Source organism: Paraburkholderia sp. SSBN10T, from assembly GCF_056619545.1.
This window is the reverse complement of record NZ_JBWQQI010000008.1, coordinates 1-57,671: the sequence shown is the minus strand read 5'-3', so window position 1 is coordinate 57,671 and position 57,671 is coordinate 1. Positions and strand designations below refer to the sequence as shown.

42 protein-coding genes and 1 pseudogene (1 of these 43 running past the window's edge) are annotated in these 57,671 nt (G+C 63.8%); 27 read left to right on the top strand and 16 right to left on the bottom strand.

What is annotated here, in order from left to right:
• On the bottom strand, nucleotides 1–3,071 hold the 5' portion of the coding sequence (locus tag AC1ECK_RS14595; protein ID WP_480320238.1) for a hemagglutinin repeat-containing protein. It extends 5,569 nt beyond the left edge of the window; the window shows 3,071 of its 8,640 coding nt (coding positions 1–3,071); the start codon lies at nucleotides 3,069–3,071; its stop codon lies off the left edge, out of view.
• Nucleotides 3,072–3,945: 874 nt separating this feature from the next.
• Here AC1ECK_RS14595 and AC1ECK_RS14590 point away from each other — a divergent pair.
• A complete protein-coding gene (locus AC1ECK_RS14590; RefSeq protein ID WP_480320236.1) occupies nucleotides 3,946–5,844 on the top strand; it encodes a potassium transporter Kup in 1,899 nt (632 codons plus the stop codon).
• A gap of 96 nt (nucleotides 5,845–5,940) precedes the next feature.
• On the opposite strand, the gene AC1ECK_RS14585 is transcribed toward AC1ECK_RS14590, so the two are convergent.
• Both AC1ECK_RS14585 and AC1ECK_RS14580 read right to left on the bottom strand, forming a co-directional pair.
• Entirely contained in the window at nucleotides 5,941–7,458 is a 1,518-nt protein-coding gene (locus tag AC1ECK_RS14585) for a carbohydrate porin (protein WP_480320234.1), read from the bottom strand.
• 90 nt (nucleotides 7,459–7,548) lie between these two features.
• Nucleotides 7,549–7,902 carry a hypothetical protein gene (locus tag AC1ECK_RS14580; RefSeq protein WP_480320232.1) on the bottom strand — a complete coding sequence of 118 codons (354 nt, stop codon included), beginning with the start codon at nucleotides 7,900–7,902 and terminating at the stop codon, nucleotides 7,549–7,551.
• A 1,012-nt stretch (nucleotides 7,903–8,914) separates the two neighbouring features.
• On the opposite strand from AC1ECK_RS14580, the gene AC1ECK_RS14575 reads away from it, so the two are divergent.
• The 3 genes from AC1ECK_RS14575 to AC1ECK_RS14565 all read left to right on the top strand — a co-directional run bounded on the left by AC1ECK_RS14575 (nucleotide 8,915) and on the right by AC1ECK_RS14565 (nucleotide 12,470).
• Nucleotides 8,915–9,055 carry a hypothetical protein gene (locus AC1ECK_RS14575; RefSeq protein ID WP_480320231.1) on the top strand — a complete coding sequence of 47 codons (141 nt, stop codon included), beginning with the start codon at nucleotides 8,915–8,917 and terminating at the stop codon, nucleotides 9,053–9,055.
• 212 nt (nucleotides 9,056–9,267) lie between these two features.
• Nucleotides 9,268–11,019 carry an ABC transporter permease gene (locus AC1ECK_RS14570; protein WP_480320229.1) on the top strand — a complete coding sequence of 584 codons (1,752 nt, stop codon included), beginning with the start codon at nucleotides 9,268–9,270 and terminating at the stop codon, nucleotides 11,017–11,019.
• A 92-nt stretch (nucleotides 11,020–11,111) separates the two neighbouring features.
• On the top strand, nucleotides 11,112–12,470 hold the full coding sequence (locus AC1ECK_RS14565) for an ABC transporter ATP-binding protein (protein WP_480320227.1): 1,359 nt from the start codon (nucleotides 11,112–11,114) through the stop codon (nucleotides 12,468–12,470).
• Between the two features lie 28 nt (nucleotides 12,471–12,498).
• Here AC1ECK_RS14565 and AC1ECK_RS14560 read toward each other — a convergent pair whose 3' ends face one another.
• Together AC1ECK_RS14560 and AC1ECK_RS14555 are read right to left on the bottom strand one after the other, a co-directional pair.
• Complete coding sequence (locus tag AC1ECK_RS14560; protein WP_480320225.1) at nucleotides 12,499–13,218, bottom strand: aspartate/glutamate racemase family protein; 720 nt, start codon at nucleotides 13,216–13,218, stop codon at nucleotides 12,499–12,501.
• Between the two features lie 121 nt (nucleotides 13,219–13,339).
• On the bottom strand, nucleotides 13,340–13,723 hold the full coding sequence (locus AC1ECK_RS14555) for a hypothetical protein (RefSeq protein ID WP_480320222.1): 384 nt from the start codon (nucleotides 13,721–13,723) through the stop codon (nucleotides 13,340–13,342).
• A gap of 126 nt (nucleotides 13,724–13,849) precedes the next feature.
• Here AC1ECK_RS14555 and dinB point away from each other — a divergent pair, with 126 nt between their 5' ends.
• Complete coding sequence (gene dinB / locus AC1ECK_RS14550; RefSeq protein ID WP_480320220.1) at nucleotides 13,850–15,034, top strand: DNA polymerase IV; 1,185 nt, start codon at nucleotides 13,850–13,852, stop codon at nucleotides 15,032–15,034.
• Between the two features lie 125 nt (nucleotides 15,035–15,159).
• Nucleotides 15,160–16,449: an amidohydrolase family protein gene (locus tag AC1ECK_RS14545; protein ID WP_480320218.1), complete on the top strand. Its 1,290-nt coding sequence runs from the start codon at nucleotides 15,160–15,162 to the stop codon at nucleotides 16,447–16,449.
• A 220-nt stretch (nucleotides 16,450–16,669) separates the two neighbouring features.
• Here AC1ECK_RS14545 and AC1ECK_RS14540 read toward each other — a convergent pair whose 3' ends face one another.
• Complete coding sequence (locus tag AC1ECK_RS14540) at nucleotides 16,670–18,772, bottom strand: M3 family metallopeptidase (RefSeq protein ID WP_480320216.1); 2,103 nt, start codon at nucleotides 18,770–18,772, stop codon at nucleotides 16,670–16,672.
• 268 nt (nucleotides 18,773–19,040) lie between these two features.
• Here AC1ECK_RS14540 and AC1ECK_RS14535 point away from each other — a divergent pair, with 268 nt between their 5' ends.
• On the top strand, nucleotides 19,041–20,141 hold the full coding sequence (locus AC1ECK_RS14535) for an acyltransferase family protein (protein WP_480320214.1): 1,101 nt from the start codon (nucleotides 19,041–19,043) through the stop codon (nucleotides 20,139–20,141).
• Here the strand turns inward: AC1ECK_RS14535 and folD are convergent.
• The 3 genes from folD to fixL all read right to left on the bottom strand — a co-directional run bounded on the left by folD (nucleotide 20,138) and on the right by fixL (nucleotide 24,515).
• Complete coding sequence (gene folD / locus AC1ECK_RS14530) at nucleotides 20,138–20,995, bottom strand: bifunctional methylenetetrahydrofolate dehydrogenase/methenyltetrahydrofolate cyclohydrolase FolD (protein ID WP_480320212.1); 858 nt, start codon at nucleotides 20,993–20,995, stop codon at nucleotides 20,138–20,140. The genes AC1ECK_RS14535 and folD overlap by 4 nt on opposite strands.
• Before the next feature lie 365 nt (nucleotides 20,996–21,360).
• Nucleotides 21,361–22,005 carry an oxygen response regulator transcription factor FixJ gene (fixJ, locus tag AC1ECK_RS14525; RefSeq protein ID WP_090685570.1) on the bottom strand — a complete coding sequence of 215 codons (645 nt, stop codon included), beginning with the start codon at nucleotides 22,003–22,005 and terminating at the stop codon, nucleotides 21,361–21,363.
• Nucleotides 22,002–24,515, bottom strand: coding sequence for an oxygen sensor histidine kinase FixL (fixL, locus tag AC1ECK_RS14520; protein WP_480320633.1), 2,514 nt, complete (start codon nucleotides 24,513–24,515; stop codon nucleotides 22,002–22,004). Before fixL ends, fixJ begins: the two co-directional genes overlap by 4 nt.
• A gap of 273 nt (nucleotides 24,516–24,788) precedes the next feature.
• On the opposite strand from fixL, the gene aceE reads away from it, so the two are divergent.
• The 3 genes from aceE (at nucleotide 24,789) to lpdA (ending at nucleotide 31,280) form a co-directional block, all read left to right on the top strand.
• Complete coding sequence (gene aceE / locus AC1ECK_RS14515) at nucleotides 24,789–27,485, top strand: pyruvate dehydrogenase (acetyl-transferring), homodimeric type (protein ID WP_480320210.1); 2,697 nt, start codon at nucleotides 24,789–24,791, stop codon at nucleotides 27,483–27,485.
• Nucleotides 27,486–27,571: 86 nt separating this feature from the next.
• A complete protein-coding gene (aceF, locus tag AC1ECK_RS14510) occupies nucleotides 27,572–29,230 on the top strand; it encodes a dihydrolipoyllysine-residue acetyltransferase (RefSeq protein ID WP_480320208.1) in 1,659 nt (552 codons plus the stop codon).
• A 280-nt stretch (nucleotides 29,231–29,510) separates the two neighbouring features.
• Nucleotides 29,511–31,280 (top strand): dihydrolipoyl dehydrogenase, encoded by a 1,770-nt coding sequence (lpdA, locus tag AC1ECK_RS14505; protein ID WP_480320206.1) that lies wholly within the window; start codon nucleotides 29,511–29,513, stop codon nucleotides 31,278–31,280.
• A 542-nt stretch (nucleotides 31,281–31,822) separates the two neighbouring features.
• On the opposite strand, the gene AC1ECK_RS14500 is transcribed toward lpdA, so the two are convergent.
• The gene (locus tag AC1ECK_RS14500; protein ID WP_480320204.1) at nucleotides 31,823–32,395 is read right to left on the bottom strand and encodes a phasin family protein; all 573 of its coding nucleotides are present in this window, start codon (nucleotides 32,393–32,395) and stop codon (nucleotides 31,823–31,825) included.
• An 818-nt stretch (nucleotides 32,396–33,213) separates the two neighbouring features.
• Here AC1ECK_RS14500 and pbpG point away from each other — a divergent pair.
• Nucleotides 33,214–34,389 (top strand): D-alanyl-D-alanine endopeptidase, encoded by a 1,176-nt coding sequence (gene pbpG / locus AC1ECK_RS14495; protein ID WP_480320202.1) that lies wholly within the window; start codon nucleotides 33,214–33,216, stop codon nucleotides 34,387–34,389.
• 155 nt (nucleotides 34,390–34,544) lie between these two features.
• Here pbpG and AC1ECK_RS14490 read toward each other — a convergent pair whose 3' ends face one another.
• Nucleotides 34,545–35,351: an IclR family transcriptional regulator gene (locus AC1ECK_RS14490; RefSeq protein ID WP_480320200.1), complete on the bottom strand. Its 807-nt coding sequence runs from the start codon at nucleotides 35,349–35,351 to the stop codon at nucleotides 34,545–34,547.
• Between the two features lie 192 nt (nucleotides 35,352–35,543).
• On the opposite strand from AC1ECK_RS14490, the gene AC1ECK_RS14485 reads away from it, so the two are divergent.
• The 12 genes from AC1ECK_RS14485 (at nucleotide 35,544) to iscX (ending at nucleotide 45,195) form a co-directional block, all read left to right on the top strand.
• Complete coding sequence (locus AC1ECK_RS14485) at nucleotides 35,544–36,266, top strand: (Fe-S)-binding protein (protein WP_480320198.1); 723 nt, start codon at nucleotides 35,544–35,546, stop codon at nucleotides 36,264–36,266.
• Between the two features lie 98 nt (nucleotides 36,267–36,364).
• Complete coding sequence (locus tag AC1ECK_RS14480; RefSeq protein WP_480320196.1) at nucleotides 36,365–37,777, top strand: lactate utilization protein B; 1,413 nt, start codon at nucleotides 36,365–36,367, stop codon at nucleotides 37,775–37,777.
• 152 nt (nucleotides 37,778–37,929) lie between these two features.
• Nucleotides 37,930–38,169, top strand: a complete 240-nt coding sequence (locus AC1ECK_RS14475) for a hypothetical protein (protein WP_480320195.1) — start codon at nucleotides 37,930–37,932, stop codon at nucleotides 38,167–38,169.
• Nucleotides 38,170–38,370: 201 nt separating this feature from the next.
• The gene (locus AC1ECK_RS14470; protein ID WP_480320193.1) at nucleotides 38,371–38,868 is read left to right on the top strand and encodes a low molecular weight protein-tyrosine-phosphatase; all 498 of its coding nucleotides are present in this window, start codon (nucleotides 38,371–38,373) and stop codon (nucleotides 38,866–38,868) included.
• Between the two features lie 157 nt (nucleotides 38,869–39,025).
• A complete protein-coding gene (gene iscR / locus AC1ECK_RS14465; RefSeq protein ID WP_480320191.1) occupies nucleotides 39,026–39,556 on the top strand; it encodes a Fe-S cluster assembly transcriptional regulator IscR in 531 nt (176 codons plus the stop codon).
• Nucleotides 39,557–39,625: 69 nt separating this feature from the next.
• The gene (locus tag AC1ECK_RS14460) at nucleotides 39,626–40,849 is read left to right on the top strand and encodes an IscS subfamily cysteine desulfurase (protein ID WP_480320189.1); all 1,224 of its coding nucleotides are present in this window, start codon (nucleotides 39,626–39,628) and stop codon (nucleotides 40,847–40,849) included.
• Between the two features lie 75 nt (nucleotides 40,850–40,924).
• Nucleotides 40,925–41,341 carry a Fe-S cluster assembly scaffold IscU gene (iscU, locus tag AC1ECK_RS14455; protein ID WP_480320187.1) on the top strand — a complete coding sequence of 139 codons (417 nt, stop codon included), beginning with the start codon at nucleotides 40,925–40,927 and terminating at the stop codon, nucleotides 41,339–41,341.
• Nucleotides 41,342–41,475: 134 nt separating this feature from the next.
• Nucleotides 41,476–41,799 carry an iron-sulfur cluster assembly protein IscA gene (gene iscA, locus AC1ECK_RS14450; protein ID WP_480320185.1) on the top strand — a complete coding sequence of 108 codons (324 nt, stop codon included), beginning with the start codon at nucleotides 41,476–41,478 and terminating at the stop codon, nucleotides 41,797–41,799.
• A 134-nt stretch (nucleotides 41,800–41,933) separates the two neighbouring features.
• Complete coding sequence (hscB, locus tag AC1ECK_RS14445) at nucleotides 41,934–42,461, top strand: Fe-S protein assembly co-chaperone HscB (RefSeq protein WP_480320183.1); 528 nt, start codon at nucleotides 41,934–41,936, stop codon at nucleotides 42,459–42,461.
• A 107-nt stretch (nucleotides 42,462–42,568) separates the two neighbouring features.
• Entirely contained in the window at nucleotides 42,569–44,440 is a 1,872-nt protein-coding gene (hscA, locus tag AC1ECK_RS14440; RefSeq protein WP_480320181.1) for a Fe-S protein assembly chaperone HscA, read from the top strand.
• A gap of 200 nt (nucleotides 44,441–44,640) precedes the next feature.
• Nucleotides 44,641–44,982, top strand: coding sequence for an ISC system 2Fe-2S type ferredoxin (gene fdx / locus AC1ECK_RS14435; protein ID WP_480320178.1), 342 nt, complete (start codon nucleotides 44,641–44,643; stop codon nucleotides 44,980–44,982).
• A 15-nt stretch (nucleotides 44,983–44,997) separates the two neighbouring features.
• Nucleotides 44,998–45,195, top strand: coding sequence for a Fe-S cluster assembly protein IscX (gene iscX, locus AC1ECK_RS14430; protein ID WP_074299870.1), 198 nt, complete (start codon nucleotides 44,998–45,000; stop codon nucleotides 45,193–45,195).
• A 130-nt stretch (nucleotides 45,196–45,325) separates the two neighbouring features.
• On the opposite strand, the gene AC1ECK_RS14425 is transcribed toward iscX, so the two are convergent.
• The 5 genes and pseudogenes from AC1ECK_RS14425 to AC1ECK_RS14405 form a co-directional block, all read right to left on the bottom strand.
• On the bottom strand, nucleotides 45,326–46,051 hold the full coding sequence (locus AC1ECK_RS14425; RefSeq protein WP_480320173.1) for an outer membrane lipoprotein: 726 nt from the start codon (nucleotides 46,049–46,051) through the stop codon (nucleotides 45,326–45,328).
• 366 nt (nucleotides 46,052–46,417) lie between these two features.
• The gene (gene lysS, locus AC1ECK_RS14420) at nucleotides 46,418–47,944 is read right to left on the bottom strand and encodes a lysine--tRNA ligase (RefSeq protein ID WP_480320169.1); all 1,527 of its coding nucleotides are present in this window, start codon (nucleotides 47,942–47,944) and stop codon (nucleotides 46,418–46,420) included.
• Nucleotides 47,945–48,078: 134 nt separating this feature from the next.
• Nucleotides 48,079–49,183 (bottom strand): peptide chain release factor 2 gene (gene prfB / locus AC1ECK_RS14415; protein WP_480320167.1). Its coding sequence is split into 2 segments (ribosomal slippage): nucleotides 48,079–49,101 and nucleotides 49,103–49,183, totalling 1,104 coding nucleotides; the frame shifts between segments, so codons are not numbered across the junction.
• A gap of 160 nt (nucleotides 49,184–49,343) precedes the next feature.
• A pseudogene (gene recJ / locus AC1ECK_RS14410) lies at nucleotides 49,344–51,031 on the bottom strand (single-stranded-DNA-specific exonuclease RecJ).
• A 52-nt stretch (nucleotides 51,032–51,083) separates the two neighbouring features.
• Nucleotides 51,084–52,220, bottom strand: a complete 1,137-nt coding sequence (locus tag AC1ECK_RS14405; protein ID WP_480320631.1) for a regulator — start codon at nucleotides 52,218–52,220, stop codon at nucleotides 51,084–51,086.
• Nucleotides 52,221–52,467: 247 nt separating this feature from the next.
• Here AC1ECK_RS14405 and AC1ECK_RS14400 point away from each other — a divergent pair, with 247 nt between their 5' ends.
• The 4 genes from AC1ECK_RS14400 to AC1ECK_RS14385 form a co-directional block, all read left to right on the top strand.
• Complete coding sequence (locus AC1ECK_RS14400) at nucleotides 52,468–53,721, top strand: lipoprotein-releasing ABC transporter permease subunit (protein WP_480320165.1); 1,254 nt, start codon at nucleotides 52,468–52,470, stop codon at nucleotides 53,719–53,721.
• Entirely contained in the window at nucleotides 53,714–54,454 is a 741-nt protein-coding gene (gene lolD / locus AC1ECK_RS14395; RefSeq protein WP_480320163.1) for a lipoprotein-releasing ABC transporter ATP-binding protein LolD, read from the top strand. Before AC1ECK_RS14400 ends, lolD begins: the two co-directional genes overlap by 8 nt.
• A 26-nt stretch (nucleotides 54,455–54,480) precedes the next feature.
• Nucleotides 54,481–55,269 carry a TatD family hydrolase gene (locus AC1ECK_RS14390; protein ID WP_480320161.1) on the top strand — a complete coding sequence of 263 codons (789 nt, stop codon included), beginning with the start codon at nucleotides 54,481–54,483 and terminating at the stop codon, nucleotides 55,267–55,269.
• Between the two features lie 122 nt (nucleotides 55,270–55,391).
• A partial coding sequence (locus AC1ECK_RS14385) for a DNA internalization-related competence protein ComEC/Rec2 (protein ID WP_480320159.1) occupies nucleotides 55,392–57,671 on the top strand: 2,280 nt, incomplete at its 3' end.

Below are 57,671 nucleotides of genomic sequence, written 5' to 3'. Positions count from 1 at the left end.
AGTCCTGACGGATCGCGCACGCTGTCGCGCGCCAGCTCCATGTTGGCGCCGCTGTAGATCAGCGCGCCGTCCGCGTTGGTCAGCGAATTCGCGGCATAGACACCGACGAACGTTGCCCCGGCGATCACCGCCTGCGCACCGGTATTGATGACGTCCGCGGCGTTCACCGTGACGCTGTTGGCGATGACGGCGCCCGTGTTGTTCAGGCTCGCGCTGTTCGTCGTGACGGTATCGCCTTCGATTCCGCCCGCGTTGGTGATATCGCCCGTGGCGTTCACGGTGGTGGCGGACGAATTCATGTTCGCGCCTGCCGCATTGACGACGCTGGCGGCATTGACCGTCAACGCGTGGCCCGCCTCCAGGGCGGCGGTGTTCGTCAGCGTGCCGTTCACGCCGAGTGTCAGGTCATGGTCGGCGTGCAGGGTGCTCGCCGCGTCGCTGGCGAAGTCGCCTTCGAGCGCCAGCGTGAGGTTCTGGCCTGCCGTCATCTCGCCTGCGCCCGAGAGTGCACCGCTCATGCTGATATCGCGGTTGGCGCGCACGGTACCGCTCGCGTTCGACATGGATGCCACCTGCAACGAGACGTCCTGGTTGCCCGCGATGGTGCCGCCATCGTTGATGAGCGTTGCGGTGGACGAGTTCAGGTTCAGCGCCGTGCCGCCGTAGAGCGTGCCGCCCGCGTTGTCGACCGTATCCGTCACGGCGAGGCTGGCCGCGCCGCCAGCCACAAGCTGGCCGCCTGACCGGTTGGCAAGGCTTTGCGCGTTGACGGTCACGTTACCGTTACTGCCGAGCACGCCACCCGTGTTCGTGAGGGTGCCCGCGGCGGTGGCCGTGGTCTGGCCTGTTCCTGCGTTGGTGATCGAACCGGCCGTGTTGTCGATGCTGGCGCCCGATACGGCAAGCACGCTGTTTGAACCGTTCGCGGAAATCACGCCGCCCGCGTTCGAGACCATACCGTCCGCATCCAGCGTCAGGTCTGCGCCGCTCTGCGCCGATCCGCCCGTGTTGTCGAAAGCACTCTGCGTGGAGAGCGCGAGGCCGCTTGCGCCGTAAAGCTGCCCGCCGTTGCGGTTGACGATGCCGTTGGCGGCGGCCACGCTCGCGGCCCGCTGCGCGGCGAGCGTGCCACCGGTATTGTCGAGTGAGGCCGCCAGCGCCCTGAGTGCGCCGTTCGTCGCGATCTGCCCGCCGACATTGGACGCCGCGCCCGCCGCCGACACGGCGAGCGTGCCGGCGCCGGCATGCTGGACCTTGCCGCCATCGTTCGTAAGCGACTGTGCGCTCACCGTGAGGTTGTGCGCATTGGTCGCAATCGTGCCGCGCGTGTTGTCGAGTGCGCCACCCGCGCTCACGGTCTGGCTGGCCGTGCCGGACTGTGTGATCGTGCCGTCGCGGTTGATGAGATCGCCTGAACTCGACACGCTCACCTGGTCGCCGTCAATCTGGCCCGAGGTATTGTCGATGGACGCCCCGGAAACCGTGGTGTCCGTTGCGGAGAACTGGCCCTGTACGTTGGACAGCGCGCCCGCCGCCTGCACGGCTAGTGCGCCGCCCGCGAGTGCCTGGCCGCCCGCATTCGTGATCTGCACGCCTGACAGCCGCATGTCGCTACCGCTGCCGAGCTTCGCGCCGCGGGTGTCGAGCGTGCCGCCTGCGGCTGCGGTGAGCGTCGTGCCTGCAGAGGCGGTCGCGCCCGTCAGGGCGAGATTGCCGCCTGTGGCCGCGAGGTTGAGCGCGGATCCGGCGGAAAGCTGGCCGCCGGAGAGGTCCAGCGTGGTCCCCGAAAGCGTGACCTGTCCGGGTGCGATGGTCTGGCCGGTGGCCGAGAGTGCACCGGCTGCCGTCACGTCCAGGTCGCCGCCCGTGCCTGCGGAGCCGTCGCTGTTGATGCCTGCGCCGAGCCGGCCGGTCGATGCGACGCTGGCAGCCGTTGCCGTAAGGTTCTGCTGCGCCGCCAGGGTGCCGCTATTGGCGAGCGTGCCGCGCGAACTGACCGATACGTTCTGCTGCCCCCAGGTCGTGCCGCTGTTCTGGAGATCGCCCGCGGCGTGGAGGGTGAGATTGCCGGCTGCGTTCGTCTGGCCCGAGAGCACCAGTTTGCCCGCGCTGGTCAGCGTCAGGTCGCCCGCCTGCGCATCGATAATGCCCGCACTGTTCACCCCCACGCCGTGTTCCGTGCCCACGAGGGTGATGCGGTTGGCGTACATGCCACCAAGCTGGCTCAAGTCGATGGACACGCCTGGCACGGGTCCCGTGCCCGCGACGGACGTCGCATCCAGGTTCGCGTAGTCGACGCTGTTGGCGCCCGTGACGACGTTCAGCGTGCGGGCGTGGATTGCCGCGTTTGCCTGCACGGCACGCGCGATCAGGTCCACCTGGTCGACGTTCGACGCATTGAAGCCCGCACCTTGCACGGTGATGCTGCCGCCCGTGACGTTGAAGCCGGTGAGGTTGCCGCCCGCATCGAACAGCGGGTTGCCCGTCGTGAGGATGCCGCGCGAGGTATTGATGAAGCCAGCGCCATCAACGACCAGTCCTGAGGGATTGGCGACGACGACAGACGCCTTCTGGCCCGCCACCTCGATATGGCCGCGCAACTGGCTGGGCGAATTGCTGTTGACCTGGTTGACGATGATCTTTGCCGACTGGCCCGCCGCGAAGTTCGGGTTGCCGTTTATCATGCCGGCCTGCTGCGTCTGGACTATTGAAGACGAGTTATTGAGAATCGCGCCTTTGGACTGGACGTCGAAGCGGTTGTACGTATTGATCGAAACGCCAGCGCCGGAAGGGCGGTTGATGTTGACCTGATCGAGCCCGTTCTGTGTCTGGATCACGTTCGGCGCATGCGCGCCGTCCGCGACGATCTGCGCGACGGACAGCGCCGGTAACGCACCGGGCAGAGCGAGCGCAGCGAACGCGATCTGCCGCAGCGTGAACAACGCACCGTGAGGCGCTGTGCGTCCTGCGCGCGTCTGTCCAGCCTCTTTACCAGCCGCTGTAGCCGTTTCCTGAACGGCGACAAGCATCCTGCGCGCGCGGCTATAGAGCAGCCGGTATTGACGATTCATCCACCTACCTATTCGTAAGCTAATCGTTAATTTTCGCAGGGTTAATGAAAGTTATTCGTCAAACACTGTAAAGATTTTGGAATTTTGGGCGCTTGCCTAACGAAATCTGACTCGAGGCGCATAGCTCTGTGGTATTTCACCAACACCGGCAAACCCGCGTGAAGTGGGCTGATGCGTATGAATTTGTGCCGCCCTGGGAGACGGCTCGGTCCGTAGTTCTTATCCCTGCGGTACTCCATATACCGGTCGCGCAGTTCGGAGGATGTGGGCCGGTCGCATTGGGGAAGGGGCAACGGGCCAATCCGGGGGATCGTCAACCATTACGTCCTCCTGAAGAGTTTGAGCGAGGCCGACGTTAAGGCATTCGCCGCGAAAGTACGCGCGTGAGGCGAGGGCGGCGAATACAGCCACAACAACGCGGCCACAACAGCGGCCACGTCGATCAGCGCTGTTCCGGAACGTCGACCGGCACGTTGAAGCAGGGCGCCTATGCGCCGCTTCGCGCAGCGCGAACCAGTGACAGGTTCTGAAAGGAAGCGAGGGTACTATTCGGCGCTTAAGGGACGCATGCTTTGTGACGGCGTGCATCCCATGAGGCACACCTTGTTTCGAGGACGTTGAAATGGCGACATACATCCTGCTGGGCGGCGGTTTCGGGCTGGCTCTCGCGATCGCGCTCTGGGGCATCTGGAAACTGAGGTAAATCTCGCCACGAATCCGTATCTACCCGAATCGCCACTGCGCGCGATATTTTCATCACGCTGTATCAAGAACCTGCTAGAAGCTAAATATTCTGCTGGTGCGAGGGCCGTATTTCCGTCAGGAGACAATACGGTCAGGCATGCCGTTATTTTCATTTAACTTACGACACCCTATGTCCTCAACTGTCACCAGTTCCTCGTCCCAGACTGTCAACGCCGCACCGAGTCTCGTGCTCGGCGCCATCGGCGTGGTGTTCGGCGACATCGGCACGAGTCCGTTGTACACGCTGCGCGAATGTCTGAAGGCCGCGGGCGGCATCACCCAGCCGAATGTGTTCGGCATCGTCTCGCTGATCCTCTGGTCGATCATCGTGGTGGTCACGCTCAAATATGTGAGCTTCGTGATGCGCGCCGACAACGACGGCGAGGGCGGGATTCTCGCGCTCACAGCGCTGGCCTCGCGCGTGGCGCCGGCTCGCCTGTCGCAGGTGCTGCTCACACTCGGGGTATTCGGCGCGGCGATGTTCTACGGCGATTCGATGATCACGCCGGCCATCTCGGTCATCTCGGCGGTGGAAGGCGTGACGCTGGTCGATCCCAAGCTGACGGCCTGGATCGTGCCGATTTCGCTGGTCATCCTGACCGGTCTGTTCAAGCTGCAAAAGCGCGGCACGGGAACGGTCGGCAAGGTCTTCGGACCGGTGATGATCGTCTGGTTCATCACGCTCGCGGCGCTGGGCCTGCTGCATATCGTCGCCGGTCCGAGCATCGTCAAGGCGGTCTCGCCGCTTTACGCCGTGAATTTCGTGGCGCATGCGCCCGGCACCGCTTTCGTCGTACTCGGTTCGGTGTTCCTCGCCTTGACGGGCGGCGAGGCGCTCTACGCGGACATGGGGCACTTCGGCAAGAAACCGATTCGTCTTGCCTGGCTGTTTCTGGTGCTGCCGAGCCTCGTGCTCAACTACTTCGGCCAGGCCGCCCTCGTGCTCGCCAGGCCCTCGACCATCGAGCAGCCGTTCTTCGAGTCGGCGCCGGGTTGGGCGCTGGTGCCGCTGGTCGTGCTGGCGACGGCGGCCACCATCATCGCCTCGCAGGCGGTGATTTCCGGCGCGTTCTCGATGACCAAGCAGGCGGTGCAGCTTGGCTTCCTGCCGCGTATTCCGGTGGTCCATACCTCGACGCACGAGGTCGGCCAGGTCTACGTGCCGTTCATCAACGTGTCGCTGTATGCGGCGGTGGTGTTTCTGGTGGTGTTCTTCAAATCTTCCGACAATCTGGCCGCGGCCTACGGTATTGCCGTGGCCTCGACCATGCTGCTGACCACGCTGCTGATGTATTTCATCACGCACTCGCTGTGGAAGTGGAAGCCGCTCGCCACCTTCGTGGTTATCGGTCCGCTGGCGCTGGTCGACGCGGTGTTCGTCTCGAGCAATATCAGCAAGGTGCTCGAAGGTGGCTGGTTCCCGCTGCTGGCCGGCGGGGCGCTGTTCACGGTGATGACCACCTGGCATCGGGGCCGCGAAGTGGTGGTGGAGCGCATGAAGAGCGACAACATTCCGCTCGCCGGATTGATCCAGTCGCTGTGCGGCGGCTCGCATCCGCCGCCGCGTGTCGACGGTACGGCGGTGTTTCCGGGCGGCGTCGCCGGTATGACGCCGTCCGCGTTCATGCACAACCTCAAGCACAACCGCGTGATGCACCAGACCAACATCTTCCTGGCCGGCAGGACGGACAACGTTCCGCACGTGCGTGACGACCAGAAGGTGAGCGTGCAGAACCTCGGCCACGGGTGCTATTCGGTCAGTGTGCGCAACGGCTTCATGGAGATTCCGAACGTCCCGGCCATCCTGTTGCTGGTCGCCAAGGCGATCCCCGACTGGGAATACGAGCCCGCGGACACCTCGTTCTTCCTTGCCCGCGACACGGTGCTCGCCACCGGCGAGAGCAAGGCCATGTCGCTGTGGCGCGAGAAGCTGTTCGCGTTCCTCGGACGCAATGCGGCGCAAGCGGCCGAGTACTACAGCTTGCCGGCCAACCGCGTGGTCGAACTGGGCGGGCAGATCAATCTGTAGGCTTGTGCCTCCGGGCGGCCGGCTGCTCGCTGAGCTGCGCCGGCCGCGTCGTTGCAGGGATGGCCGCCGGTTACCCGGCGGCGCCTGCCACCCCGCTTAGAACGTGATGTTGGTGCGCAGGCCGACAATCGCTTCGTTGCCGATGCGTTGCGACGGGTTGTCCGGATTGGGGATGCCACCGGCCGGACGGAACACATACTGGAAGTCCGCCTGCAGTTGCCACCACGGCGTGACCTGATACTGATAGGTCGCTTCGAGGACCGTCTCGGCGCTGCGCGACGGGTAGCCCGGCGTATAGATGGCCGACGTGCTCGCGAAATCCTGCGCATGCGAGCCGATCTGCGCGTAGCTCACGGCCAGCCCGACCACGTCGTTGTCGCGGCCCTTGAACGGCGCCTTCAGCGTCACGCCCCCTTGCACGGCGAGGTCGACCAGATTGCGGTCGCCCGGCGCGCCCATCACCCGGGCAAACACGCCGACCGACTGCGGGCTGTCCGCGCCTGGGCGCCACACCATCTGGTCGGCCACCGCGTAGAAGCTGTAGTCGCCGCGATGGGTCTGGGCGATGCCGTTGCTGGCCGGGTTGGCGAGCGACAGGCCGGTGGTGTCGAAGCCCTGGTCGGCAAACGTCTGCGTGTTGTACCAGAAGCCGAGCTTGTAGGTACCGGGCAGGCCGGCGGGCTTGGCCGCGGCCGGGTCCGACGGCGCTGGGTTGAGCGCGTACTGCACTTCGCCGATGAAGAGTGCGCCGCCGTTCAGATTGAAGTTCGTGCCGTGCGCGTTCAGTTTCTGCGGGTCGCCTGTGCCGTTGCCGGCCGGGTTGCCGTCGAACACACCGGCCAGCACGGTCCAGTTGTCCGAAGGCGTGACCCGCAGGCGCGCGCCGAGCGACGACAGCGGATAGGCCGGGCCACCGGCGGGCAGGTCGACGGAAGGCAGAACATTCCAGCCGAAGGTCGCATTCATGAACGTGCCGGCGTACTGGCTCACCATGAATTCCTGGTCGAGACTTTGCTGGCCGACCTTCACATCCACCTTGCCGCCCAGCAGCGATTGCTGGTACCAGAGCTCCCACAGGCGCGTCGTCGCGTCGGCCTCGATACCGCTCGCAGCCTGCAGCGTTTGCAGGTCGCGCGAGCTCAGGTTGGTGCCGTGAATCTGCAGGCCCGAGACGTTGAAGATACCGCCCGGCAGACCGAAGGCTTTCTGCGTGTCCACGCCGATCCCGAACTGGGTTAGGCCGTCATAGGCACCGCCGCGCCGCGTGCCGCCCGACAGGTTGTTCAGATACTCGCTGGTTTCCTGCAGGCCAAAGGTCACCCCATAGTTGCCGAGCCACGGACGCAGGCCGCCCATGTCGCCGAGCAGGTTCGAGCGCTCCCAGAAGCCGGTCGGCGCGGGCGGCGTCTGATCCGGTTTGGCTGCCGCGGCGTCGGGGCTGGCGGGCGCGGCCGGTTGCGCGTCGCTCTGTCCGGCCTCCGGCGCAGGGACGGCAGGCGTGGCGTCCCTGCTCGCCTGGGCCAGCGCCGGCGGCACGATCCCAAGCGACAGCAGCAGGCTCAGGCTGATGGGTCCGCTGGACAGCAGCAGTTTGGTTTTCAGATTTTTTTTCATGGCGAGTGGGGGAAGTTATCGCGGCGTAGCCGCCTGGATGTTTTATCGATCTAGCGCTTCAAAAAAGGCGGGGCTGTGAACCTGCCCCGTTCAGGAGAACCACCAGCTCACCCGTAACGCACTCTCCAGTTCGTTACTGACGGATGAAGTGGACAACATCGCGACCAGCGCCACGGCGACAACAGTCATCGCCAGAATCGCGTAGCCGGTAGGTGTCAATGGATTGTCGGCATAAGCTGCCCGCAGCGCGGCGCGTGCAGTCAGCTTCGCGGCGCGGCGCAGCAGGGCCGCAGCGGCGCGCTGCGCACCAGCGGCCTGCGAGGCGCGGCCGGCATGAGATGCGCCGGCGCCGACGGGCGAGGCGGCGACCAGGAAATGGGTACGAGCGGCGCAGGCCGTAGCGCGCGCGGCGATCACCGAGCCGAAAAACGAATAGACGAACATAAACCCACTCCCGTCCAGCCTGACAGGATCAGGCGACGTATGAAGACGTGATGGCGTCTCGCAAGCGAGCTTGCGAAAGGCGGTCGAACAAGGGAGCGTGCTGCTGACGGACCGGCGCAATGCCAGTCAGAAATGAAGCGCGCTAACCCGACTAGGGCGAGTTAGCGGCGAAGGAGGAATCCTGTGGCGGCTATCTCGCGGTTGCTGCGCCGGCACGAGCCGGCATCGGACTTCCACTGCTAGAGCATGTGTCCACAAGGGACTCCTTTTGATGAGACGGGCGGATTGTATTCGCCCCTTGCGCGAAGCCGCAAGTAAAAAAAGCGTAAATGCAACGTGCCTCCGACCAGGGTTCGACGGAGTATGGCGTTTCACTTGCGTCGACCTTTCCCCGATGGCCGGATGAAAGGGCAATGAAGCCTTATCGTCCAGGCGGGCGGCGCCAGCGAGCGGATTTTTATTATGTTGGCTCTGCTTAGCGAATGAAGTTGACTTTTGAGTCTCAAGATGTCTAGAATTCTGCCGTCGTCACAAATGGGGCTAATGCCTTGGACAGTAGCAGTAGTCGATCTTCGATCAGTTTCTTTGCCTGACCAGCAGGACGCCCGCGCTGTATTCCCTAGCCGCCGTCTTGCCAGCAGGCAGACGGTGCGCGCCGTAGTCACCCTCTCCGTGCACCTTTATCAGCGTCATTAGAGCGTAGCGATCTCGCGCGTTCGGATGGCACTCGTGTCGCGAGCCTCGCTCGCGGCGGCGCTTGTGCGCGTCCCGGCAATCCGGGGCGCCGGCTTGCGTGTGGATAGATCAACGCATCGTGCGTTGTGGACGCGCCATGCGTTGCAGCGATAAGGAGAACACCGTGCCAGACCCTGACAGTTGTCCCATATGCCGCTATACCTTTCCTTTGTCTGAAGGAAGCGAGTAGATCTTCCCCGCCACGCGCATGATGCGCTGGCACTCCGGGTCTGCTGGCTTCCAGCCAATGCGTTAAGCCAACGCTCGGAGCAATACCATGAACTTCGGCCTCCTCCTGTCGCAATTCCCGCACGTCCAGGAAGCGCGCGTCCACTACGACGCCATGCTTTCTCTGCAAGCTCGTGAACCGCGCAGGTTCGCCGTGCTCTGGCACACCCTGAAGTCCCTCGTTTTCTGAGTTTCCTTGCTGTTGCGTCATTGGCAGGTGCGTTTCGTCGCTCGCGATGAAGTGCAGCGTGCCAATGGTGCAGGCGTGTGCTGTTTCTTTGTTCGCTTATGTTTAGCCATGAGTCATTTCAGCTTTTCGTCGCGAGTTTTTAATCCTGCTACTGTGCATCGCCCAGGCGTCGCTCCGTATGTTCCAGCAACCCGTGACCGGGGAGATGCCAGATGAATTTCAATTTCAATCTCAATCGCACCGCCAATGCTTCGGCGTGGCGGTTGCTGCCGAACGGCTGGGACTTCGTTGCTTTCCCGCTGATCATCTGCGCGCTCGCGTTCACGGCGATCGGCTTTCACCAGACCCTCGCGCCGATGTCGACGCTGAAGACCCAGGTGATCTCGCTCGACCCGTCGAGCCTGCCTGAGTACGCGCTGCGTACCACGCTGCGCATGCTCGCGGCGATGGTGGCATCGTTGGCGTTCACGCTGATCTACGGCACGCTCGCCGCCAAGAGCCGCCGCGCGGGCCTCGTGCTGGTGCCGATTCTCGACATCCTGCAGTCGGTGCCGGTGCTCGGCTACATTTCGTTTACGGTGACGTTCTTCCTCGCGCTGTTCCCGGGCCGGGTGCTGGGCGCGGAGCTGGCGGCGATCTTCGCGATCTTCACGAGCCAGGCGTGGAACATGACGTTCAGCTTCTACCAGTCGCTGCGCACGGTGCCGCGCGACCTGGACGAAGTCTCGCGCGGCTTCCACCTGACCGGCTGGCAGCGCTTCTGGAAGCTCGAAGTGCCGTTCTCGATGCCGGGCCTGATCTGGAACATGATGATGTCGATGTCGGGCGGCTGGTTCTTCGTGGTGGCCTCGGAGGCGATCACGGTGGGCAACAACACGATCACGCTGCCGGGCATCGGCGCGTATCTGGCCCAGGCGATTTCGGACAAGAACCTGCACGCGGTGGGCTGGGTGATCCTGACGATGACGATCGTGATTCTGGCCTATGACCAGTTTCTGTTCCGTCCGCTGGTGGCGTGGGCCGACAAGTTCCGCATGGAAACGACCAGCTCGGGCGATGCGCCGCAATCGTGGCTGCTCGATCTGGTGCGCCGCACCCGCCTGATTCACCGCAGCCTCGTACCGATGGGCAAGCTGTTCGCCAATGCGGCGCGCGTGCCGATGCGCCTGCCGGGCTTGGGGCAGCTCAAGTTCAGCATGCCGCGCCGGCAGAAATCGTCGCGTGTGGGCGACATCGTCTGGGGGATCCTTGTGATTCTCCTCACGCTGTATGTCGTCTATCGCGTGGTGACCTATGTGCGCACCGGCGTGACGCTCGATGAAGTCGGCCACGTGTTCGTACTCGGCCTGATTACCTTGGTGCGCGTGCTTCTGCTGATCATCATCGCCTCAGTGATCTGGGTGCCGCTCGGCGTGCTGATCGGACTGCGCCCGGCGCTCGCCGAGAAGATCCAGCCGCTCGCGCAGTTTCTCGCCGCGTTCCCGGCCAACCTGCTGTTCCCGGTGTTCGTGATCGTCATCGTGCGCTTCCATCTGAACCCGGATATCTGGCTGTCGCCGCTGATCGTGCTCGGCACCCAGTGGTACATCCTGTTCAACGTGATTGCGGGCGCCAGCGCGTATCCGAACGACTACCGCGAAGTCTCGACCAACTTCGGCATTCGCGGCTGGCAGTGGTGGCGCAAGGCAATGCTGCCGGGCATTTTCCCGTACTACGTGACGGGCGCGATTACTGCCTCGGGCGGCGCGTGGAATGCGAGCATCGTGGCCGAGTTCGTGCAGTGGGGCGATACCAAGGTTCAGGCTCACGGCCTGGGTGCGTATATCGCGCAGACTACCGCCGCGGGCGACTTCCCGAAGATCATTCTCGGCATTGCCGTGATGTCGCTGTTTGTGACTTTGTTCAACCGCCTGCTGTGGCGTCCGATGTACGCCTTCGCCGAATCCAGGCTGCGGCTCGACTGAACGGCCCAGCACCTGACGTTTCGCCCCGGCTGCCTTAACGGGGACAACCAAAATTGGGGCGACCCGGTAGTTTTATTGTGAGCGTAACCACGATGCTAAATCCTAATAAAGTTGTATCGGCCGATCTTCTCCCGACTGCGCCCCAGACTCCGGCCACACCTGCGCGCCTCGGCGACGAAGTGCTGCGCGTGACGGACGTGAGCCGCGGCTTCGACAAGAACCAGGACGAGTTGCTGGTGCTCGACGGCGTGAACCTGTCGCTGCGTGAAGGGGAGATTGTCGGCATGCTGGGCCGTTCGGGCTCGGGCAAGTCGACCTTGTTGCGGATCATCGCCGGGCTGATCGAACCCACCGGCGGCCAGGTCTCGTACCTCGGCAAGCCGCTCGACGGCCCCGCCAAGGGTGTGGCGATGGTGTTCCAGACCTTCGCGCTGTTTCCGTGGCTGACCGTGCTGCAGAACGTGGAAGCCGGTCTCGAGGCCCAGGGCGTGGGCGCGCGCGAGCGCCGCGAACGCGCGCTGGCCGCGATCGACCTGATCGGTCTGGACGGCTTCGAAAATGCCTATCCGCGCGAGCTCTCGGGCGGCATGCGCCAGCGCGTGGGCTTCGCCCGTGCGCTGGTGGTCGACCCGACGCTGCTCCTGATGGACGAGCCGTTCTCCGCGCTCGACGTGCTGACCGCCGAAACGCTGCGTACCGATCTGCTCGATCTGTGGACCCAGGGCCGCATGCCGATCAAGTCGGTGCTGATCGTCACGCACAACATCGAGGAAGCGGTGTTCATGTGCGACCGGATCCTCGTGCTGTCGTCGAACCCGGGCCGCGTGATCGCCGAGATCAAGGTGCCGTTCAAACATCCGCGCAACCGCCTGGACCCGGAGTTCCGCCGCCTGGTGGACGAGATCTACGCGAAGATGACCTCGCGCCAGCACGACGAATCGACCCGGAAGGGCCTCGAACTGGGTAGCTGGCTGCCGCATGTGTCGACCAACCTGATGGCCGGTCTGATCGAGATGCTGGCCGCGGCGCCGTATCACGGCCGTGCCGACATGCCGGAAATCGCCCGCTCGCTGCATCTCGAGGTGGACGATCTGTTCCCGGTGGCCGAAGTGCTGCAGTATCTGGGCTTTGCGGAAGTGCGTGAAGGCGACATCCTGCTGACGCCGCCGGCGCGTGTATTTGCCGAACTCGGCACGCAGGAACGCAAGATGATGTTCGCCGAGCATCTGCTGCGTCACGTGCCGCTCGCCGCGCGGATCAAGAAGGTGCTCAACGAGCGTCCGGGGCATCGCGCGCCGCGCGTGCGTTTCGAGCAGGAACTGGAAGACTTCCTGACCGACAGCGCCGCGGAAGATACGCTCGACGCCGTGATCAACTGGGGCCGCTATGGCGAGATCTTCTCGTATAACGACCAGACCGAACTGTTCAGCCTGGAAGACGTGGAGGCCTAAGCTTTAGGCAATCCGGAGCGCAGCGGTATCAGTCTGCCGCTGCGCCTTGGCGATCAGCTTCGATCGCCCAGTCCACCGCAGCCTGCGCATGCAGCGCTGTGGTGTCGAACGCCGGCAAGGCGGCATGCTCCGGCTTGATGAGGAGCGTGATCTCCGTGCAGCCGAGAATCACCGCCTGCGCGCCGCGCGCGGCGAACTCCGCGATCGCGCGCTGATAGACGCGTCGCGATTCCTCGTGGACCGCGCCATGACACAACTCGTCGTAAATGATGCGATGCACGTCGGCGCGATCGGCTTCGTTCGGCGTCAGCGTTTCGAGCGCGTAGCGTTCGTTGAGCCGCCCCGTGTAAAACGCCTGCTCCATCGTGTAGCGCGTCCCCAGCAAGCCGACGCGTTCGACGCCCGCTGCGCGCAAGGCGCTGCCGGTCGGATCGGCGATGTGCAGGAACGGAATGGCGATGGCCTGCTCGATCGATTCGTACACCCGGTGCATCGTGTTGGTGGCGAGGATCACGAGGTCCGCGCCGCCGTGCTCGAGTTGACGTGCCGCTGCGGCCATCTGCTTGCCGAGCGCGGTCCAGTCGCCGGCCCGCTGATGCGCTTCCACTTCGGCAAAATCCACCGTCAGCAGCAGGCTGCGCGCATTGTGATGGCCGCCGAGGCGCGCTTTCGCATGGCGGTTCAGCAGCCGGTAATACTCGGCCGAAGATTCCCAGCTCATGCCGCCGATGATGCCGATGGTTTTCATCTTCCTGTCCTGCCGGTGCCGATGTGTGAGCGTCGAGTATAGGCTGGGCAGGGCGACGGGCAGCGGTACGGATCGGCGCGATTGCGCCGGTACGGTTCCGCTCGGGGCGGCAGTTTCGTGCCTATGCCTTCGGCAGCGTCGATTTTCCGCGCCGCTTGCGCGGCTTCGGCTCCACGCCCACACGCGGATCGCGTGCGAGCACAAGCGCCGTTATCGTTTCGACGCTGGCTTCAAATGCCGGATCGTCTTGCGGGACATACAGCCATTTGCCGAGTACCGGGTGCGGCCGCAAAGCGGGCATTTCATCGATGAGCGCGGCGTGGCGATCTTGCGAGGTGCACACCAGCAAGCCATTCCACGGCGGGTCGCGGTCGCAGGCGACCAGACACAGCAGGCCGTCGATATAGGCAGCCTCGGAGCCGAACATCCGTTTGCTGAGGTAGGTCGGATCGCGCTCGAAGGCCTCGAAGATCCAGACGAGCGAGTTGCGGATGGAAGAGGGCATGGGCGCGAAGGTGGCGTAAGGGTTCGTGAGCGTCTTGATAATACTACTGTATTTTTGTACAGTATATGCATCGTGAACCCGCTCGATCTTCCTCTCGCCGCGCTCTCCTCGTCACGCGTGCGCCCAATGAAGCCGCCCATGATGCCGAGGCCGGGTCTGTCCCCTATGCCGTCAGCGACGCCCCCGCCGTCCGTGCGCAAGATCATCCATTGCGACTGCGACTGTTTCTACGCGTCGGTCGAAATGCGCGACGACCCGTCGCTGCGCGGTCGGCCGCTGGCTGTGGGCGGGCGGCCCGATCATCGCGGCGTGGTCGCCACCTGCAATTACGAGGCGCGGCGCTTCGGCGTGCACTCGGCCATGTCGTCGGCGCTGGCCTTGCGCAAGTGTCCCGACCTGCTGATCATGCCGCCGTCGATGGAAAAATACCGGGTCGCCTCGCGCCAGATCATGGCGATCTACCGCGATTACACCGCTGAGGTCGAACCGCTGTCGCTCGACGAAGCCTATCTCGACGTGACTCGCGCCGAGCGCTGTAAAGGCAGCGCCACGCTGATGGCCAACGAGATTCGCGAGCGCGTGCGCGAGACGGTCGGCGTGACGGTGTCGGCAGGGGTGGCGCCCAACAAGTTCGTGGCCAAGATCGCCTCCGACTGGAACAAGCCCGATGGGCTCTATGTGGTGCGTCCGCATGAAGTCGATGCATTTGTCGCAGCCTTGCCGGTGCGCAAGATTTTCGGCGTGGGCAAGGTGACGGCGGCCAAACTCGAGAAGCTCGGCCTCACCACCTGCGCACAGTTGCGTGACTGGTCGCTGGTCGATTTGCACCGTCAGTTCGGCGTGTTCGGCAAGCGGCTCTACGAACTATCGCGCGGCATCGACGCGCGGCCCGTGCGCGCCGACCAGGAACGCAAATCGGTGAGCGTGGAGACGACCTATGTCACGGATCTGCGCACGCTCGAAGAGTGCGCGGCCGAACTGCGGCGCCTTGCCGAACAACTGGACGTGCGCATTGCGCGGGCCGAAGCGGCCGCGGCGGTGCGCAAGCTGTTCGTGAAGATCCGCTTCGCCGATTTTCAGCGCACCACGGTCGAATGCGTGGGCGAGGTCACGCATCTGCCGACGCTACTCGCGCTGCTGGAGAAGGGCTTCGCGCGCCGCAACCAGCCGGTGCGGCTGTTGGGCGTGGGTGTGCGGCTCGAAGAGGAGCATCTGGCTCAACCCGGCCAGTTCACGCTGTTCGACGACGAGCCTGCGGATGAAGTGATCGAGGCGCCGCCGCAAGCCGAGCCGGACGATTCCGGCGAGTAGTTCCCCGTGTAATTCTCAAGCACCCTGCGTAACCCGGCAGGCCGCTCATCCGTCTGCGCTTCCACATCTGTGCCCCAACGCTTTCTGACGCCGATAGAATCGATGGCAGTCAAAGGAGCGAGACAATGGACCTGATCATCCGCCGTGCCAGCTTGCCGCGCAGCGCATCCCCGCATAAAGAGCCGGTCGATATCGGCATCGAAGCGGGCCGCATCGTCGCTGTTGAGCCGCATCTGGCGGCGAGCGCGCATGAGGAAATCGACGCCGCCGGCTCGCTCGTCACACCGCCCTTCGTGGACCCGCACTTCCACATGGATGCGACGCTGTCCTACGGTTTGCCGCGCGTCAATGCGTCGGGCACGCTGCTTGAAGGCATTGCGCTATGGGGCGAACTGAAGCCTCAACTGACCCAGCAAGCGTTGATCGAGCGCGCGCTGCAGTACTGCGACTGGGCCGTGGCGCGCGGCTTGCTGGCGATTCGCAGCCATGTGGATGTGTGCGATCCGCGTCTGCTGGCGGTGGAAGCGTTACTCGAAGTGAAGCGCCGGGTGGCGCCGTATCTCGACCTGCAACTAGTGGCGTTCCCGCAAGACGGTGTGCTGCGCAGCCCCGGCGCTTTCGACAACCTGAAGCGGGCGATTGCGCTCGGCGTCGACGTGGTCGGCGGCATCCCGCATTTCGAGCGGACCATGGCGGACGGCGCGGAGTCGGTGCGTATCCTGTGCGAATACGCGGCGGAGCAGGGCTTGCGCGTCGACATGCATTGCGACGAGTCGGACGACCCGCTCTCGCGCCACATCGAAACGCTGGCGGCGCAGACGCACCGGCTCGGTTTGCAGGGACGCGTCACCGGCTCGCATCTGACCTCGATGCACTCGATGGACAACTACTACGTCAGCAAACTGCTGCCGTTGATGCGTGAATCGGGAGTGGCGGCGATTGCCAATCCGCTCATCAATATCACGCTGCAGGGCCGCAGCGATAGCTATCCGAAGCGGCGCGGCATGACGCGGGTGCCGGAGATGATGGCGGCGGGCATCAATGTCGCATTTGGCCACGACTGCGTGATGGACCCGTGGTACAGCCTCGGTTCGGGTGACATGCTCGAGGTGGCCCACATGGGACTGCACGTTGCGCAGATGACCGGCATCGATGCGATGCATGCGTGCTTCGACGCGGTGACTGTGAATGCGGCGCGCATCCTCGGGCTCGAAGGATATGGTGTCGAGCCGGGATGCGAAGCGAATCTCGTGCTGCTCGATGCGCGCGATCCGGTCGAAGCGATTCGTTTGCGTGCGGCCCGGCTGGCGGTGGTGCGGCGTGGCAAGGTGGTGGCGCGCTCGCCTGCCGCGCGGGCGACGCTTGCGCTCGAGGGGCGTCCGCAGCAAGTCGACTTCAAGCTGCAACGCGGATGATGAAAGTGGGGAATCGAAGGACGCGCCAGGAGGGGCTGCGACTGCTGTCTGTGTAGAGGTGCAAGCAAAAAACGGTAGGCAACAAAAAGCCGGCAGGCAACAAAAAGCCGGCGGGCGACAAAAAGCCGGCGGGCGACAAAAAAACGGCAGACAACAAAAACCGGTGCCTGCGTAAGCAGAGCACCGGTCTTTTTACCAGCCAGGCCGAAGGCGCAACAGCTTAATGCGTCGCCGCCGGCGTCATGCCGTTATGACGCAGCAGCGCGTCGATATTCGGCTCACGGCCACGGAACGCCTTGAACGATTCCATCGCGGGACGGCTGCCGCCCACCTCGAGAATCTCCTTGCGATAGCGCGTGCCGGTCGCCGCGTCGAGTACGCTGCCGCTCGAGGCCTGGGCCGCTTCTTCGAAGGCCGCATATGCGTCGGCCGACAGCACCTCCGCCCACTTGTAGCTGTAGTAGCCCGCCGCGTAGCCGCCCGCGAAGATGTGGCTGAACGTGTTCGGCCAGCGCGAGAAGGCTGCTTGCGGCACCACATGGAAGCGCTCGTTCATCTCGCGAGCCAGATCGTTCGCGCTTTGCGGGCCGGCTGCGTCGAAGTCCGTATGCAGCTTCATGTCGAACATCGAGAACACGATCTGCCGCAGCGTGCCCAGGCCGCTCTGGAAATTTTTGGCGGCCAGCATCTTGTCGAACAGGTCGCGGGGCAGCGGTTTGGCGGTATCGACATGCGCAGTCATGTCGCTCAGCACGTCCCACTCCCAGCAGAAGTTCTCCATGAACTGCGACGGCAGTTCGACCGCATCCCATTCGACGCCGTTGATGCCCGACACCGCCAGTTCGTCGACACGCGTGAGCATGTGATGCAGGCCGTGGCCGAACTCATGGAACAGCGTGATCACTTCGTCGTGCGTGAAGCAGGCCGGCTTGCCGCCGACCGGCGCCGAGAAGTTGCAGGTCAGATAGGCGACCGGCGTTTGCACGCCGCCGTGCGCATGCTTGTGACGGGCCCGCGCATCGTCCATCCACGCGCCGCCGCGCTTGCCTTCGCGCGCATACAGGTCGACGTAAAACTGCGCGACGAGAGCGCCGTCCTGATTCTCGATGCGGAAAAAGCGCACGTCCGGATGCCACACGGCGGCTTCGTCGCGGCGGATCTTCACGCCGAACAGCGTTTCCGTGACCTTGAAGAGGCCCTTGAAAACGACATCTTCCGGGAAGTATTGCTTGACCTCGTTTTCGGAGAACGAATAGCGCTTCTGGCGCAGGCGTTCGGCCGCGAAGGTCATATCCCACGGCTGCAGTTCGGCCATGCCGAGTTCGTTGGCGGCGAATTCGCGCAGCTCTTTCCAGTCCTGTTCCGCATGCGGACGGGCGCGGGTGGCGAGGTCTTCGAGGAAGGCCATCACCTGGGCGGGCGACTCGGCCATCTTCGGGGCGAGCGAGACTTCAGCGAAGTTCCGGTAGCCGAGCATATGCGCTTCTTCGGCGCGCAGCTTCAGTTGCTCGGCGAGGACGGCGGTGTTGTCCCACTCGGTCTTGCCGCCGCCGTAGGTGCCGCCCAGTTCCGAGGCGCGCGTGACGTAGGCGCGGTACATCGTTTCGCGCATGGCCCGGTTTTCTGCGTATTGCATGACCGGGAAGTACGACGGGAAATGCAGCGTGAATTTCCAGCCGCTCTTGCCGTCGCGCTCAGCTGCTTCTTCCGCGGCTTCGATCACGTCTTCCGGCAAACCCGCCAGTTGCGCCTTGTCTTCGACGAAATAGGCGTAGGCATTGGTCGCGTCCAGCACGTGATCGGAAAACGCCTTTGACAGATTGGCCTGGCGTTCCTGCAGTTCGGCGAAGTGCGGCTTCTGGTCTTCCGGCAGTTCCGCGCCCGACAGGCGGAAGTCGCGCAGCGCGTTATGCAGGATCTTCTTGCGTTCGCCGGTGAGCGAGGCGAAATCGCTGCTGGCGGCGAGTGTCTTGTACTTTTCGAAGAGCGCGAGGTTTTGTCCGACGCTGGTCCAGAATTCGGTCACGCGCGGCAGATTTTCGCCGTAGACGGCGCGCAGTTCCGGCGTGTCCGCCACCGCGTTCAGGTGGCCGACGACGCCCCAGGCGCGCGAGAGCGGCTCGGTGACACGTTCGACCGGCTCGACGACGTCGGCCCAGGAGGCGGGCGTGATCGGCTCGGCGGCGCGCGCCACCGCGGCGCTCGCGTTGGCGAGCAGGATGTCGAGCGCGGGGGTGACGTGTTCGGGGCGGATGTCGCCAAAGCGCGGCAGATCGGAGAAATCGAGGAGCGGGTTGTCGTGTGCCGGTTGTGTAGTGGACATAAGGCTTCCTGTCTGACGCGGGTGAATAGACGTGAATCGGCGGACGCGGCTCGTGGCGGCGCCCGATATCGACATTATTGGGGCAGCAGGCTGCGATTCCAATTGGGCTACGGCACAAATTATCAGAAGTTCGTCTTGTGCGTGTTGCGCCCGGTCTGTGCGAAAGCGAACGGTCAGCTTTGTTGCTTTGCGGCATCGTGACGCTTCGTCGCCGACTGCGTGGGAAAGAACGGGCCGGCGGCGTCGTTCACCGTAGAAAGGGCTTTCGATGAATTCGCTTTCGCACGCCTTATCGCGTAACGGCAACAACTTCGATCTGGTGCGGCTGCTGGCGGCTATCGCCGTGGTTTACGGGCACTCCTACCTGCTGCAACTGCCGGACGGCAGCACCGACTGGGTCCAGAACGCACTCGGATTCGACGGCTTCGGCGCGCTCGGCGTCTATGCGTTCTTTCTGATGAGCGGCATGCTGGTGAGCGCCAGTTTCGACCGCCAGCGCTCGGCGCCGCGCTTCGTCGCCCTGCGCATCGCGCGGATCTGGCCGGCCGTGGCCGGCGGCTCGCTGGTGACGATCTTCGTGATCGGACCGCTCTTCACGACGCTGCCGCTGCGCGAGTATTTTGCCTCCGGCGCGACATGGGCCAATCTCGACAACTTTTCGACCATCGTGCTCAAGTCCGGCTGGGTCGTGCCCGGCGTGTTCGAACATAACCCCTTCGTGTACGACGTGTGCGCGCCGTTGTGGACCCTGCCGCTCGAAGTGCGCTGCTATCTGATTGTGCTGCTGACGGGCATGGCGGGTCTGCTGTCGAGCCGCCGGGGCATGCTGCTTGCGGTCGCACTCGCTGTCGCGGCCTTCGCACTGCGCTTGCATCTGGCGCCGCATCTGCAGATCGGCTGGCGCGACTTTACCGAAAAGCCGGGCGGCTATTCGTTCTGGCCGGAGCCGTTCTTTTTTGCCGGCATGCTGTTGTATGGCTGGCGCGAGCGCATCGAGATTCACGGACTCGTGGCGCTTGGCCTCGCGATGGTGTTTCTGGTGTTCCGCGATACGGCCGGCGCACAGCCGCTGTTTTATCTCGCCTTCGTGTACGGCGTGCTTTGGATCGGCACGACGCCGTTGTTGCGCCGCTTCTCGCCGCGCAACGATTACTCGTACGGCATCTATCTGTACGGTTTCATGATGCAGCAATGCGTGGCGAGTATCGCACCGCATCTGGATCATCAGACTGCGGTGCTGATCGCCGCGCCGTTTATGCTGCTGTGCGCGGCGTTGTCGTGGCGCTTCGTGGAGCGGCCGGTGCTGCTCTGGTGCCGGCGGCGGCTCGCCCGCACGCCACGTTCGGTTGGGGTGGCGATGGCCCCTTAGGCGTTGCCGGCCGCGCGCTCGGCCGCTTCGATCGTGTTGACGAGCAGCATGGTGATGGTCATCGGGCCGACGCCGCCCGGCACCGGCGTGAGATAGCTGGTCACTTCCTTCACGCCTGCGAAATCGACGTCGCCGCACAGCTTGCCGGCCTCGTCGCGATTCATGCCGACATCGATCACCGCCGCGCCCGGTTTCACCATCTCCGCAGTCAGGATGTTGCGCAGGCCGGTGGCCGCCACCACCACGTCGGCGTTGCGCGTGTGCGCGGCCAGATCGCGGGTCTTGCTGTGGCAGATCGTGACGGTCGCGCCCGCTTCGAGCAGCAGCAGCGCCATCGGCTTGCCGACGATGTTCGAGCGGCCGATCACCACTGCATTCGCGCCCTTCAGGTCGATGCCGTAGGCTTCGAACATCTTCATCACGCCATACGGCGTGCAGGGACGAAACAGCGGCTTGCCGGTCATCAGCGCACCGGCGTTGGCGACGTGGAAGCCGTCCACGTCCTTTTCCGGCGCGATGGCTTCGATCACCTTGTGGCTGTCGATATGCGCGGGCAGCGGCAATTGCACCAGGATGCCGTGGATCTTCGGGTCGCTGTTCAAGGCGTCGATGCGCGCGAGCAGGTCCGCTTCCGACAGCGTGGCCGGGTAGCGGTCATACGACGAGAACAGGCCGTTGTCCTCGCAGGCCTTGACCTTGTTGCGCACATAGACTTCGCTGGCCGGGTTGTCGCCCACCAGCACGACGGCGAGGCCGGGCTGGTGGCCACGAGCGGTAAGAGCGGCGGCGCGGGTCGCGACGTCGGCGCGCAAGGTCTTGGAGAGGGCGTTGCCGTCGATCAGTTTGGCTGTCATGGTCGGTCGAGATAGGGTGTTCGGAATGCGGGGCGTGCGGCGCGCCTGAGTGTGCGGATTCGGCAGGGCCGGCCCGTTCGGCGCGCGAGATACGTTCGATGGCGTTTTCCGGTATGAACCGGTCGGCTCGCGAAAAGCATGCGGTGCGGAAATGGCGCTGCGACGAAGTACAGCATTATACCGTCGTGGCCTGCAGGTCTTGCGGCCTGGATGTCCAGGCCGGCACGGCAGTCAGAAGGGAAGGTCGCGGGGCTCGTGGGTGGGTGCTGCAACGGTGAACTATCGAGCACGAGTCTTGCTGAATGGTACGCAGCAACGAGTCGAGCCGCGTACCGCGCACCGTGACAGTGCGCTGGCGAGGACGCTTACTGCGCCTGTTGCGGCTTGTTCGACAGCGCCAGTCGCAGCAGATCCGCGACGGTGTTGACGTTGAGCTTTTCCATGATGTTGGCGCGGTGCGCTTCGACCGTCTTGATGCTGATGCCGAGGTCGTCGGCAATCTGCTTGTTCAGGCGGCCGGCGATGATGCGCTCGAGCACCTGATGCTCGCGCGCGGTCAGCTTGCCCAGACGCTCGGCCGCGGCACGTTGCTGCTGCACGCTGGTGCTTTCGCTGCGCGCCTTGTCGAGCATGCGCTCGACCAGTTTGCGCAACTCGGCTTCGTCGAACGGCTTTTCGATGAAGTCCATCGCGCCTTTTTTCATTGTCGATACCGCCATCGGCACGTCGCCGTGGCCCGTCACGAAGATGATCGGCAGGGAGGCGTTGTCGGCGATCAGGCGTTCCTGCAACTCGAGACCGCTCATGCCGGACATCCGCACGTCGAGGATCAGACACGCGATCTGGCCAGGATGCGTATGCGGCTGCCAGGCGTCGATGAACTGCTCGGCGCTGGAGAAGCACTGCACGCGGTAGCCGTTCGCCTCCAGCAGCCAGCGCAGCGAATCTCGCACCGCCTCGTCGTCGTCGACGACAAAGACTGTTTCCTGTGTGGTGACTGGGCTGTTCATAGCTCTCCCGTAACGGTTTGTGGTGTCGGCGCCTCTGACCCGCCGTTGCTCGGGCCGTCGGGCTCTCCAATAGGCAGACTGCAATGGAACGTGGCGCCTGTGACGTGGCCGTCGGATTCGACGTTGTTGACCACCCACAGACGGCCGCGGTGCGATTCGATAATCGAACGGCAGATGTTCAGCCCCATGCCCATACCATCGGACTTGGTGCTGTAAAACGGTTCAAACAGACGCTCGGCCGTGGCCTCGTCCACCCCGGGGCCCTGGTCGACCACGCTGATGCAGACGAAGCCGCTGTCGAGCCGCACGACCACGCGGATCACCGGATCGACCGCATTGGGCCGTGCGTCGTGCATGGCTTCGGCCGCGTTCTTCAACAGGTTCACCAGCACCTGCTCGATCAGCACCGGGTCCACATAGATCACCGGCAGCCGCGAGCGCAGATCCGTGACGATGCGAATGCGGCGCTTGCGCGCCTCGATCTCGGCGAGCCCAACCGCGTCCGCCACGATATCGGCGACACGGGTAGCCTGGCGTTTCGGTTCGCTGCGTTTCACGAATTCGCGGATCCGCTTGATGATCATGCCTGCCCGCACCGCCTGCTGCGCGGTCTTTTCGAGCACGGGCAGCAGATTGTCAGGCGTCGTTCGTCCAGATTTAACCAGTGCTACGGTTCCTGAGCAATAGTTATTGATCGCGGCGAGCGGCTGGTTCAGTTCATGAGCGAGCGACGAGGCCATTTCGCCCATCGTCATCAGGCGGCTCGTGAACTGCAGCTTTTCGTCCTGCTGGCGGGCGAGTTCCTGCGCCTGCTTGCGGGTGGTGATGTCGGTTGCGATCTGCATCTGCGCCAGATGGCCGTCCACCCATTGGATGTACTGGCGGCGCACTTCAAACCACTTCTGTATGCCCTGTACATAAACTTCCTGGGCGTCGGCCGTGCTTTCGGTCAGCGCGGCGGCGGGCAGGCCGGCATACGCATCGACCATGTCGATCGAGTCGGACGAGGCCTGGGCGCTGTCGAAGCCGCCGCCGGCCAGTTCCAGATGGCCGTCGGGGCGGATGCCGAACAGATGGCGGTAGTAGCGGTTGGCAAACAGCAGTTCGGCTTCGTCGGCGGCCAGCACGGAGACCGCGGCATCGAGGCTTTCGAGCACGGTGGTGAAGCGCTCGTGCGCAGCGGCGAGTTCTTCGCGAGCCCGCTTCGGCTCGGTGATGTCGGTCATCGACGACATCCAGCCGGTCTGGCGGCCCGAGCTGTCGATCAGCGGCGACACATACAACCGCGCGTGGAACAGCGAGCCGTCTTTACGGCGCACGCGCAATTCGAAGCCGGACGAGGGCGCCTTGCCGCGCAGCGTCATGTCGAGCTGGCGCTGCATCTCGGGGTACGCGTCGCGCGGCCAGTAGGGGAACGGCGCCTGCTTACCGACGAGGTCGCTCTCGTCCCAGCCGGTCATGCGGCAAAAGGCGGGATTGACGTGGGTGATGCGGCCGTGCATGTCGAGCACGCGCATGCCGATCAGCACGGAGTTTTCCATGGCGCGGCGGAAGAACGCTTCGGCGTACAGCGCCTGTTGCGCTTCGAAACGCTGCCGGGTGTGCTTCCACAGACTCCACAAGCTCCACAACACGAAGCAGGACAGACCGGCCACCAGCCACACGAGCGTGTTGTTGGTGAAATTGGTCATCTGCGGGAACGCGTAGACCCGCACCGACACGCCCTGGCCCGGCGGGTCGAGCGGCAGGTCGTAGAAGGCGTCGCGCGGCAGGCGTGGGCGCGTCGAGGTGGTGGCGAGCTCGCGGTTGTTCAGGTCGATGATCGAGATCTTGTACTTCGCCGACAGCTCAGGCGGGATGTCGTGCTTCAGCACGCCTTCGATCGAGAACACCGCGGCGATCGAGCCGAGAAACTCGCGGTCGCGGTAGACCGGCGTCTGCAACGTCAGATAGCCGTTGCCGAGGTCGTCATAAATGAGCGGGGAATACACCTGGCGGCGCGAGGTGCGCGCGTCGCCGAACGCCGCCTTCACGGCTTCGTCCATCTGTTCGTCGCTGGGTTTGGCGAGGCGTTGGCCGAACACCGGCAGCGCGGTATTGGGCCAGCGAGGCTGCTGCTCGGCCGTGTACCAGTTCATGTAGAGGATTTCGGGATGCCCCTGCATGATGTCCGTGGTGGACACCTGGAACGAATGCGGATCGGCGTGGCCGGCGGCGAGATCGCGCGCCAGCGCCTGAATCTGTTCCTGCGCGCCGGTCATCGACAGGCGGATCTGCTGCTGGGCCCAGGCGACGTTGCGGTAGAGCGTGTCTTCCTGCTGCTGCTGTTCGCGCCGGTTCAGGCTCCACAGGATCAGGCTCATGACGACCAGGAACACCAGGATCGACAGGAGCGGCGTCAGCAAATAGGAATTCGACCACCATGGTCCGTGGTGCCAGCGGGACGGCGACGAGTCCGCCGGCGAACCGGACGGCCGCGCCGAGCGTGCGAAAAGCCGTTCGGTCAACATGGCTGGCATTGTAGCGCAGCATGTGACTAGCAAATGGCGCAAAAAAGCGCTGAAAGTACCGCTAATCGGCGCAAACTAGCCGACGTATCCGCTGATCGGCAGTCAATCCAGGGTGCGCCGCAACAATTTTCCGCATTATGAGAAACGATCTCGTAATTCGAAAAACTTGTTGCGCAGACGACGGGGCCCTTATTACAATCGGCCGAAGCTGCCGCGGCCACACTCGTCCGCGTCGTCTGTTCAAAGAACGTTCCTTATCCCCAGGAGACGAGCATGTCCGCTGTACCCGACGAAGTCATGAAATATGTCGCCGCCGAGAAAGACGACGATCCCCAGGAAACCGGCGAGTGGCTGGAAGCGCTGGATGGCGTGATTTCTGCTGTGGGCCCGGATCGCGCCCACTATCTGATCGAAAAGCAAATCGAATTTGCCCGCGTACACGGCGAACACCTGCCGTTCTCCGCCAACACCCCATACATCAATACGATTCCCGTGTCGCGTCAGGCGCCCATTCCCGGCGACCAGGACATCGAACACCGCATCCGCTCGTACACGCGCTGGAACGCCATCGCGATGGTGCTGCGCGCGGGCAAGGACACCAACGTCGGCGGCCATATCGCCTCGTTCGCGTCGGCCGCCACGCTCTATGACGTCGGTTACAACCACTTCTGGCACGCAGCCTCGGACAAGCATGGCGGCGACCTCGTGTTCGTGCAGGGCCACTCGTCGCCGGGTGTCTATTCGCGCGCGTTCCTGCTCGGCCGTCTGAGCGAAAACCAGCTCGACAACTTCCGCCAGGAAGTGGGCGGCGAGGGCATCTCGTCGTATCCGCACCCGTGGCTGATGCCGGACTTCTGGCAATTCCCGACCGTCTCGATGGGCCTCGGCCCGATCATGGCGATCTATCAGGCCCGCTTCATGAAGTACATGCAGGCGCGCGGCATCACCAGGACCGAAGGCCGCAAGGTCTGGGCCTTCCTTGGCGACGGCGAAACGGACGAACCGGAATCGCTCGGCGCAATCGGCATGGCCGGCCGCGAACGCCTCGACAACCTCGTGTTCGTGATCAACTGCAACCTGCAGCGCCTCGACGGTCCGGTGCGCGGTAACGGCAAGATCATCCAGGAACTCGAAAGCGAATTCCGCGGCGCGGGCTGGAACGTCATCAAGGTGATCTGGGGCAGCCGCTGGGATGCGCTGTTCCAGCGCGACAAGTCGGGCGCGCTGATGCGCCGGATGATGGAAGTCGTGGACGGCGAATATCAGACGTACAAGTCGGAATCCGGCGCGTACGTGCGCGAGCACTTCTTCAATACGCCGGAACTGAAGGCGCTGGTCGCCGACTGGTCCGACGAGGACGTGTGGAACCTGAATCGCGGCGGCCACGATCCGCACAAGATCTACGCGGCGTTCACCGAAGCCACGAATGCCAAGGGCCAGCCGACCGTGATCCTCGCCAAGACGATCAAGGGCTACGGCATGGGCGAAGCCGGCCAGGCGATGAACATCACCCACCAGCAGAAGAAGATGCAGGTGGAGCAACTGAAGAAATTCCGCGACCAGTTCCGCCTGCCGATCTCCGACGAAGATATCGTCAACGTGCCGTACCTCAAGTTCGAAGAAGGTTCGAAGGAACTCGAGTACATGCGCGCTCGCCGCCAGGACCTCGGCGGCTATCTGCCGGCGCGTCGCCAGAAGGCCGAGTCGCTGCCGGTGCCGGCGCTCGACGTGTTCGAGCCGCTGCTCAAGGGCACGGGCGAAGGCCGCGAGATCTCCACGACGATGGCGTTCGTGCGGATTCTCAACATCCTGCTGAAGGACAAGGCGCTCGGCAAGCGCGTCGTGCCGATCGTGCCGGACGAGTCGCGTACCTTCGGTATGGAAGGCCTGTTCCGCCAGATCGGTATCTGGAATCAGGAAGGCCAGAAGTACGTGCCGGAAGACTCCGACCAGTTGATGTTCTACCGCGAGTCGGAAACCGGCCAGATCCTGCAGGAAGGCATCAACGAAGCCGGCGGTATGTCGGACTGGATCGCTGCCGCGACGTCGTACTCGACGCACGGCGAGATCATGATCCCGTTCTACATCTTCTATTCGATGTTCGGCTTCCAGCGCATCGGCGATCTGGCATGGGCCGCGGGCGACATGCGCTCGCGCGGCTTCCTGCTGGGCGGCACCGCAGGACGCACGACGCTGAACGGCGAAGGCCTGCAGCACGAAGACGGCCACTCGCTGTTGTGGGCCGCTTCGGTGCCGAACTGCATCAGCTATGACCCGACGTTCGGTTACGAACTCGCCGTCATCATGCAGGACGGTCTGCGCCGTATGGTCGCCGAACAGGAAGATGTGTACTACTACATCACGGTGATGAACGAGAACTACGAGCACCCGGCGATTCCGCAGGGAGACTCGGTGGCGGCCGACATCATCAAGGGTATGTACGCGTTCCGCAAGGCGGATGCCGACGCGAAGGCGCCGCGCGTTCAACTGATGGGTGCGGGCACGATCTTCAACGAAGTGATCGCCGCGGCCGACCTGCTGAAGAACGACTGGGGCGTCGCCGCCGACCTCTGGAGCGTGCCGAGCTTCACCGAACTGGCTCGCGAAGGCCACGAAGTGCAACGCTGGAACCTGCTGCACCCGACCGAAGAGAAGAAGGTCTCGCACGTCGAGAAGCTGCTCAAGGACGCACAAGGCCCGGTCATCGCATCGACCGACTACGTGCGCGCGCTGACCGAGCAGATCCGCGCGTTCGTGCCGCAGAAGTTCGTCGTGCTGGGCACGGACGGCTACGGCCGTTCGGACACGCGTGAAAAGCTGCGTCACTTCTTCGAAGTGGACCGCTACTGGGTCACGGTTGCCGCGTTGAATGCACTGGCAGATGAAGGCACGATCGAACGCAAGATCGTCGCCGAGGCGCTCAAGAAGTACAACCTTGATCCCGCCAAACCCAACCCGATGACCGTCTAAGGCATCATTCCCCGTGTGCCACGGCGTGCGCGCCCGCTCCTGATCGACAGGGGCAGGCTGCGTGCGCGGCCCAGGAGACACCCACAATGAGTCAAGCGATCGAAGTCAAGGTGCCGGACATCGGCGATTACAAGGACATCCCTGTGATCGAGGTGCTGGTGAAGGCGGGTGATACCGTCGAGAAAGAGCAGTCGCTCGTCACGCTGGAATCGGACAAGGCGACCATGGACGTGCCGAGCTCGGCTGCCGGTACCGTCAAGGAAGTGAAGGTCAAGGTGGGCGACAACGTGTCGGAAGGCTCGTTGATCGTCGTGCTGGAAGGTGCTGAAGGCGGCGCGGCCGCGGCTAAGCCCAATGGCGCTGCAGCGGCTCCCGCACCGGCGCCTGCTGCTGCACCGGCGCCCGCACCTGCGCCCGCACCTGCGCCCGCTGCAAGCGGTGGCGTGCAGGAAGTGAAGGTTCCGGATATCGGCGACTACAAGGACATTCCCGTGATCGAGATCGCGGTGAAGGTCGGCGACCGCGTCGAGAAAGAGCAGTCGCTCGTCACGCTGGAATCGGACAAGGCGACCATGGACGTGCCGAGCACGGCCGCCGGCGTCGTCAAGGAACTGAAGGTCAAGATCGGCGATACGGTGTCGGAAGGCTCCGTGATCGTCGTGATCGAAGCGGAAGGCGGCGCGGCAGTTGCGGCTCCCGCACCGGCGGCCAGGCCGGCTGCAGAAAAGCCGTCCGATGCGCCGGTTGCGCCGAGCCCGGCTCCGGCTGCACCCTCCGCGCTGGCCCAGGCGCCGGTCATTCCGGCCGGTGAAGGCGGCGAGCGCAAGGCAAGCCATGCTTCGCCGTCGGTGCGCAAGTTCGCACGCGAACTGGGCGTGGATGTCTCGCGCGTGCAGGGTACGGGTCCGAAGGGCCGGATTACCCAGGCCGACGTGACGGCATTCATCAAGGGCGTGATGACCGGTCAGCGCGCGGCTCCGGCTGCGGCGCCTGCTGCTGCCGGTGGCGGCGAGCTGAACCTGCTGCCGTGGCCGAAGGTCGATTTCACCAAGTTCGGTCCGATCGATCCGAAACCGCTCTCGCGCATCAAGAAGATCTCGGGTGCGAACCTGCATCGCAACTGGGTCATGATTCCGCACGTCACGAACAACGACGAAGCGGACATCACCGAGCTCGAAGCGCTGCGCGTGCAACTGAACAAGGAACACGAAAAGGCCGGTGTGAAGTTCACGATGCTGGCGTTTGTGATCAAGGCCGTTGTGTCCGCCTTGAAGAAATTCCCGACCTTCAATGCCAGCCTCGATGGCGACAACCTCGTGTTCAAGCAGTATTACCACGTTGGGTTCGCTGCCGATACGCCGAATGGCCTGGTTGTGCCGGTGATTCGCGATGCGGACAAGAAGGGGCTCGTCGATATCGCCAAGGAGATGGCCGAGCTTTCCAAGGCTGCTCGTGAGGGCAAGCTCAAGCCGGATCAGATGCAGGGTGGTTGCTTCTCGATCTCCTCGTTGGGTGGGATTGGCGGTACGCACTTCACGCCGATTATCAACGCGCCTGAAGTCGCTATTCTTGGTTTGTCGCGTAGTGCCATGAAGCCGGTTTGGGATGGGAAGCAGTTTGTGCCTCGTCTTACCATGCCGCTTTCGCTCTCCTATGACCATCGCGTCATCGATGGGGCTGAAGCTGCGCGCTTCAATGCGTATCTGGGTGCGATTCTTGCCGATTTTCGGCGTGTGATTCTTTAATCGGACGTTGACGCTGGCGCTGATGAGACGTGGTCTGTTTGTGATCCACGTCTCTCATTGAACTTGTTTTCATGTCGGTTTATTAGCGTTGCCCCTGTGCGGGGCGGCACCTACTTTTCTTTGTCTTCCAAAGAAAAGTAGGCAAAAGAAAGGCGCGTCCTTGGGCGGACAGCAAAGGATGTTTTTGTCCGGCGTGCTGCCAGCTTTTGCGCTGCTTTTAGGCCACTTTTTTGTTCTGTCGCGCCGCTCATCATCACGATTAACAAGAGAAGGGGACACTATGAGTCTCGTCGAAGTGAAGGTGCCGGACATCGGTGATTTCAAGGATGTCGATGTCATCGAGGTCAATATCAAGCCGGGCGATGTCATCGAGAACGAGCAAGCTCTCCTGACGCTCGAGTCGGATAAGGCTTCCATCGAAGTGCCCAGCGATACCGCCGGCACTGTCAAGGAAGTTCGCGTCAAGCCAGGTGATAAGGTGTCCGAAGGCACTATCATCGCCATCGTCGAAGCGTCGGCTGCGGCTGCGCCGGCTAAGGCCGCCGCAGAACCCGCGAAGGCCGCCGCACCCGTGGCCGCTGCTGCGGCTCCGAGTCAACCGGCCGCTGCTCCTCAAGCCGGTAGCTTCTCCGGCCAGGCCGATATCGAGTGCGACATGCTCGTGCTCGGCTCGGGCCCCGGTGGTTACTCGGCTGCGTTCCGCTCCGCCGATCTCGGTATGAAGACCGTGCTCGTCGAACGTTATTCGACCCTCGGCGGCGTCTGTCTGAATGTGGGCTGTATTCCGTCGAAGGCGCTGTTGCACACCGCTCTCGTGATCGATGAGGCCGAGGCGCTCGGGGCTCATGGCATCACGTTCGGTAAGCCGCAGATCGATCTCGACAAGCTGCGCGATTTCAAGTCGAGCGTCGTCAAGAAGCTCACCGGCGGTCTCGCCGGCATGGCCAAGATGCGTAAGGTCGAAGTCGTCACCGGTAACGGGGCGTTCGTCGATCCGCATCACATGGAAGTCGTGACGGAAGCGGGCAAGAAGGTTGTCAGGTTCAAGCAGGCCATCATTGCGGCCGGCTCCGAAGCGGTCAAGCTGCCGTTCATTCCAGAAGACCCGCGCGTGGTCGATTCGACCGGTGCGCTCGAGTTGCGTCAGATTCCCCAGCGCATGCTCGTGATCGGTGGCGGCATCATCGGCCTGGAAATGGCGACCGTGTACGCCACGCTCGGTGCGCAGATCGAAGTCGTCGAAATGCTCGACGGCCTGATGGCCGGCGCCGATCGCGATCTCGTCAAGGTCTGGGAGAAGTACAACAGCAAGCGTTTCGCCAACGTCATGCTGAAAACCAAGACAACCGCTGCTGAAGCCAGGGACGACGGCATTTACGTGTCGTTCGAAGGCGAGAAGGCTCCGGCTGAGCCGCAGCGCTACGATCTCGTGCTGGTCGCCGTGGGCCGCAGCCCGAACGGCAAGAAGATCGGCGCCGACAAGGCCGGCGTCGCCGTGACCGATCGCGGCTTCATCGAGGTCGACAAGCAGATGCGCACCAATGTGCCGCACATCTTCGCAATCGGCGATATCGTCGGTCAGCCGATGCTCGCCCACAAGGCCGTGCACGAAGCCCACGTTGCGGCTGAAGTTGCGCATGGCGAGAAGGCGTACTTCGACGCGCTGCAGATTCCGTCAGTGGCCTACACCGATCCGGAAGTGGCCTGGGCCGGCAAGACGGAAGATCAGTGCAAGGCCGAAGGCATCAAGTACGGCAAGGCAGTGTTCCCGTGGGCGGCTTCGGGCCGCGCCATCGCCAACGGCCGCGATGAGGGCTTCACCAAGCTGATTTTCGATGAAGAAACGCATCGCGTGATCGGCGGGGGGATCGTCGGTCTGAATGCCGGCGATCTGATTAGCGAAGTCTGTCTCGCCGTCGAAATGGGCGCGGACGCAACCGATATCGGCAAGACCATCCATCCGCACCCGACGCTTGGTGAATCGATTGGGATGGCCGCCGAGCTGTACGAAGGCGTCTGTACCGATCTGCCGCCGCAGAAAAAGAAGTAAGGCGGTAACGGGGCGCCTGCGTGTGGCCAGCGCGGGCGTTCTCGATCAGCATGCCGGTCCTGCGTGGAAGTCGGCTCCCGAGGTTGGCTTCAGACATTACCTGTAGAGGCCGGCCGCAGAAATCAGCCACAAAAAAACGGCGCGCCCCGCAAAGGGCGCGCCGTTTTTGTTTCAGCGTTTCAGCGGGGCAGGACACTCACCCCTCTTGTTGCTTACGAGCAGATCACGCGTATCGTTTGTCCGCCTGGATGCTGGAACGATCGCAGCCGGGGCAAAAAAATCCCGGCGTCCGCCGGGCAAACGATACGCTGTTGAACGTATCGGAGCGTTGGGCCGCGAAGTGCACGCGTAGTACATGGACCGCACGGCGCTGTTGCTGCGAGACGCGCCGGCGGGCGAACCCGCCGGCACAGATTGATGCGCAGGACGTCTCAACCGTTGTTCCGGGCGCCGTTTAAGCGCGCTCAAAACTTCCGCTGAAACCGCGATTGATGCCTCTCGTCGAGACCTCAGTCACGCCTGCTGTACACCTGAACTCAAACTTAAACAGCCTTCTTGGTCGAGCGCGAAGCTTGAGCTGCAGCTTGCGAAGCCGCCTTCGACGCTGCGGTGGCCGCTGCGTTGAAGTTGCTTTCAGCGATTTCCACAGCTTGCTTGGTCGCCTTGTGAACCGTTTCGTACGTGGTGTTGGCGGCGGTGATAGCCGACTTCAACACGGCGACAGCGGTTTCCGAACCGGCCGGGGCGTTCTTGGCAACGTTCTCGACGAGCGACTGCACCTTGTCGTTTTGCTCTTTGTACTGAGCTTCGGCGACGCGGGCGAATTCAGCTTGCGTGGCGGACACGATTTCATACACGTGACGGCCATACGACAGCGCCTTTTCCGAGATCGGCTGCGTGAGGCCAGCCTGCAGCGCGAAAAATTCCTGTGCGTCCTTCACCGACAGCGCACGTTGTGCATTTTCCTGGCTTTCCGCGAGCGTCGACTTCACGACTTGCAGGTTCAGCTCGACCAGCTTTTCGACGCCTTCGAATGCTTTAGTCGTCAGGCCGAAGAGGGTTTCGAGGTTGGCTTTCTGGGCTGCGGCGATTTGCTCAGGGGTCAGCAGACTCATGTTTACGCTCCTGGATGACGGTCCGTCTGGTGCGGACCGTGTTGGGTTAATGGCAAAACTGGCAAAACAGTAACGACAAAAATGCGCTGTCACACACCGGACGGTGATGTATTGTGCATCGCAACAATGCTACCTATTTTAGGATGGCGCCGGCAGATGTCAAGTTCTTTTTGTGCGTCGCACAATCATGAAAATAGCTCAGTAAAACAATACGTTATGAAGCGCATATGACATATGCGCGACAGATGTCGGAATGACCGCTGCACAGTGCTGGTGCGCGTTTGAGCGGTAGTTTTTGCCGCTATAACCGGGGATTTGACGCGATCCTGGACGGCGGGCACAGGACGATCCAGAGGGAAAATTTCGAAGCAAGAGGCGGCAAAACAACAATCGATGTAAACCGGAATCTGTCACGGAACGTTAATCGAGCATATCGGTCAAATGCGCGATGGTTCAATCCGCAGTGGATGCTTAACTGTCCGCGCGTCGGCTCATCGACTGGTGCCCTGGAGAAACCGCCCGCTGGGCAACGGTCAGCGGCGTTTCGCAGCGCCTGGAACGACCGTATTTCCCCTGATCAAGGTTGTCTCTAAATTGCCGTTATGCTGAGAGCATCGCCGGAATCCGGCGCATAACGGCCCCAACGAACATCCGCGGACTGGATCGTTTTTTTCGATCGAGTCCGCGAAGCTTATAGGCTTTTTACAATCGGATCTGACAACCCGGTTTAAGGAGCGCCGATAAGTGCTTAATATTGCTAATTTTTCGTGGTTTTACTACACTTGCATAAAACTTTCGCCGTCCCAGACAGAACACCAATGAAAACCGACATGTTTTCGTCGCTCAAAGTGATCCACGGCGTGGCCCTCAGCACCGCTGTGTCGGTGGCCGCCTCGGTGGTCATCGCAGCCGCGTTTGCTGCGCCTGTCGACGCTTTCGCCGCGACGGCCACGGCCACCGCGCCAGCCAAAACCAGCAAGAAGACCGTCAAAACTGCGAAATCGGCCAAAAAGCCGGGTTCCGCCGTTGCCGCGAAGTCGTCCAAAGCCGCGAAGAACACGGTTGCGGCGGACGACGCGCCGCGCGCCGAAACCCGCAAGCGCCGCGTTTCGTACGTGATGAATGGCCGCCGCCATACGGTTATGCGCAAGGTCGCGTTCGAACCGCGTCAGCCCACGGTCGGCCAGGCGTTTGGCTTGCACGACACGCCTGACGCGCTGGCGTTGCGTTCGAGCGTCGCCTACGTGGTCGACCAGAACAGCGGTGAGTCGCTGTTCGACAAGAACTCGCGCGCCGTGGTGCCGATCGCCTCGATCACCAAGCTGATGACGGCGATGGTGGTGCTGGACTCGAAGGCGCCGCTGACCGAGCAGATCGAAGTCACGGACGAAGACCGCGACTACATCAAGAACACCGGTTCGCGCCTGTCGGTCGGCTCGGTGCTCTCGCGTGAAGACATGCTGCACATCGCGCTGATGGCCTCGGAAAACCGCGCGGCCGCAGCGCTGTCGCGTTACTTCCCGGGCGGCCGCCCGGCCTTCCTCGCAGCGATGAACGCCAAGGCCAAGCAACTCGGCATGACCGATACGCACTTCGAAAGCCCGTCGGGTCTGACGAGCGAGAACGTCTCGACCGCGCGCGATCTGGTCAAGATGGTCAACGCGGCCTATCAGTATCCGATGATCCGCCAGTTCTCGACCGATCATAGCTACGAGGTCTACACCGGCAAGCGTTCGATCGCCTATAACAGCACCAACGCGCTGGTGCGCAATCCGTCATGGGACATCGGTCTGCAGAAGACCGGCTTCATCAACGAAGCGGGTGAGTGCCTCGTGATGCAGGCCACCATTCATGGCCGTCCGATGATCGTGGTGCTGCTCGATTCGTCGGGCAAGTACTCGCGCTTCGCCGACGCAACGCGCCTGCGCACGTGGCTCGACAACGGCGGCGACCAGCACATTACCAGTGCCGACGCCGGTGGTCCGGGCACCTGATACGTCCGGATGAAGGAAAGGCCGCTGTCTCGACGTTGTCGAGGCGGCGCAAGCAAAAAGCCCCGCGATTGCGGGGCTTTTTGCTTTGAGGTGCATTGTGCTAGTGGGGCGGTCTGGCTGAGCGCTTCACGTCCGCTTCAGTTTTAGCCCGTGACTCACGCATGCTGATGATGTGCACTGTTGGGCGGCGTCTCCGGCTGATAGCCAAGCGACGCGGAGATCACCAGCGCCGTCTTGCTCAACTGCCCCAGCCACGAGTCCTGCAAGCGGTCGGCCGGCGCCGACAGCGACAGGCCGGCGACCAGCTTGCCGGTATCGTCATAGATGCCCGCCGCGATGCAGCGCACGCCGAGTTCCAGTTCTTCGTTATCGCGCGCGCACGATTGCTGGCGCACATGCGACAGCTCGCGTTCCAGCTTGGCAAGATCGGTAATGCTGTTCTGGGTATGCCCCGAGAGGCCCGTGCGGGTCGCGTAGGCGCGCACGCGGGTCGATTCGTCCGCAGCGAGGAACAGCTTGCCGACCGAGGTCAGATGCAGCGGCGCGCGCCCGCCGATGGCCCGCACCACCTGCATGCCGGAGCGCTCGGAGTAGGCCCGTTCGATATAGACGATCTCATCGCCCTGACGCACCGACAGATTCACCGTCTGTCCAGTGAGGCGATGCAGTTCGCGCATCGGCATCAGCGCGGCGTCGCGTACCGACAGGCGTGCCTTGACCAGATTTCCGAGTTCCAGCAGGCGCATGCCGAGTCGATAGGTGCCTGGATCCGAACGGTCGACGAGACGGCACGTCACCATGTCGTTCAGGATGCGGTGCGCAGTGGAGGGATGCAGCTCAGTGCGTAGCGCGAGTTCCTTCAGGCTGACCGGGTCGCTATGCGCAGCAAGGGCGTCCAGCAGGCGCATCATGCGCTCGATCACCTGGATCGAAGTCTTGGGATCCGGGTTCGTATCGCTCATGGGGAGAAATCGGTTGACGCGTCAAACAGCGGAGAATTGATTGTATATCGTATTGTGAAAAAAGCGAACGCTGTTGGAGGCTAGCTTCGAATCCGCTTGCAGACCTTGGTGGCTTGCGGCCTGCGTGGCTTTGGCGTTGGTATTGTTCGGCAAACAGCGGATAATCAGGGACGTTTTCCCGGAGGAGCGCCCATGCGAGTCGGATTGTTCGTCACCTGCCTGATTGACCTGATGCGTCCCGAAATCGGTTTTTCGGCGATCAAGCTGATCGAGGGAGCCGGCTTCGAGGTGGTCGTGCCGCCCGCCCAAACCTGCTGCGGACAGCCCGCCTACAACTCCGGCGATCGCCGCCTCGCACGCGATCTGGCCGAGAAGACCCTGCGCGAATTCGAGCAGTTCGACTACATCGTGGTGCCGTCGGGGTCGTGTGGCGGCATGATCCGCGTGCATTACGGCGACCTGTTTGGCAGCGACCCGGAAATGATGACCCGCTTCGGGCGCCTGCGCCCGAAGGTGTACGAGCTGACCGATTTTCTCGTCAACGTCGCCAGGGTGCAGTTGCCGCCCGGCGAGTTTGCGGGACCGGTCACCTATCACGACTCATGCTCGGGGTTGCGCGAGCTGGGCGTCAAGACGCAGCCGCGCGCGTTGCTCGCGCAGGCCGGCGTGACGGTCACCGAGATGAAGGATTGCGAACACTGCTGCGGCTTCGGCGGCACGTTCGCGGTCAAGTACGGCAATATCTCGACGGCAATCGTCGATGAAAAATGCGCGAACATCGGCGCGAGCGGGGCGGGCACGGTGGTGCTCGGCGACCTCGGCTGCATGCTCAATATCGAAGGCCGTTTGCGCCGCAAGGGCGACACCACCACGCGCGTGCTGCATATCGCGCAGGTGCTCGCCGGCGACGCATAAGGCGGCGCCTCAGCCGTCGCACAAGCGATGGCGCGAGGCGGCGCATGTCCTGTCGTGCCGTCACTCATTGAATCCGCAAGCGAATTCTAAAGACCGCCATGCAAGTTCAAACGATGCAGTTCAAGGCGCGCGCTGGCGAGAAGCTCGCCGACCAGCGTCTGCAGCAGAACCTCACCAAGCTGTCGACCAAGTTCGTCTCGGCCCGCGCGGCCGCGATTACGGCGATCGATTTCGCTGCGACCCGCGCCGCCCTCAAGGAGCGCCGCAACCGCGCGCTGGACAACCTCGACGTGTGGCTCGAGACCTTCGAGCGCGAGGCGACCCTGCGCGGCGTCACGGTGCTGTATGCCGAGACGACTCAGGAAGCAGCCCGGCTCGTCGCGGATATCGCGCGCCGGCACGACGTGAAGAAGGTGATCAAGACCAAGTCGATGGTCACCGAGGAAATGCGCCTGAACGAAGTACTCGGGCAGATGGGCGTGCAGTCGATCGAAACCGATCTCGGTGAATACATCCTGCAGATCAACGACAACGAGCCGCCGAGTCACATCATCGCGCCGGTCGTCCATAAGGATAAGGACGAGATCGCCGATCTGTTTGCGAAAATGCACCACCGCCCGCGCCTCACCGAGATTCCCGAGATGACCCGCGAGGCGCGCGAGGTGCTGCGCCCGCATTTCATGACGGCGGATATGGGTGTGACCGGCGGCAACTTCGTGGTGGCGCAGACCGGTTCGGTCGCGCTCGTCACCAACGAGGGCAACGAGGGCATGTGCACGGTGATGCCGCGGGTGCACGTGGCGGTGACGGGCATCGAGAAAGTGCTGCCGACGCTCGAGGACCTCGCAACCGCGATGCGTCTGCTGCCGCGCTCGGCGACCGGTCAGGCGACCTCGAACTACTTCTCGGTGCTGACCGGTCCGCGCGGACCCGGCGATCAGGACGGCCCGGAACATATGTACGTGGTGCTGGTCGATGGCGGGCGCACCGGGCTGATCGGCGGCGACTTCCAGGAGATGCTGCGCTGTATCCGCTGCGGCGCCTGCATGAATCATTGCCCGGTGTATCAGAAGGTCGGCGGCCATACTTATGGTTGGGTCTATCCGGGGCCGATGGGCTCGGTGTTGACGCCGAGTTATGTCGGGATCGACAACGCGCTCGATCTGCCGCAGGCCGCCACGTTGTGCGGCGAATGCAATAGCGTCTGTCCGGTCGGGATTCCGTTGTCGGACCTGTTGCGCAAGCTGCGCGAGAAGCAGGTGGAGCGGCGCTTGCGGCCTTGGCGCGAACGCGCGGGGCTGGCGGTGTGGGGCTTTCTTGCACTGCACCCGGATGCCTATGCGCTGTTCACCAAACTGGCGGTGCGGATCCTCGAGCGAATGGGCGGGCGCCGTCGCGCGATAGCCAGGCTGCCGCTTGCGGCCGGCTGGACCGACACGCGCGATATGCCGGCGCCAGTCGGGCGCACGTTCCGCGAGTTGTACGCGGCACAGCGCAGTCATCTCGGCTGAGCGTGCGCGGCGTCTTTTCGAGACACTGTTCTCTCCGGAGCAACGCTGTATCTCACTGGGGTGGGTTTTTCCCAATTGATTCGTTCTATACCATTTCGACTAGGCATAGTGGGCCACAAGCTCCGGGTGCCTCAATCGGAAGAGAGCGCATCATGAAAAAGACAATATCGATGTATTGGCCGTTGGCCGTGTTTGTGCCGCTCGCAGCGGCAGCCTACCTGTATGTCAGCGGCGAGGCCGCGTCGCGCATGGCGCAGGCGCCGCTCGGCGCGGATCAGTTCACGGCGGAGCTGGCGCGAACCGTTTCGTATGGCCTGGTTGGCGACGATCGCGTGTTGCCGGTGAAGCCCATGCGTGCAGTCGCCGCGCTGCAACCGGCCGAAGCATCCTGAAGGCAGGAGATATTTCGTGACTGGCCAGTCGCGCATCTTGCCCACGCTTTGCCGCGCGCCGTTTTGCGGCGCCCGGCGCAGCGGGGTGGGGCCGCTGGATTCACAGCGCCGAGCGCGCGCCCGGCGAGATTTTCTCCATCTTTGTATAATCGCGGCACCGCTGACCAGCCCCGTCCGGATGCCGCGCATCCAGAGCCTTTGATGAAAACCGTCTCCATCTGTTTTGTCTGTCTAGGGAACATCTGCCGTTCCCCGACTGCGGAAGGGGTGATGCGGCATCAGGTCGGCGAGGCGAAGCTGGACGGGCGCATCACGGTCGATTCGGCCGGCACCGGCGACTGGCACATCGGCGCCGCGCCCGACGAGCGCGCCCAGCGTGCCGCCGCCCAGCGCGGCTACGACCTGTCCGGGCTGCGCGGCCGGCAGATCGGCGCGGCGGACTTCGAGCGCTTCGATCTGCTGATTGCGATGGACGACGCCAATGTCGCCGCGTTGCGCCGGATCTGTCCGCCGGCCCAGCGCGACAAGATTCGGCTGCTGATGGAGTTCGTGTCGCAGAACGACAGCCGTTGGGCGGGCGAGCGGCAAGTGGCCGATCCCTATTTCGGCGGCGCGGCGGGTTTTGAGCAGGTGCTGGACCAGTGTGAAGCCGCGTGCCGGGGACTGATCGCCGCGTTGCACGCGCAACTGGTGCCTTGAGCACGGCCAGGACAGCAGCACCCAAGGTCCGTCGGACGGGCCTGCGGGCCCACTGGTTAATTAAGCAAATGACCCAAATTGCGATAGGGATACTTGACTAATCTAGTCATGTATTTATACTTGAGCAAACTTGTCGAGAATTGCGATCCCCAACATCATGAGACTCACCACGAAAGGCCGTTTCGCCGTCACGGCGATGATTGACCTGGCGCTGCGCCAGGAGCAGGGCCCGGTGACGCTTGCGGGTATCAGCCAGCGCCAGCATATTTCCCTGTCCTACCTCGAGCAGTTGTTCGGCAAGCTGCGTCGCCATGAGATCGTGGAGTCCGTCCGCGGACCGGGCGGTGGCTACAATCTGGCCCGCCGCGCTGAAGACGTGACCGTCGCGGACATCATCATCGCCGTCGACGAGCCGCTCGACGCCACCCAATGCGGCGGCAAAGGCACCTGCGAAGGCACCAAGCAGCACGACGGCCACTGCATGACGCACGAACTGTGGTCTACCCTGAACCAGAAAATGGTCGAGTACCTGGATTCGGTCTCCCTGAAGGATCTGGTCGACCAGCAACGCGCGCGCGAAGGCGCGCCGGCCGTGCTGCGCGACCGCCGCAGCGAGGCGCCGGCGGTCGAACCCGCCCGGGTCGCGCCACGCGGACCGAATTCCGTTTTCAACATGGCCGGTTCATAGAGCGCTTTAAATTAATCAAGCGAACCTGGAGCCCAGAAGCCAGAGCAATGATGTCCCCCGGAGCGATTCATGAATAACGACATTCCCCACCTGCCCATTTACATGGACTACAGCGCCACGACCCCGGTCGATCCGCGCGTGGTGGACAAGATGATTCCGTACCTGCGCGAGCAGTTCGGCAACCCCGCGTCGCGCAGCCACTCGTATGGCTGGGACGCGGAACGTGCGGTCGAGGAAGCGCGCGAGAACGTCGCGGCGCTGGTGAACGCCGATCCGCGCGAAATCATCTGGACTTCGGGCGCCACGGAGTCGGACAACCTGGCTATCAAGGGTGCGGCGCACTTCTACAAGAGCAAGGGCAAGCACATCATCACGGTGAAGACCGAGCACAAGGCCGTGCTGGACACCTGCCGCGAACTCGAGCGCGAAGGCTTCGAAGTCACGTATCTGGACGTCAAGGAAGACGGCCTGATCGACCTCGACGCGTTCAAGGCCGCGTTGCGCCCGGACACGATTCTGGTCTCGGTGATGTCGGTGAACAACGAGATCGGCGTGATCCAGGACATCGAGGCGATCGGCGAGATCACCCGTGAGAAGGGCATCATTTTCCACGTCGATGCGGCTCAGGCTACCGGCAAGGTGGAAATCGACCTGCAAAAGCTGAAGGTCGACCTGATGTCGTTCTCGGCTCACAAGACCTATGGTCCGAAGGGCATCGGCGCGCTGTACGTGCGCCGCAAGCCGCGTATCCGTATCGAAGCGCAGATGCACGGCGGCGGTCACGAGCGCGGCATGCGTTCGGGCACGCTGGCCACGCACCAGATCGTCGGCATGGGTGAAGCGTTTCGCATCGCACGCGAAGAAATGGCCACGGAAAACGAGCGTATCCGCATGCTGCGCGACCGTCTGCTGCGCGGCCTGCAGGACATGGAAGAAACCTATGTGAACGGCGACATGGAACAGCGTGTGCCGCACAACCTGAACATCAGCTTCAATTTCGTCGAAGGCGAGTCGCTGATCATGGCGGTCAAGGACGTCGCCGTGTCGTCGGGTTCGGCGTGCACCTCGGCCTCGCTCGAGCCGTCGTACGTGCTGCGTGCGCTTGGCCGCAACGACGAACTGGCGCACAGCTCGATCCGCTTCACGGTGGGCCGCTTCACGACGGAGCAGGACGTCGATTACGTCATCAACCTGCTGAAGACCAAGATTTCGAAGCTGCGCGACCTGTCGCCGCTGTGGGAAATGTACAAGGACGGGATCGATATTTCGACGATCCAGTGGGCGGCGCACTAATCGCCATTACTGCGACCCCAGGCTGGGCGAAACATCGCACCGGATGCAGGTTGAAACGAATCAAGGAGTGTAATCATGGCTTATAGCGACAAGGTTCTGGACCATTACGAAAATCCGCGCAACGTCGGTTCCTTTGCCAAGGACGACGATGCCGTCGGTACCGGCATGGTCGGCGCGCCGGCTTGCGGCGACGTGATGAAGCTGCAGATCCGCGTGGGCGCGGACGGCATCATCGAAGACGCGAAGTTCAAGACGTATGGCTGCGGTTCGGCGATCGCCTCGAGCTCGCTCGTCACCGAATGGGTGAAGGGCAAGACGCTCGACGAGGCAATGTCGATCAAGAACACGCATATCGCCGAAGAACTCGCATTGCCGCCGGTCAAGATCCACTGCTCGATCCTCGCGGAAGACGCGATCAAGGCAGCGGTTGCCGACTACAAGCAGCGTCACGGCGAAACCGCGGAAGCGGGCGAAAAGCAGCAGGCTGCTTGAAGCAGCGCCGCTTAAAGCGCAAATGAAGCAGGGCAGCGGGCGGCGCAAAGCGCGCTGCCCGGCGTGAGCGATATTGGATGCAGGCAGGGCGGCAGCGCGCATGAAACATGCGGCGCTGCCCAATGAGAAACGCTATGGCAATTACGTTGACCGAAAAGGCAGCACAACACGTCCAGAAATTTCTGGTCCGACGCGGCAAGGGTCTCGGGCTGCGGCTCGGCGTGCGCACGACCGGCTGCTCGGGTTTGGCCTACAAGCTCGAATACGTGGATGAACTCGCGCCTGAAGATCAGGTATTCGAGTGCAACGGCGTCAAGATCATTGTCGACCCGAAGAGCCTCGCCTATATCGACGGCACGGAACTCGACTTCGCACGTGAAGGGCTGAACGAAGGCTTCAAGTTCAACAACCCGAACGTGAAAGACGAGTGCGGCTGCGGCGAGTCGTTCCGCGTCTGAACAGGTTAAATCCGCGTGCAGCGGAAAAAAGGCGGCGCGGGCCGCCTTTTTAATTTGCCGTACCTTATGTTTTGCCTGGCGCTGCTTTTCAATTTGCAAGCCGGCTGTGTTTTTTGAACGGACCACATCATTCGATGGCCTCGCTGAACGATAGCCACTTCGACCTGTTCGATCTGCCGGCGCAATACGCGCTCGACGCCAGTGCGCTCGATCACGCGTATCGCACAGTGCAGTCGCAGGTCCACCCCGACCGTTTCGCGGCCGCGGGCGACGCGCAAAAGCGCATTGCCATGCAATGGGCGACGCGCACGAACGAGGCGTATCAGACGCTGCGCGACCCGTTGAAGCGGGCGACCTATCTGTTGTCGCTGCGCGGCATCGATGTCGGCGCGCATGACAATACGGCAATGGAGCCGGCGTTCCTGATGCAGCAGATGGAATGGCGCGAAGGCATCGAAGACGCCGCTGCGGCGAAGAATGTCGACGCGCTCGATGCCTTGCTCGCCGAACTGCGCGACGAGGAGCGGATGCGCTTCACGAAACTCGGCGCGTTGCTCGATAGCGGCGCGAACCAGGCGGCGGGCGAGGCGGTGCGTCAGTTGATGTTTATCGAGCGCGTGGCGGAGGAAGTCAGCACGCAGATCGAGCGACTCGACAACTGACGCGAATCGACGAACCCGAACGTAGCCACGACAGCAAGCCGTAGCATTCAACCCAGCAACGCGAATCATTCAGGACGGGGCCGAACGATCCCCGAAGAAGATCCCAGATGGCCTTACTGCAAATCTCCGAACCCGGCATGGCGCCCGCGCCGCATCAGCGGCGTCTCGCGGTCGGTATCGATCTTGGCACCACCAATTCCCTCGTTGCCGCAGTCCGTAGCGGCGTGCCCGACGTGCTTCCCGACGAGGACGGCCAGATGCTGCTGCCGTCGGTGGTCCGCTATCTGGAGAAGGGCGGCCGCCGCATTGGCCATACCGCCAAGGCGGAAGCGGCGAGCGATCCGCGCAATACGATCGTGTCGGTCAAGCGCTTCATGGGCCGCGGCAAGAGCGAAGTCGAGGGCGCCGAAAACGCCCCCTACGATTTCGTCGACGCGCCCGGCATGGTGCAGATCCGCACCGTCGACGGCGTGAAGAGCCCGGTCGAAGTGTCGGCGGAAATTCTCGCCACCTTGCGTCAGCGCGCGGAAGACACGCTCGGCGACGATCTGGTCGGCGCCGTGATTACCGTACCGGCGTATTTCGACGAAGCCCAGCGCCAGGCTACCAAGGACGCGGCGCGTCTGGCCGGTCTGAACGTGCTGCGCCTGCTCAACGAGCCGACCGCGGCGGCGATTGCCTATGGCCTCGACAACGGCTCCGAAGGCCTCTACGCCGTATACGACCTCGGCGGCGGCACCTTCGACCTGTCGATCCTCAAGCTTACCAAGGGTGTTTTCGAAGTGCTTGCCGCGGGCGGCGATTCCGCGCTCGGCGGCGACGATTTCGATCACGCGCTGTTCCGTCATGTGCTAGAGCAGGCTGGTATCGCGGCGCAGACGCTCGCCGCGGAAGACGTGCGGATGCTGCTGGACAGCGTCCGCGCGACCAAGGAGGCGCTGTCGGATGCGCCGCTGGCAAGTCTGCAGGCAACGCTCTCCAACGGCACCAGGCTCGATCTGACGATCGACGAGGCCACCTTTGAGGCGATCACGCGGGCGCTGGTGCAGCGCACGCTTGGGCCGACCAAGAAGGCGCTGCGCGACGCCAGGGTGACGACGAAAGAAATCAAGGGTGTGGTGCTGGTGGGCGGTGCGACCCGCATGCCGGTGATTCGCCGCGCGGTCGAAGCGTTCTTCGGCCAGCCGCCGCTGACCAATCTCGACCCGGACCAGGTGGTCGCGCTCGGCGCGGCAATCCAGGCCGATCTGCTGGCCGGCAACCGCAGCGCCGACGGCGACGACTGGCTGCTGCTCGACGTCATCCCGCTGTCGCTCGGCGTTGAGACGATGGGTGGCCTGACCGAGAAGATCATCCCGCGCAATTCGACCATTCCGGTGGCCCGCGCACAGGATTTCACGACCTTCAAGGACGGCCAGACGGCGATGGCGATTCACGTCGTGCAGGGCGAACGCGAACTGGTGGCGGATTGCCGCTCGCTCGCGCGCTTCGAACTGCGCGGCATCCCGCCGATGGCGGCCGGCGCGGCGCGTATTCGTGTGACCTATCAGGTCGACGCGGATGGCTTGCTGTCGGTGTTCGCGCGTGAGCAGCTTTCGGGCGTGGAGGCGTCGGTGGTGGTGAAACCGTCGTATGGTCTTGCCGACGACGACATCGCGAAGATGCTGGAAGACAGCTTCAACACGGCCGAGGTCGACATGCGCGCTCGCGCACTGCGCGAGGCGCAAGTCGAAGCGCAACGCCTGATCGAAGCAACGGATGCGGCGCTCGCGGCCGACGCCGAATTGCTCGACGAGGCCGAGCGCGCTGAGCTCGATGGGTTACTCACGGCCTTGCGCAAAGTGGCGCAGAGCGATGATGTCGACGCGATCGAAGCGGCGACGAAGACAGTGGCCGAAGGCACTGACGAGTTCGCTGCTCGCCGCATGAACAAGGGTATTCGCCGCGCGCTGGCCGGCCGCAAGCTCGACGAGATCTGAGCGGAGCGGGCGGCCGCGGGTCGGCGCTCCGGCGGTCCCGGTTGAACAGGGCCGCCGTACACGCCAGGCGACAAGCCGCTCCAGCAGCCTGTCTAGCCTCTCGACGAATCACGTGACGCATGTCAAAAACGCATGCGTCACCAGTAAAATGGTACGGAGCCAGTTCGCCGGCGGCCGTGCCCAGACCAAACGGAAATCGTATGCCTCAAATCGTTGTACTGCCCCATGTCGAACTGTGCCCGGAAGGCGCGGTGATCGATGCTGTGCCGGGCAAGAGCATCTGCGACAATCTGCTGGAACACGGCATCGAGATCGAGCATGCTTGCGAGAAATCGTGCGCATGCACAACCTGCCACGTCGTCGTGCGCGAAGGTTTCAACGCGCTCACGCCGTCCGAGGAAGACGAGGACGATCTGCTCGACAAGGCGTGGGGCCTGGAGCCCGAGTCGCGTCTGTCGTGCCAGGCGGTGGTGCCGGCCGACCAGGATCTGGTTGTTGAAATCCCGCGTTACTCGATCAACCACGCGAAGGAAAATCACTAACAGGAGCGCGCAGCCATGAAGTGGACCGACACGCAAGACATTGCGATGGCCCTCACCGACAAGCACCCGGAAGTGGACCCGCAGCAGATCCGCTTCACCGATCTGCACCGTTGGGTGACGGAGCTGGAAGGTTTCGACGACGATCCGAACCGTTCGAACGAGAAGATCCTCGAAGCGATCCAGGCGGCATGGATCGAGGATGCGGATTATTGAACAGGCGAAAGCTTGAGTGGTTTTCAAAGCAAAAAGGCGATTCCATTGGAATCGCCTTTTTGCTTGGTGCCGCGTGTGTGCCAGTGTTGCCGCTTCGGATGCGGCGTCTGGTTCGTGAATTCCCCCGCGACTAGCCTGCTACAAGCGTACCGTTTTCGACGTGCACGCGCTCGCCTTGCTGGAACGGGGGCGCTTCGTGGTACGTGAAGTAACGGTTCTTGCCGTTTTCCATGCGCACGTGCACTGAATAAGCGGTCGTGCTGCGCAGATGTTTTTCGACCGCGTTGCCGGCGAAGCCGCCGCCGACAGCGCCCAGCACCGTCATGGCGCCGCGGCCGACGCCGCCGCCGAACTGGTTGCCGATCAGGCCGCCGGCCACCGCGCCGCCGACAGCGCCGATACCGGTGCCGTGACCTTCCTGATGGGCTTCGGAGATCGCCACTACGGTGCCGCAGCTAGCGCAATAGGCTGGCTGGGGCGCCGGTTGCTGCGCGTACTGTGCCGCTTGGGCCTGGGGTTGCTGCGCGTACTGCGGTTGCGCAGGCGACGGGGCAGGCGCCGTCGGGGCAGGTTGTTGTGCCTGCGCCTGTTCCTGAGCAGGAGCCTGAGGCGCCTGCGGCTGCTGTTGCTGCGCGTAGGTGTTCGGATTGGCCGGAGCCGACGAATCGACCACCGCCGGCTGCGAGGCGACCAGCGCGGCCTGGGTCTGATCCGTTTGCGCGCCGCTGCTCGACGCCTTCGGGAACAGGCCCGTGATGGCTGCCGTAGCCGCGAGGCTGGCGATGATGACTGCGCCTGCCGCGGTTGCGACAAGCGGGTGAATCCGGCGTGGTTGTGTGTTGTCTGAATTGTTCATATTGACCTCCGTCTGGAGCAGAGTCGAACTGGTTTTTTTCAAGACAGAGTGTCTGACAGTTCGGTTGGGCACCGGGTTTCAATTTGTAACCAGTTCTGTAGCGCTCGCTGAGATGCCGGCGACGCGACAGCGGAGAGGGTAGCCGCACGCCTGATTTCGTGAGGCTCTTGCACTGTCCGACCCCAACACCGGGCATCCGGCCCCGTGAACCTTTTACCGATAGTTACAAACTGTCAGCCAGCGCGGCCCTGCGGATGACGAATGCGGGCCTTGACTGGCCGCCACAATGAAAAACGCCCGGCAACGAGCCGGGCGTCGGGTCCTGCTGCCGAATGATGCAGCCGCGGATCAGCGCGATCCGTGCGCTCAGTCTTCGCGGCGCAGATGCGGGAACAGGATCACGTCGCGGATGCTCGGGCTGTCGGTGAGCAGCATGATCAGACGGTCGATGCCGATGCCGCAACCGCCGGCCGGCGGCATGCCGTACTCGAGCGCGCGGATGTAGTCGGCGTCGTAGAACATCGCTTCCTCGTCGCCCGCGTCCTTCTGGTCGACCTGCTTCTTGAAGCGTGCGGCCTGATCTTCCGGATCGTTCAGCTCCGAGAAGCCATTGGCGATTTCACGGCCCGTGATGAACAGTTCGAAACGCTCGGTAATGCCGGGCACCGCGTCCGATGCGCGCGCGAGCGGCGACACTTCAATCGGATAGTCGATGATGTAGGTCGGCTCCCACAGTTGCGATTCGGCGGTCTCTTCGAAGAGCGCCAGTTGCAGCGCGCCCACGCCGGCATTGAGGAACTGCGGTTGCGAGGCGTCCACGCCGAACTTCTTCAGCTCGGGGCGCAGGAAAGCGGCGTCGGCCAGTTGTTCGTCGGTGTAGTGCGGGGCGTACTTCTGGATCGCCTGCGTGATCGTCAGGCGATGGAACGGCTTCGCCAGATCCAGTTCGCGGCCCTGATAGCTGATCGTCGCCGTGCCGAGCGCATCGATTGCGGCCTGACGGATCAACTGTTCGGTGAAGTCCATCACCCATTGATAATCGGTGTACGCCGCGTAGAACTCGATCATCGTGAATTCCGGATTGTGGCGCACCGAGACGCCCTCGTTACGGAAATTCCGGTTGATCTCGAACACGCGCTCGAAGCCGCCCACCACGAGGCGCTTCAGGTACAGCTCCGGCGCGATGCGCAGGAACATCTGCATATCGAGCGCGTTGTGATGCGTGACGAACGGCTTGGCCGCCGCGCCGCCCGGAATCGGGTGCAGCATCGGCGTTTCGACTTCCATGAAGTTGGCGTCCGCCATGAACTTGCGGATCGACGACATGGCCTTGGTGCGCGCCACGAAGGTCTTGCGCGTTTCCGGCGTGACGATCAGGTCGACGTAGCGCTGGCGGTACTTCGTTTCCTGGTCGGCGAGGCCGTGGAACTTGTCGGGCAGCGGGCGCAGCGACTTCGACAGCAGGCGCAGTTCGGTACAACGCACCGACAGCTCACCCTTGTTGGTGCGGAACAGCACGCCGCGCGCGGCGACGATGTCGCCCATGTCCCACTTCTTGAACGCGTCGTAGGTTTCCTGGCCGACGTCGGCCGGCGTGATGAAGAACTGGATCTGACCCGAGCCGTCGCGCACGGTGGCGAAGCTCGCCTTGCCCATCACGCGCTTCAGCATCATGCGGCCGGCCACGGCGACTTCGAGCGGATTCGCTTCGAGCGTTTCCTTGTCGGCCTCGGCGTATTGCGCCTGCAGATCTTCCGCATGATGCGTGGGGCGGAAGTCGTTCGGATAGGCGACGCCCTGGTCACGCAGCTCGCGCAGCTTTTCGCGGCGCTCGGCGATGATCTTGTTTTCGTCCCCCTCGGGCGCAGCGTTCGTCTGGATCGGTTCGGTCATGATGGGTCGGTATTCGGGGTGGCCTGCATGCGGGCGGCCCGCACCAGGTTGCCTGCCGATCGGACTATGTGCGGCAGGCGCTTGAAAGATGCGGCGCGGCAAGCCTCGCCGCGCCGGAATTACGTCAATCGCCCTTAGATGCCCTGTTTCAGGCTGGCGCTGATGAACGGATCGAGGTCGCCATCGAGCACGCTCTTGGTATTGCTGATTTCGACGTTGGTACGCAGATCCTTGATGCGGCTGTTGTCCAGCACGTATGAACGGATCTGGTGACCCCAGCCCACATCGGTCTTGCCCGCTTCGAGCTTGTCCTGTTCGGCCTGACGTTTGCGGATTTCCGCTTCGTACAGGCGCGATTTCAACATGGCCATGGCTTCGGCGCGGTTGCGGTGCTGCGAACGGTCGTTCTGGCACTGCACGACGATGCCCGACGGCATGTGCGTAATCCGCACGGCGGAGTCGGTCTTGTTGATGTGCTGACCGCCCGCGCCGGAAGCGCGGTACGTGTCGATGCGCAGATCGGCCGGGTTGATGTCCACTTCGATCGAGTCGTCGATTTCCGGGTACACGAACACCGACGAGAACGACGTATGGCGGCCGCCCGACGAGTCGAACGGCGACTTGCGCACGAGGCGGTGCACGCCGGTTTCGGTACGCAGGAAGCCGTAGGCGTACTCGCCTTCGATCTTGAGCGTGGCGTTCTTGATGCCCGCGACGTCGCCGTCGGTCTGTTCCAGCACTTCGGTCTTGAAGCCCTTGCGCTCGCAGTAGCGCAGGTACTGGCGCAACAGCATCGAGGCCCAGTCGCACGCTTCGGTGCCGCCGGCGCCTGCCTGAATGTCGAGGAACGCGTTGTTCGGGTCGGCCGGATTCGAGAACATCCGGCGGAATTCCATGTCGGCGACGCGCTGCTCGAGGCCGCTTGCATCGCTTTCGCAGGCGAGGAGAGTGTCTTCGTCGTTTTCCTCGCGCGCCATGGTGAACAGGTCCTGCGCGTCGCGCAGGTCATTGTCGAGCGAGGTGAGTTTGCCGACGACGTCGTCGAGCAGCTTCTTTTCCCGGCCGAGGGCCTGGGCATGCTTCGAGTCGTTCCAGACGTTCGGGTCTTCGAGTTCCCGGTTGACTTCGATTAGACGCAGTGCTTTGTCGTCGTAGTCAAAGATACCCCCGTAGCTCGCCCGCGCGATGGCGCAGGTCGGCCAGAGAGGCTTCGATCGCGTTGAGACGTTCCGCTTCCATGTCGATCTTTTATAGCTTCGTAAAAAGGGCAAATTATAGCCGATCGAGGCGGCCCTCCGGAGGCTAATGCACGTTCCCGGTGGGCGTTTGGGGCGGTTTTGCGGGGGCTTTGAGCGGTTTTCGCGGCTTCGGCGCGGCTCGGGCGAGCCCGCGCGGTCGCTCAACTCACCGCATGCTCCACGATCAGTTGTACGCGCGAGACTCCATTCCACGTATCGCTCGCGAGCCGGTAGGCAAGCGTCGTGCGCGTCGGCAGCGAATCCGTGTGGTTGAACCAGATCGCGTTGAAACGCTGCCGGCCGCGCAGCAGTTGCAGCTTCAGGTGCTTGTCCTTCACCAGCGCCTGGGACGCCACCTCGAATTCGCCGGAAAACACCGGCGCCGGAAAGCCCTGACCCCAGACTTCGGCGTCGAGCATCTCGACGAATTGCGGCGTGAAATAGGCTTCTTCCAGATCGCCGTCGGTTTCGACCACGCGCGCGAGGGCGTCGTCGGACAGCCATTCGCGGCCCACTGCTTCGAAGGCCGCGGTGAAACGCGCCACGTCGGCCGCGGCGAGCGTCATGCCCGCCGCCATGGCGTGGCCGCCGAACTTGACGATCAGGCCGGGTTCGCGTTTCGAGATCAGATCGAGCGCATCGCGCAGATGGAAACCCGCGATCGAGCGGCCTGAGCCCTTGACGAGCACGCCACTCTCATCAGCCGGCGCGAAGGTGAAGGCGGGACGGTGGAATTTCTCCTTCAGCCGCCCTGCGACGATGCCGATCACGCCTTGATGCCAGCTCGGGTTGAACAGCACGATCGTGGCCGAACCCGCCGGATCGACCGTCGACAGGTCTTCGAGCGCCTGTTGCTGCATGCCGGCTTCGATCTCGCGCCGCTCGCGGTTGATCGAGTCGAGCTGCTGCGCGAGGTCCCACGCGCGGCCGACGTCGTCGGTGGTCAGGCATTCGATCCCGAGCGACATATCCGAAAGCCGGCCCGCCGCATTCAGCCGCGGACCGAGCGCAAAGCCCAGATCGAAGCCGGAGGCGCGGCGCGAAACAGCGCGGCAATGCCCGGCTGCATCTTGCCCTTGCGAATCCGCTGCAAGCCTTGCGCGACGAGCACGCGATTGTTGCCGTCGAGCTTGACGACGTCGGCCACCGTGCCGAGCGCGACCAGATCGAGCAGGCCGTCCAGACGCGGCTCGGGCCGCGCGTCGTCGAACGCGCCGCGCCGGCGCAGTTCGGCGCGCAGCGCGAGCAGCACGTAGAACATCACGCCGACGCCGGCGATGCACTTGCTCGGAAAGCCGCAACCCGGCTGGTTCGGGTTGACGATCGCGCGCGCGGCCGGCAGATCGTCGCCCGGCAAGTGGTGGTCGGTCACAAGGACGTCGATGCCGAGGGCGTTGGCCGCTTCCACGCCGTCGACGCTGGCGATGCCGTTATCGACGGTAATCAGCAGATCGGGCTTGCCGGAGGCGTTGCGGGCCGCCAGCGCGACGATTTCCGGCGTGAGGCCATAGCCATACTCGAAGCGGTTCGGCACCAGATACTCGATCTGCGCGCCGAACATCCGTAGGCCACGCACTGCGACCGCACACGCGGTGGCGCCGTCGCAGTCGTAGTCGGCCACCACCAGCATGCGGCGTTTGCCTTCGATCGAATCGGCCAGCAGCGCCGCCGCGTCTGCGCAGCCTTTCAACTGCGCCGGCGGTACCAGACGCGCGAGGCCGGTTTCGATCTCCTCCGGCTGACAGACGCCGCGCGCCGCGTACAGACGGGCCAGCACGGGGTGCAGGCCATGACGGGTCAACACTTCGGCGTCGACGGGAGAACAGGCGCGCGTAACGATTCGAGTCATGCGGAAAGGCCGGAAAACATGCGGTGGAACGGTAGCGGGGTGACTGGATGCGTTATTCGATAAAGAGCGAAGCGAGCACGCGGCGGCGCCAGAACTTGCGCAGATCGCCGCGCGTAATGCTGAGCGTTACCGAACCGGTGTCGCCGCACAGCGTGAGACCGAGCTCGCCGAGCTGACCGGATTGCAGCGCGGCGAGGGCAGGCGCGAACCAGTCGGTTTCGAGCGCCGCGAACGCCGCGTTCCAGCGGCCCCAGTCCTGCTCGATATAGGGCGCGGAAAACGGATCGAGCTCGACGAGCGTCGTTGCCGACGTCGCGTGCGCGCTGTTGCCGGCTGCGGCGCCGCTTGCGCCGGAGGTGCCAGGCGCGTTCGACGCCAGCGCCGCAAACGAAGCCGGCGCTGCACCGGTCTCGACGCCGGCGCTGAGCGCGAGGCCGCGTGTGGCCGCTGCGTCCGACAGCACGCGGGTAAAGGGGCTCTTGACCGGCTGCGCGGCGCCTTGCGCGTGAAACCAGATGGAGTTGACCGCGGGCAGCCCGCGCGTTTCACGCGCCTCGTTGACCGGATGCTCGAACCACGCCATCTGCACTTCGTTCTGCAGCTTCATCCAGGCCCGCGAGCGCTGGCCGCTGTGCGCTTCGTGCGGTAGCCAGATTTCGATGTTGCGGCCGCTGGCGCGCAGCGGCGAGGCGCCGGCCAGCGTACCGAAGGCGTCGCTCGCGAGGTACCAGCGCGACGGCTTGGGCGCCTCGATACGGACGCCGAGTTCTTCGATCAACGGCCGGGCGACTGCGAGCAGCGTGGCGGCTTCCGCGTCCGTCAGGGCGAGGGACGCCGGGTCGATCAGCACCAGGTGGTCGTGCGCGATGCGCACATGCACCGGCTGCACGCACGCCCAGGTCGAGGTGCCGGGCTCGCCGCCGTCGGCGCGCAGCATGTAGGGGGCGAGCGGTGCCTCGTCGGCCGCGCCGCCGGCGACCGTGCCGAACCGGTGGGCCACCCAGCGCTCGTGCGGCAGGGTGCGCTGGAAGTCTTCGCCGACCACCCGCTCGACCAGCGTCGCCCGCGCCACCAGCCTGTCGAGGGCCGGGCTTTCGATGCCGTGCAGCGCGGTGGAGGCGTCGGCTGCGGCGGGCAGCGCGAAAGGCAGAAGGAGATGAAGACGGTTGGCGTGCATGATGCCCGGCATTGTATGGCAAACTTCGCGCTTGACCGATGGTAGATGAGCAGCCCACCGGTTCCGTGAATGGAAGCGGTACCAGTCGGGCAACTGCAGCGCCTTGCGCGCCGCCCCGGAACCATCCGCGACGATCGCGACACCAACGGTCACGACCCTCGAAGCGCACGAGGCGCGGGATGACCGCTGTCATGCGCTGCACCAACGGTCGAACCACGAGGCCGTGGCACGAGGCTGAAGAACGCAGAAAAGGATTCGCTTGAAATTTCCCTACGAATGGCAGATTGGCTGGCGCTACACCCGCGCCGGCAAACGCACGACCGGTAACGGCTTTATTTCGTTCATCGCGCTGGTTTCTATGTCGGGCATCGCGCTCGGCGTCGCGGCGCTGATCGTCGTGCTGTCGGTGATGAACGGCTTCCAGAAGGAGGTGCGCGACCGCATGTTGTCGGTGCTCGCGCACGTCGAGATCTTTTCGCCGACCGGCTCCATGCCGAACTGGCAACTGACCGCCCAGGAAGCCCGGCAGAACAAGGAAGTGATTGGCGCGGCGCCGTATGTCGACGCCCAGGCGCTGCTGACCCGCCAGGACGCCGTGAGCGGTGTGGCGCTGCGCGGCGTCGATCCGGCGCTCGAGCCGCAGGTGTCGGATATCTATAAGGAAATGAAAGCCGGCGCGCTGACCGATCTGAAACCGGGCGAATTCAACATCGTGCTCGGTGCGGATCTCGCCGCCAATCTGGGGGTGATGCCCGGCGACAAGATCACGCTGGTGGCGCCCGAAGGCACCATCACGCCTGCCGGGATGCTGCCGCGCCTGAAGCAGTTCAACGTGGTCGGCGTGTTCGAGTCGGGACACTACGAGTACGACAGCACCCTCGCGCTGATCAACATTCAGGATGCGCAGGTGCTGTTCAGGGTGCCCGCGCCCACCGGCGTGCGGCTGCGGCTCAAGGACATGCAGCGTGCGCCGGAAGTGGCGCATCAACTGGCGCGCACGCTCTCGGGCGACCTCTATATCCGCGACTGGACCCAGCAGAACAAGACGTGGTTCTCAGCCGTGCAGATCGAAAAGCGCATGATGTTCATCATCCTGACGCTGATCATCGCGGTGGCGGCGTTCAACCTGGTGTCGTCGCTGGTGATGACGGTGACCAACAAGCAGGCGGATATCGCGATTCTGCGCACGCTTGGCGCGCAACCCGGCTCGATCATGAAAATCTTCGTGGTGCAGGGCGTGACGATCGGCTTTATCGGCACGGCTACGGGCGTGGCGCTCGGTTGCCTGATTGCCTGGAGCATTCCATGGCTCGTACCGATGATCGAGCACCTGCTCGGCGTGCAGTTCCTGCCGCCGTCGGTGTATTTCATCAGCGAGCTGCCGTCCGAACTGGTGCCTGGCGACGTGCTCAAGATCGGCGTGATCGCGTTCGTGCTGGCGTCGCTGGCGACGCTGTACCCGAGTTGGCGTGGTGCGAAGGTCCGTCCTGCGGAGGCGCTGCGCTATGAATGATCGTTCCGTTGCTCAATCCATGACCCCAGACAGCGCCTTGCATCCGTACGTCCTCGAAGCGACCGGCATCTCGAAGTCGTTCATCCAGGGCGGCCTGAACGTGCAGGTGCTGAACAACACGCAACTGTCGGTGCGGCGCGGCGAGAAGCTGGCGATCGTCGGCGCGTCCGGTTCGGGCAAGAGCACGCTGCTGCACGTGCTGGGCGGCCTCGACGATCCGAGCGCCGGCGAGGTGTCCGTGCTCGGCAAGCCGTTCACCAAACTTTCGGAACGCGAGCGCAACGACCTGCGCAATCGCGCGCTCGGCTTCGTCTATCAGTTCCACCATCTGCTGGCGGAGTTCACCGCGCTCGACAACGTCGCGATGCCGCTGCGCATTCGCCGCATGCCGACCGAGGAAGCGCGCCGCACCGCGCTGCAGACGCTTGAGCGGGTGGGTCTTGCGCACCGTGCGAAGCACCGTCCGGGAGAACTGTCGGGTGGCGAGCGCCAGCGTGTCGCGATTGCGCGCGCACTCGTCACGAACCCGGCCTGCGTGCTGGCCGACGAGCCCACCGGCAACCTCGACGGCGGTACCGCCGACACGGTATTCAACCTGATGCTCGAACTGTCGCGGACCTTCGACACCAGCTTTGTCATCGTCACGCACGACCCGGACCTGGCGGCGCGCTGCGATCGTACGATGCGCCTGCGTGACGGCGTGCTGTACGAAGAGCCGACGGTTCCGGTCTGACGCTCTCCTAGCGCCGGAGCGCCAGCATGTGGATCGATACGCACTGCCATCTCGACGCGGCGGAATTCGACGCGGATCGCGAGGCTGTCGCGGCGGCGGCCTGCGATGCGGGGGTCGGGCGTATCGTGATTCCGGGTGTGGCGCGCGAGAACTTCGCGACGGTGCGCGAGCTTGCGCATCGCGTGAAGGGCGGGGCGTACGCGCTCGGGATTCATCCGCTCTTCACGCCAGGCGCGCAGGACGCCGATCTCGAGGCGCTGCGCATGGAGATCGAAGCGAGTCTCGACGATCCGCTCTTTATCGGCCTCGGCGAAATCGGCCTCGATTATTTCGTGGCGGGTCTCGACGATGCGCGCCAGCAGTTCTTCTATAACGAACAGTTGAAGCTCGCGCGTGAATTCGATCTGCCGGTGATTTGCCACGTGCGCAAATCGCAGGATCAGGTGCTCAAGGGTTTGCGCAAGCATGGCGTGCATCGTGGTATTGCCCATGCGTTCAACGGCAGTTTCCAGCAGGCCCAGGCGTATCTCGATCAGGGCATGCACCTCGGCTTCGGCGGCAACCTGACGTTCGAGCGCGCCCTGCAGATCCGGCGCCTCGCGGCGCAGTTGCCGCTCGACGCGCTCGTCGTCGAGACCGATGCGCCGGATATCCCGCCTTCCTGGCTGTACCGGCAACGCAATACGCCCGACCAGATTCCCGCCATCGGAGCGGGGCTCGCGCAACTGCGCGGCATCGGCGTAGATGAGCTTTCCATAGGCACAACGGCTAACGCTCACGCTGCGCTGCCGCGGCTCGCACTTTCGTCTGCATAATTTCCCTCAGTGGTTCGCGCCGGGCGGAACACGCGTGCGGCAACCCGTCTGAAATGCCTTTCTGACCTGTATCCGCTTGCGACGCCCGGTGCGTGGTTGAGGGCGAGCAGGCCGGAGGGTGCATGCGGGCGGTATGGTGCGGTTTTGCGTTAGGCGTGTTCGTCTTGCAGCAGCAGGCGGCGCTGCCTTTGCGGCACGAGTGGCTGGCGCTCTGGTTGGGGTTGATTGCTGCGCTTGGCTGGGCTGTGTGGAGCTTCGGGGGCCTGCGGGGCTTATGGTTTTTCCGGCGGCAGCGGGACTGCGGTGTGCGCAGTGCCGGGTTCGCGCTCCGGCTTGACGCCCGTATTGCTGGCGGCTGGTGCGCAGTGTGGCTGGCTGCGGCGTGTGCGGGTTTCGGCTATGCGGCGTGGCGGGCCGAGCTGCGTCTGGCCGTGAGCTTGCCTACCGCGTGGGAGGGCCGCGACCTTGAAGTCGAGGGCGCCATTCGCGGCCTGCCGACGCGCGACGCAAAGGGCGCGCGCTTCCTGTTCGACGTCGAATCCGTCGCCGCGCCGATCGCCCGCTTTCCCCGCACGATCCAGCTCTCCTGGATCGATCACAAGGGGCCGCCACCGCCGTTGCTCGAGCCGGGCGCACGCTGGCATCTGAAAGTGCGGCTCAAGCGTCCGCACAGTAACGCCAACTACGGCGTACGCGATGCGGAAGCCGGCTTGCTCGCACGCAATGTCCGGGCGACCGGCTATGTCAGTGCGCCCGCAACCGCGCGGCGTCTGGAAGGTTATGCGAGCGGTCTGGGTGTCGGTGTGGACCGTTGGCGCGCCGCGCTGCGCGCGCGTATCGACGCCGTGCTCGTCGATGCGCCGCATCGCGGGATCGTGGTGGCGCTCGCCATCGGCGCGCAGGACGGGATTCGCGCCGCCGACTGGATGCTGATGCGCGCGACCGGCACAAGCCACCTGGTCGCGATTTCCGGTCTGCATATCGGTTTCGTCGCCGGCCTCGCGGGGTGGCTCGCCGGCGTGCTGTGGCGGCGTTCGTGCTTTGTCGGGCGTGACTGGCCGCTGCGGATTCCTGCGCCACGGGTTGCCGTCACTGCGGGGGTACTGTTTGCCGCGTTGCACGCGGCGCTCGCCGGGTTCAATGTGCCGGCGCAGCGGGCGCTGTGGATGGCCGGGGTGGTGGCGTTTGCGTTCGTCAGCGGGCGCAGCGTGGCTCCGTCGTGGGTGCTGGCCTGGGCGCTGGGCCTCGTGCTGTTGCTCGATCCGTGGGCGCCGGTTTCGGCCGGGTTCTGGCTGTCGTTTTGCGCGGTGGCGTCGATCCTGTTTGCGGTATCGGGCAGGCCGCGTGTGCGTGCGCTCGTGGATGCGCGCGTGGACGATGAGACAGACCCTGACATCCCGCCGGCCACGCCGCCGGGCGGCCCGCCTGTCAAGCGCTGGAGCAAACGCATGCGCGCTGCATTGTTTGCTCGCGGCCGGGCGTTGGTCGAACGGCTGCGCAGTGCGGCACATGTCCAGTTCGCCGTGACGGTCGCGCTGGCGCCGCTGACCGTTTACTGGTTCTCGCAGATCCCCTTGATCGGTCCAGTCGCCAATGCGTTCGCCATTCCTTGGGTGAGTCTTCTCGTGACCCCGGCGGTATTGGCCGGCGTCACCTTGCCCGCGCCGCTCGACGCGCTCGCTTTCCGCGCCGCCCACGCGCTGCTCGAACTGCTCGCGGTAGCGCTGCAGATGCTATCCGGACCCGCCTGGATGCTTTGGCGCTTACCGCAACCGGACGGCTGGGCGCTTGCCGCCGCGGCGCTCGGCGTCGTCTGGTGTCTCGCGCCGCGCGGCTGGCCGCTGCGCTGGGCGGCGCCATTGACCTGGCTGCCGCTCCTGTTGCCGCCTCCGCCTGGGCCGCCGCCGGGCTCGTTCAGGCTGACCGCACTCGATATCGGCCAGGGTTCGTCGATTCTGATCGAGACGACCCACCATGCTCTGCTGTTCGACGCAGGTCCCGGGCCGGAGTCGACTCACGCCGGCGAGCGGGTGGTGGTGCCTTATCTGCAGGCCAACGGTGTTTACACGCTCGATACGATGGTGATCAGTCACGCCGACTCCGATCACTCGGGCGGCGCGCCTGCGGTGCTGCAAGGCGTCGAGGTGCGCCAGTTGCTGGCCGGGTTGGTGCCTTCGAATGAACTGTGGGAGAAAGCTCGGGCCGTCGGCGCCGATACTGTGCGCTGTACGGCGGGGCAGCGCTGGCAATGGGATGGTGTCGATTTCCATATGCTCTGGCCCGATCCCGGGCCGTTGCGAGGCAGTCCCAATGCGCATTGCTGTGTGCTGCGCGTCAGTACCGCAGACACCGGTCAGTTCGCCGGCAGCGCAGTTGGCACCGCAGACACCGGTCAGTTCGCC

Excerpts from the sequence above, each read along its gene's own strand:
- iscR (WP_480320191.1), top strand. The coding sequence starts at position 39,026 with ATGAGACTCACCACGAAAGGCCGTTTCGCCGTCACGGCGATGATTGAC.
- AC1ECK_RS14565 (WP_480320227.1), top strand. The coding sequence starts at position 11,112 with ATGCTAAATCCTAATAAAGTTGTATCGGCCGATCTTCTCCCGACTGCG.
- aceE (WP_480320210.1), top strand. The coding sequence starts at position 24,789 with ATGTCCGCTGTACCCGACGAAGTCATGAAATATGTCGCCGCCGAGAAA.
- AC1ECK_RS14480 (WP_480320196.1), top strand. The coding sequence starts at position 36,365 with ATGCAAGTTCAAACGATGCAGTTCAAGGCGCGCGCTGGCGAGAAGCTC.
- iscX (WP_074299870.1), top strand. The coding sequence starts at position 44,998 with ATGAAGTGGACCGACACGCAAGACATTGCGATGGCCCTCACCGACAAG.
- fdx (WP_480320178.1), top strand. The coding sequence starts at position 44,641 with ATGCCTCAAATCGTTGTACTGCCCCATGTCGAACTGTGCCCGGAAGGC.
- AC1ECK_RS14585 (WP_480320234.1), bottom strand. The coding sequence starts at position 7,458 with ATGAAAAAAAATCTGAAAACCAAACTGCTGCTGTCCAGCGGACCCATC.
- folD (WP_480320212.1), bottom strand. The coding sequence starts at position 20,995 with ATGACAGCCAAACTGATCGACGGCAACGCCCTCTCCAAGACCTTGCGC.
- AC1ECK_RS14485 (WP_480320198.1), top strand. The coding sequence starts at position 35,544 with ATGCGAGTCGGATTGTTCGTCACCTGCCTGATTGACCTGATGCGTCCC.
- AC1ECK_RS14475 (WP_480320195.1), top strand. The coding sequence starts at position 37,930 with ATGAAAAAGACAATATCGATGTATTGGCCGTTGGCCGTGTTTGTGCCG.
- AC1ECK_RS14500 (WP_480320204.1), bottom strand. The coding sequence starts at position 32,395 with ATGAGTCTGCTGACCCCTGAGCAAATCGCCGCAGCCCAGAAAGCCAAC.
- iscA (WP_480320185.1), top strand. The coding sequence starts at position 41,476 with ATGGCAATTACGTTGACCGAAAAGGCAGCACAACACGTCCAGAAATTT.
- lolD (WP_480320163.1), top strand. The coding sequence starts at position 53,714 with ATGAATGATCGTTCCGTTGCTCAATCCATGACCCCAGACAGCGCCTTG.
- AC1ECK_RS14555 (WP_480320222.1), bottom strand. The coding sequence starts at position 13,723 with ATGCCCTCTTCCATCCGCAACTCGCTCGTCTGGATCTTCGAGGCCTTC.
- AC1ECK_RS14545 (WP_480320218.1), top strand. The coding sequence starts at position 15,160 with ATGGACCTGATCATCCGCCGTGCCAGCTTGCCGCGCAGCGCATCCCCG.
- AC1ECK_RS14560 (WP_480320225.1), bottom strand. The coding sequence starts at position 13,218 with ATGAAAACCATCGGCATCATCGGCGGCATGAGCTGGGAATCTTCGGCC.
- AC1ECK_RS14405 (WP_480320631.1), bottom strand. The coding sequence starts at position 52,220 with ATGCCGGGCATCATGCACGCCAACCGTCTTCATCTCCTTCTGCCTTTC.
- AC1ECK_RS14580 (WP_480320232.1), bottom strand. The coding sequence starts at position 7,902 with ATGTTCGTCTATTCGTTTTTCGGCTCGGTGATCGCCGCGCGCGCTACG.
- AC1ECK_RS14490 (WP_480320200.1), bottom strand. The coding sequence starts at position 35,351 with ATGAGCGATACGAACCCGGATCCCAAGACTTCGATCCAGGTGATCGAG.
- hscB (WP_480320183.1), top strand. The coding sequence starts at position 41,934 with ATGGCCTCGCTGAACGATAGCCACTTCGACCTGTTCGATCTGCCGGCG.
- lpdA (WP_480320206.1), top strand. The coding sequence starts at position 29,511 with ATGAGTCTCGTCGAAGTGAAGGTGCCGGACATCGGTGATTTCAAGGAT.
- AC1ECK_RS14425 (WP_480320173.1), bottom strand. The coding sequence starts at position 46,051 with ATGAACAATTCAGACAACACACAACCACGCCGGATTCACCCGCTTGTC.
- hscA (WP_480320181.1), top strand. The coding sequence starts at position 42,569 with ATGGCCTTACTGCAAATCTCCGAACCCGGCATGGCGCCCGCGCCGCAT.
- AC1ECK_RS14540 (WP_480320216.1), bottom strand. The coding sequence starts at position 18,772 with ATGTCCACTACACAACCGGCACACGACAACCCGCTCCTCGATTTCTCC.
- AC1ECK_RS14470 (WP_480320193.1), top strand. The coding sequence starts at position 38,371 with ATGAAAACCGTCTCCATCTGTTTTGTCTGTCTAGGGAACATCTGCCGT.
- AC1ECK_RS14535 (WP_480320214.1), top strand. The coding sequence starts at position 19,041 with ATGAATTCGCTTTCGCACGCCTTATCGCGTAACGGCAACAACTTCGAT.
- aceF (WP_480320208.1), top strand. The coding sequence starts at position 27,572 with ATGAGTCAAGCGATCGAAGTCAAGGTGCCGGACATCGGCGATTACAAG.
- AC1ECK_RS14390 (WP_480320161.1), top strand. The coding sequence starts at position 54,481 with ATGTGGATCGATACGCACTGCCATCTCGACGCGGCGGAATTCGACGCG.
- fixL (WP_480320633.1), bottom strand. The coding sequence starts at position 24,515 with ATGTTGACCGAACGGCTTTTCGCACGCTCGGCGCGGCCGTCCGGTTCG.
- lysS (WP_480320169.1), bottom strand. The coding sequence starts at position 47,944 with ATGACCGAACCGATCCAGACGAACGCTGCGCCCGAGGGGGACGAAAAC.
- AC1ECK_RS14575 (WP_480320231.1), top strand. The coding sequence starts at position 8,915 with ATGAACTTCGGCCTCCTCCTGTCGCAATTCCCGCACGTCCAGGAAGCG.
- fixJ (WP_090685570.1), bottom strand. The coding sequence starts at position 22,005 with ATGAACAGCCCAGTCACCACACAGGAAACAGTCTTTGTCGTCGACGAC.
- AC1ECK_RS14570 (WP_480320229.1), top strand. The coding sequence starts at position 9,268 with ATGAATTTCAATTTCAATCTCAATCGCACCGCCAATGCTTCGGCGTGG.
- AC1ECK_RS14590 (WP_480320236.1), top strand. The coding sequence starts at position 3,946 with ATGTCCTCAACTGTCACCAGTTCCTCGTCCCAGACTGTCAACGCCGCA.
- iscU (WP_480320187.1), top strand. The coding sequence starts at position 40,925 with ATGGCTTATAGCGACAAGGTTCTGGACCATTACGAAAATCCGCGCAAC.
- dinB (WP_480320220.1), top strand. The coding sequence starts at position 13,850 with ATGAAGCCGCCCATGATGCCGAGGCCGGGTCTGTCCCCTATGCCGTCA.
- AC1ECK_RS14460 (WP_480320189.1), top strand. The coding sequence starts at position 39,626 with ATGAATAACGACATTCCCCACCTGCCCATTTACATGGACTACAGCGCC.
- pbpG (WP_480320202.1), top strand. The coding sequence starts at position 33,214 with ATGAAAACCGACATGTTTTCGTCGCTCAAAGTGATCCACGGCGTGGCC.